The sequence below is a fragment of the Novosphingobium sp. TK71 genome (assembly GCF_055361505.1).
On the sequence record NZ_JBSZKA010000001.1, the window covers coordinates 1787780 to 1845450 of the forward strand.

Below are 57671 nucleotides of genomic sequence, written 5' to 3' on the forward strand. Positions count from 1 at the left end.
AACGCGCGCCGCGCTAAGGGAACTGCTTCCGGTGGTGACGGCAACCGGCGATGCCCTGGCGACCGACACCGTGCGGCTGCAGATCGCTTCGCCCGGCTACCGCCTGAGCGCCCCCGTGGACGCGCCCACCCTGCGCGAAGCGGTGATCGCCGATCCCGCCCTGCCTCGCGACCATCCGCTCAAGATCAACGCGCTCCTGCAAAGCGCATCATGGGCCGCGCAGAACAGGGACTTCTCGCAGGCCCAGCAGATCTTCCAGCAGACCGGCCTCAGCACCGAGCAATGCGCCTTCATCGGCGCCGCGCCCGCCATTCGCAGGACCGGCGTAAGCTCCACCGACTATCCGATGGAAGCCGCGCGCATGGGCTTCGAAGGCTGGACCCGCGTGGAGTTCGATGTCGATTCCGCCGGTCGCACCCGCCAGCAGCGGGCGCTGATCTCCTACCCTCCGTTCGTCTTTTCCGATGCGGCATCGGCCATGGCCAAGGACTTCGTCTACGAAAGCAGCTACCGCCCCGGCGGCGACACGGCCTGCGCGGGCGCCGCGCAGAACATCGCCTTCCGGATGAACTAGGCGTCGCGGATTCAAGCGTCTTCCAGAATCGAGCGGAAGAGCCCGGGATCGACGTTAGAGCCGGACAGGACGATGACCGTGGCGCCCGGCGCGGGCGGCGCGCGGCCTGAAAGGGCCGCCGCCAGTGCCACGGCGCCGCCCGGTTCGACGACGAGCTTCATCTTCTCGAACGCGAAGCGCATCGCCTCGCGCACTTCCCCGTCGCTCACCGCAAGGCCGCCGGAAAGCAGCGCGCGGTTGATCGGGAAGGTCATTTCGCCCGGGCTCGGCGCCAGCAATGCATCGCAGATCGAGCGGGCGCCCGAAGGAACGGATTCGCGGTGGCCACTGGCCAGCGATCGGGCCGTATCCTCGACCCCCTCGGGCTCCACGCTGTAGATTTCGACCTGCGGAGCCGAGGCCTTGATTGCCGTGGCGATCCCGGCGACCAGCCCGCCCCCGCCGCAACAGACGAGCACCCGGCCGATCTCGGCCCCCGCTTCCCCGGCCTGTTCAAGGATCTCCAGCCCGGCGGTTCCCTGCCCGGCGATCACGAAGGGATCGTCGAACGACGGCACGAGAACCGCGCCGCGCGCGTTCGCCAGAGCCGTGGCGATCTCTTCCCGCGACTGGGTGTAGCGGTCGTAGGGAACGATCTGCGCGCCCAGCACCCGCGTGTTGGCGACCTTGATGGCCGGGGCATCGGCGGGCATGACGATCGTTGCCGGGATGCCAAGCAGGCGCGCCGCCGCCGCCACGCCCTGGGCATGGTTGCCGGAAGACCACGCGACGACCCCTGCGGCCCTGCGCTCGGCAGCGATACGGGACAGCCGGTTGTAGGCTCCGCGAAACTTGAAGGAACCGGTGTGCTGCGCACCTTCGAACTTCACCAGCGCGCGGTGGCCGAGGCGTTCGTTCAGCGGCGCGAATTCCAGCAGCGGCGTGCGCACCGCCGCGCCGCGAATCCGGTCTGCCGCGTCGATGACGTCTGCGATGGAGATGGCGCGTTCAGGCATGCTGGTCCCCCGGGTTCCGGTTTTCGAAAGCAGCCACGAGGTGCCGCGCGATGACAAGGTCCTGCAGCGAGATGCCGGAACTGTCGAAGACGGTTATCTCTTCCTCCGACCGGCGCCCCGGAGCGCGGCCCGAAAGGACATCCCCGATTGCCGCGATGCGCGCCCGGTCGCCGCGGTAATGCTGGAACTCGCCGATGGTCACGGCCTGCGCGGGCAGGTCGCAGAACAGGCGCGCCTGCGCGAACAGGGACGGCGGCAGTTCCTGCTTGCCCGCCGCATCGGACCCCATGCTGACGACATGGGTGCCCGGCCCGATCCATTCGGCATCGAACAGCGGCGCACGCGCCGGCGTGGCGGTGACCACGATATCGGCCGCTTCGCAGGCCTCGCGCGCGCCGGAAAGCTCGGCCCGAAGCCCGTGTTCGCCAAGCCGGGCGGCAAATGCGGCCCCCTTGGCATCATCGCGCGCGATCACGAGGATCTTGCGGATCGGCCGCACGCCCGCAAGCGCAAGGCATTCATGCAGTGCCTGATGCCCGGCCCCGAACAGGGCGAGCACCCCGGCATCCTCTCGTGCCAGCGCTTCGGCGGCAACGGCGTTCACGGCGGCGGTCCGCCAGGCATTGACCTGCCCCGCCTCGATCACCCATTCGACACGGCCAAGGGTCTGGTCGATCAGCAGGATCGCCGAATTATGGCGCGGCAGCCCGCGCGCGGCGTTGCCCGGCCAGAACGAACCGACCTTGAGCCCTGCCAGATCCCCCGCAACCCCCGCCTTTATCGAAAACCTGTCGGCAGGCACGGTGCCATGCGCCAGCACGGCGGGGAAAACGATGCCTTGCGGGCTCGCCGCAAGGACCAGAGCCTCCCGCGCCGCCGCCCGCGCCATTTCGGGCGTGACCAGCGCGGCGGATTGTTCTTCGGAGATGAACTTCATGCAGACCTCGTTACCAGCCGCGAAAACGCGGCCAGGTCCGAAGACCGGCAGCGCCGCGCGGGATGACGGTATAGGCGTCGAACTGGGCCGCCGTGGAGCAGGCGTGATTGGGCAATATGCGCAGCCGCGTGCCCACGGGACATTCCGGCAGGACACCGCCGCTGCCCGGCCTCGGGGCGATGATCCCGTGTTCCTGATTGGCCTGAATGACGATCAGGTCCGCCAGCGGCGTGCCTTCGGCATCGCAGACCAGCCCGTAGCCCTGATCCACGGCCTGCCCCTGCGTGCCGCGATCGCGTGACAGCGCCATCCATCCGGCGTCCACGATGATCCAGCCCTTGTCCCGCTGATGTCCGATTACGGTGGTGAGCACCGAAAGCGCGATGTCCTGCACCGAGCAGACGCCGATCCCTGCCATCACCAGATCGAAGAAGACATAGACCCCGGCCCGTACTTCGGTAACGCCTGCAAGGTCGCGCGCGAAATGTGCCGTCGGTGTCGAGCCGACGCTGACCACGGGACACGGCAGGCCTGCATGCCTGAGGTTCTCCGCCGCTTCGACCGCGGCGGCACGTTCCCGTTCCGCGAAAGCCTCCAGCGCCGGTCCGCCGCTGGCACCGTAGCTTTCGCCTGCATGGGTCATCACGCCGCGCAGCACCGCGCCCCCGTCCACCAGGATGCGCCCGATCGCCGCGATGCGTTCGTCATCCGGGACCAGGCCGGAGCGGTGCCCGTCGCAGTCGATCTCGAGCAGGACGGGGATCGGCGCGTCGGCGCCAGCGGCGACCACTGCTCGCGCCTGTTCCACGGAATCGAGGACCACGGTCAGGTCGCAGCCCGCCGCGCGCAGGGCCTGCACCCTCTCCAGCCGCTGCGGCGCGATCCCCACCGCGTAGAGGATATCGCCAACGCCCGCCGCGAACAGTTCCGACGCTTCCTTCAGGGTGGAAACCGTGGCGGGGCCGCAGCCACCGTCAAGCTGGCGCCGGGCAACGTCGATGGACTTGGCGGTCTTCATGTGCGGACGCAGCGTCACGCCAAGCGGAGCCAGATGGCGCCGAAGGCGGTCGATGTTCTGCTGCATCCTCGTTTCGTCGAGGATCAGGCAAGGCGTCTCGCAATCGGCGAGAATATCGCGGGATCGAAGGGTGTCGGCAGGCATCAGCATCTCCATGGCCCAACCTGTATATACAGATAATGGCCTGCTGTCTAGGCAGCCGCGCCTGTGCTAAGGCGCGGGGCATGACGACCAGACCCGCCGCCCCCGGCCTGCGCGAGAGCATCGACCGCCACATCATCGCCCGCATCACTTCGGGCGAATGGAGCGCCGGGGATCGCATCCCTTCGGAAAGCGGGTTCATGGAAATGTTCGGCGCCAGCCGGATGACCGTGCATCACGCCCTGCGCGATCTCACCGCGCGCGGCTTTCTCGTACGGCACGCGGGCTCCGGCACTTTCGTTGCCCCGCCGCGACCCTATGTCGCGGAGTACGCCCATCTCGACATCATCGAGGAAATCGCGGAGCGCGGCGCCCGCCACCGCGCGCAAGTGCTGAAGCGGGAGCTTGCGCCGGCCGGCGCCGAGCAGGCCCGCGCGTTCGAACGCGGCGAGGGGGACATGCTGTTCCACGCCGTGATCCTCCATTTCGAGGATGACGTCCCGCTGGAACTGGAAGATCGCCTGATCGCCCCCGAAGCCCTGCCGGACTGCATGGCCGTGGACCTGGGAAGCCAGACGCTGTTCTCGCGCCTGATGCTGATGCGTCCTTACCGCGAAGGCAGCGAGGAAGTCCGCGCGGTCCTGCCCACGCCCGAGGAACAGCGGCTGATGGCGATCGCGCCGCATGTCCCCTGCCTTGAGATCACCCGGCGCACATGGTCGGCCGAAGGCGTGGTGACGGCGGCGAGAATGCTGCGCGGGGGCGACCGGGGCACCATGCACGGCCGCATCCGGTCGATGCCCGCCGCCTGACCCCGGCGCCGATCTTCAGAACTTCACGCCCAGCCGTGCATAATAGAAGCCGCCGCTGAGGCCGAACGGCGCGAAATTGCCGTAGAGCCCCGAACCATCGGCCGCGACCGCGCCGTTCCTGTCGGGGTAGAGGTCGAAGAGGTTGTTGGCGCCCACGGCGATGTCGAAGTTGTCCGTAAGCTGGTAGCCGATCTCGGCATCGGTCACCCATTTCGCGCCGAACGTGCGGTCGGAAGCGGCGACATTGCTGGATTCGGTATATTGGCCATAGCGCGTCACCCGCACCAGCGCGCGCAGCTTGTCGAGCGACCAGTTGCTGGACAGCACCACCTTGCTGCGCGGCAGCGCCGCCACGAGGTCGCGCTGGGCCTGACGGCCGAACAGGGTGACGTTGAGGGTGCTGAGTTCATCGGGATTGTCGATGACGTGAAGGATCTTCGTACGGTTGTAGCTATAGGCCGCATTGAGGCGGAAGGTGCCCACTGACGCGGTATCCAGCGTATATTCTCCCACCACGTCCACGCCGCGCGTGCGGGTGTCGATGGCGTTGGTGAAGAACTGGGCGCTGTCCACGTCGTCGATCCCGTTGGCGACGAGGATATCCTTGATCGCCGCCCCGCCGTTCGATGCGGTCCCCAGGAATTCGGTCTTCACGATGCGGTCGTCGATGCGGATCTGGTAGGCATCCACGGTCAGCCGGAACGGACCGGTTTCATAAGTGACGCCCGCCGTGAAGTTGAGAGACTTCTCCGGCTTCAGCGGCTTCGCGCCCAGCGCGATGGCCGCCGCGCTGTTGACCGGCAGGAACTTGGAGACCGTGGAGACGCGCTCGTCGCCTATCACGGTGACGGTGTTCTGCGTGGTCGAGAACGCGGTCTGCGCCAGCGAGGGTGCGCGGAAGCCGGTATTGACGCCGCCGCGCAGGGCCAGCCCCTTCGCCAGTTCCACGCGGGTCGAGGCCTTGGCGCTGAAGGTGTTGCCCGCGCTGTCGGAATAATGCTCGAACCGCCCCGCGAGGCCGAGGAACCAGCCCGGCGTGAGATCGGCGGAAACGTCGACATAGGCGGCCACGTTGTTGCGGCTGATGCTCGATGCGTCGGCGGGCGAGGTGCCGGTGAAGGACACCAGGCCCGGCGAAGGCGAACGGCCACCATAGAGCTGGCCGAACGGGGTATCGTCCAGCGGGATCACATAGCCGCCGTCACGGTAGGAATCCGGTTCGCCGGCAATGTTGCGGAACCGCTCCCAGCGATGCTCCACCCCCAGCGACAGGCTGACCGGCCTTGCCAGCCCAAGATCCAGATCGCGGCTGATATCGAGGTTGTTGACCCAGAGGTCCTGCTTCTGGCGCCCCATGAAGAAGCTGCTCTTGCTGTCCGGGCCGAGCGAGGGGTTGAGCGTGTTTTCCGCGCCGAGCTTGACGTTGTCCCGCCCGAAGCTGCTGGAAACATCGAGCGACCAGCCCGCGAATTCGCTGCGAAGGCCGAGCGCGGCCTGGAAATCCCATTCCCAGATGCGGCGATAGGCCTGGAAGCCCGCCGGATAGAGCTGCGGCAGTACCGAGGCGCCGGAGCTGTTGGCCAGCCCGCCGTAGCCTGTCGCGGAAGCGAAGTACGCACCGCGCGCGTCCTTGATGTTCCGGTAGCTGAGCGTGGAGAACGAATAGAGCGTGGTGTCGTCACCCAGCGGCAGTTCGGCGTTGTAGCTGGTGTTGACGATCTTGTCGCGGTTGGAGCGGCCGTAACCGCCGGCGATCAGGTGGTTTGCATCTGCCTCGCGCGGGTCGGGCTGGCCGTCCACCAGGGGATAGACATAGGGCACCGGCTCCGCCGAGGAATCGGCGCGGTCGTGATACTTCGCCTCCACCGCGAACCGTGCGAAGCCGCCGTCGCCGAGGCCCACGCCGTAAGACCCTGAAACTTGCGCCAGCGCGCCGCCCTTTTCGTAGAGCTGGCCGCCCGTCACCGACAGTTCGCCGCCGCGCGCCGTATTGTCGAGGATGATGTTGATGACGCCCGAGATCGCGTCCGATCCGTACTGCGCCGCCGCCCCATCGCGCAGGACCTCGATCCGGCCGACGCCGCTGGTCGGGATCAGGTCGATATCCACCGGGGTGGAGCCGCCGGAAATGCGCGAGAGGTTGTTGATGAGCGAGGTCGTGTGGCGGCGCTTGCCGTTGACGAGGACCAGCACGTAGTCACCCGAAAGGCCGCGGATCGAGATCGGCCGGACGCTGGCCGAGGTGCCGCCGCCGCCCAGCGCGGGCATGCTCAGCGAGGGGATGATATTGCCGAGGATTTCCTTGAGGCCGGTGCGGCCGGTGTTCTTCAGTTCCTGCGGACCGATGACGTCGATCGGCACCGGGCTGTCCGCCACCGAGCGCTGGATGCGCCCGCGCGCACCGGTGACGACGATGGCGGAACCGTCCGCCTCCGCAGCGGCGACTTCGGCGGCGGCATCCGCCGCCTCTTCGGCCCGCGCGGGAGAAATGGCGAGGAAAGAAACACCGGCAAGAAAACTCGATACAAAGAACTTGTTCACATCAGCCCCCGAAGTCAGAAACACGAGAGCTTCGTGCCATCTCAACTAAATTATTTGAAATTGAATTGCCTTATCTGAACCCAAGTTTTTCTTGATTCAGGCATTCAACAGGAATGCGCCGTCGAGCGGACGCGACGACCGTACTTCGCCAAACCTGCGAAATGTATCGAGGACGACCTGCTGATCGGATATGACCTTATTATCAATCGGCACGCGCAGGCGGATATTCTTCTCTGCCGTGGCGCGGGCAATCTCGGGCGGCAGTCCGGTTTCCTTTGCCAGCACGGCGCCATAGTCATCGACATGGCCGCTGGCCCACTCGAGCGCCCTGGCTTCCCGCCGGAGGAAATCGGACAATTGTTCGCGCTTTGCGGCGATGGCGCTTTCCGGCGCCACTTCGAAGCCATAACCCTGCACGAAATCCCGGCCATCCACGACGATCCTGTCCCCCTCGGCCTGCGCCGCGGCGATATAGGGCATCCAGGTGGACCAGGCGTCCACCGCGCCGCTCTGCAGCGCCGCGCGGGAATCGCTGGGCGAAAGGAACACGATCTTCACGTCCTCGGGCCGGAGCCCGGAAGCGATCATCGAACGGAGCACGAGATAGTGGCCCACGCTGCCGCGCGTGGTGGCAATACGCTTGCCCTGCAGGTCCTTGCCGTCGCGCACCGGCGATCCCGCGGGCACGAGGATGGAAAGCGCGCCGTCCAGCCGGGCCTGCGTGCGCTGGGCGCCAACGGCCTTGATCGGGCTGCCCGCCTGATAGGCGAACTGGAACGGCGCATCTCCCACCAGCCCGAGATCGACGGCGCTGCTGCCCAGCGCTTCGAGCAGGTTCTGCGCCGCCGGAAATTCCGACCACTCGACCTTGTAGGACGCGCCGTCGAGCGCACCGGAAGCCAGCATCAGCGACTTGGTGCCGCCCTTCTGGCTACCGACGCGCAGCACCCCGGCATTTGCGCCCGCGCCCCGGCCGCAAGCGGCCAGGGCGAAGGTCGTGGCAAGTCCTGCAAGCAGGTTGCGTCTGTCCAGCATCGATCAGAGGTCCGTCCAGAGCGGTTCGTCGGCGATGAGGATGCGGTGCAGTTCGCGTGGGAAATCGCCGTAGTTGCGCACCGCGAAGTGTACCGTGGCGCGGTTGTCCCAGAACGCCACCGTCCCCGGCCGCCACGAGAAACGCGCCTGGAGGTCGGGCCGCTTGTACTGGAGCAGCACCTCGTCCAGCAGTTCGCGGCTTTCGGACAGTTCCAGCCCGAGGATCTGCGGCTGCTGCGAGAAGTTGACCCAGAGGATCTTCTGCCCGGTCTCGCGGTGGGTCCGCACGATCCTGTGTGCGACGATGGGGTAATCGTGCCCCGAAAGCTCCAGCGCGGGCACGAAGTTGTGCGTGACATGCCTGCCTTCGAGGCGCGCCTTGATCTCCGCCGGCAGCGTTTCATAGGCGAGATGGGCATCGACCCAGATCGTGTCCCCGCCCACTTCGGGCAGGTTCACATCGCGCAGCACCGCACCCCAGGTGGGAACGAGCCGCCAGCTCGTGTCGGTGTGATAGGCCTCGCCCGGACGCAGCTTGTAGCCGAGCTTCCTTTCATATTCCCGGTCCTCCCGCGCAGCGATGGCGTGGACTTCCTTGTTGGCCGCATCGTGGCGCGTGGTGGGATGGGTATAGAGCGGCCCGAAGTTCGCGGCGAAGGCCGCCTGCTGGGCGTCGTCGATCGACTGGTCGCGAAAGAACAGCACCTTCCACTTGAGCAGCGCGGCGCGGATCGCGCCGCGCTGCTCGTTGGTGAGGGGCTTCGAGAGGTCCACGCCCTCGACTTCGGCCCCGATGGTCGGCTGGACCGGGCGGATCACAAGGCCGGCGTTCGAAACGTCGAAAGTGGAAGCGGTACTGGCCATGGGTTTTCTCCTTTCCGTGCTGTCTGTCAGGCCGCCGTACGGCGCAGCCGCGCGGCGGTGTTGCGATTGACGGGAACGTCCAGCCCCAGCGTTTCGCGAAGGGTGTTGCCGGGGTAGTCCTGCTTGTAGATCCCGCGCGCCTGAAGGATCGGCACGACATGGTCGACAAAGACCTCAAGCTGCCCGGGCAGGGATTCGAACAGGTTGAAACCATCCGATCCGCGCTGCTCCAGCCAGAGCTGGAAGCGGTCGGCGACCTGTTCGGGCGTACCTGTGAAGTGGCTGCGCGGCGTGGCCACGCGCAGGGCGATCTCGCCAAGGGTCAACCCGCGCTCTGCCTCTTTCAGTACCTTCTCGGACGCGCTCTGGTTGCTGCGGCGCCCCTCTTCGGCGACGTGCTGCGGGAACGGGCCATCGGGATCGTAGAGGCTGAAATTGTGATCGTTGAACGAACGGCCAAGCGCCCGCAATGCGTTCTCCAGACTGACGAGATCGGCCAGTTCGCGGTGAAGACGCTCGGCTTCCTCCTCGGTCGAACCCACGATCGGGCGCCCGCCGGGAAGCACCAGAAGCTGGTCGGGATCGCGCCCGAAACCGCGCGCCCGCGCCTTGACGTCGGCATAGAAGGCCTGCCCCTCGGCAAGGTCTTCCTGATGGGTGAAGATCGCCTCGGCATGGCGCGCGGCGAAGTTGCGGCCGTCTTCCGAGGACCCCGCCTGGAAGATCACCGGCTGCCCCTGCGGCGAACGCGAGATGTTGAGCGGGCCCTTGACCGACAGGAATTCACCCTTGTGGCCCAGTTCGTGCAGCTTGCCGGGATCGAGGAACTGCCCGCTGGCCTTGTCGCGGACAAGGGCGCCGTCCTCCCAGCTATCCCAGAGCCCTTTCACGACATCGAGGTATTCCTCGGCCAGCCGGTAGCGCACGTCATGGTCGAGGTGCTTGTCCCGGCCAAAGTTGGCGGCGCTGCCTTCCAGCCACGAGGTAACGACGTTCCACCCGGCCCGGCCGCCGCTGATATGATCGAGCGAGGCGAACTGGCGGGCAAGGTTGTAGGCTTCGGTATAGCTGACCGTCGCCGTGCCGACGAGGCCGATATGCTCGGTCACGGCGGCGACGGCGGAGAGGATCGTCAGCGGCTCGAAGCGGTTGAGATAGTGCGGCGAGGAGCGCGCATTGATCGAAACGCTGTCGGCCACGAACAGGTAATCGAACTTGCCGCGCTCGGCGACCTGCGCCTGCCGGGTGTAGAACGAAAGGCTGGTGCTGGCATCGACCTGGGCGTCCGGGTGGCGCCAGTCGTCCCAGCCGGGGCCGACGCCGTGCAGGATGAAACCGAGTTTTAGTTGGCGTTTGCTCATGTCATTCCTCCTTCTGCGTGGGTTCAGGCTATGGGGTGCGGGGGCCGTGAACCAACGCGGATGGCTGATAGGAACGTGAGTTTTTCCAATGCGCGGGCCGCCGCTTCAGCTTGCCAGCGCCACTTTGTCCGTGCCTTCGCGGGCGGCGACTTTGGCGCGGACCAGCGGGATCAGGTCGCGGCCATAATCGATGGCGTCGGCCAGCGGTTCGAATCCCCGGATCAGGAAGTGATCGATGCCGATGTCGTAATATTCGAGCAGCGCATCGGCGACCTGTTCGGGCGTGCCGACAAGGCCGGTGCTGTTGCCCGCCGCCCCGGTAAGCGCGGCCACGCCGGTCCACAGGCGGGTATCGCGGCGCTGGGTCTGCGCCGTTTCCAGCAGGCGCAGCGATCCGGCATTGGGCGGACGATGGCCGCTGGTGGGAAGACCTGCCGCCTCGCGGTTGGCGCGGACCTTTTCGGTGATCTCGTCAGCCTTCTTCCACGCCGCTTCCTCGGTATCGGCAATGACCGGCCGCAGCGAGAGCGAGAAACCGGGACTGCGGCCATGCCGGGCGGCCGCGTGGCGGACGGTGCGAACAGCCTCACCCACTTGCTCCAGCGTCTCGCCCCAGAGCGCGTAGACATCGGCATGGCGGCCCGCCACCTCGATCGCCTCGGGCGAGGAGCCGCCGAAGAACACCGGCAGGTTGTCCGGCTTCACGGCGCTGAAGCCGCCGCGCACTTCGTAGAAACGCCCGGAATGATCGAAGGGCGCGGTTTCCGCCCATTCGCGCTTGAGCACGCCGAGATACTCGTCGCTGCGCAAGTAGCGTTCGGCCTTGAGGGTGTGAACGTCGCCGTCGCGCGCCATCTCGTCATCGGCGCCGCCGGTGATGATGTGCACGGCGACGCGGCCGCCCGAAAGCTGGTCCAGCGTCGCAAGCTGGCGCGCCGCCAGCGTCGGCTGCGTGAAACCGGGGCGGTGCGCGACGAGGAAACCGAGGCGCCTGGTGATCGCGGCGGCATGGGCGGCAACGATCTGGCTTTCCGGCGAACTGGAGCCGAACGGGATCAGCACCCGGTCGAACCCGCCCGCTTCCTGCGCGCGGGCAGCGGCATCCACATAGTCGCGGTCAAGCACGCGAGAACGCGATCCGGCGTGGATTTCGGAGGTGTCGTTGAAGCCGATATAGCCGATGAACTTGACGGTCATGATGCAATTCTCCCTGAAGGGCGCTGGATCAGATGACGAAGAAGCCGTGCGTGCCGTCGCGCTCCAACTGGGCGACGAGGCCATATTCCCAGTCGAGGTAGGCCTGCATGGCGGCCTCGCGATTGTCGGTGCCCTCGTAAGGACGCTTGTACCGGCCATGCGGTCCGCGCGGCGCGGGAGCGCCGTCCTCGCCCGTCTCCAGCGGCCCGTCGAAGGCATCCGCCAGGACCGACACGTCCCACCCGAGCTGGGCGAGCCAGGAGGCGGTCATGTCCGCGCGGGAGCCGAGGTCGTCGGCCAATACGATGCGGGCACCGCGCACCGGTGCGAAATGATCGGTTTCCTGCACGAGCTGGCCGCCCGGCGCATTGCGGAAGCCCGCCGGGTGCCCGGCCGCGAAATCGGCGGGCTGACGCACGTCGAAGCGGTAGAGCGTGCGGTCGTTCTCGGCGAGCAAGGCCCTGAGATCCGCGCTGTCGATCCGGCGCACTCCGGCGCGATAGGCGACATCGCGGGCGCGCTCGCGGGCCACGTCGATTTCGCCATCGGCGCCCTTGTCGACGCTTTCCTGACGCCCTGTCTCCAGCTTCTGCCCGGCGAGCGTCCAGCCGATCGTGCCGTTGCGCAGCGCGAAAATCCTGTTCGGCAGCCCCGCGTTGATGAGCGACTGGGTGCCGATGATGCTGCGGGTGCGGCCGGCGCAGTTTACGATGATCGTCGTATCGGGATCGGGCGCGGCGACGGGCGCGCGCAGCACGAGTTCGGCTCCCGGAACGCTACGCCCGCCGGGGATGCTCATCGTGGCATATTCGTCGAAACGGCGGGCGTCGAGAATGGCGATATCCGCCTTTTCCTCGATCAGCGCCAGCACATCGGGCGCCGGCAGCGAGGGGGTGTGGCGGCGATGCTCGACCAGTTCGCCGAAAGCCTTGGAGTAGCTGTTCACGTCCTCGAACAGCTCGTACCCTGCGGCCCGCCACCCCGCGAGGCCGCCTTCCAGCACATCGACATGCGTAAAGCCAAGCGCGCGGAACTGGTGCAGCGCCGGTTCGGCCAGCCCCTCGCCGTCATCGTAGACCACGATCTGCGTATCCTTGCGCGGGATGCGCCAGGGCGCTTCCAGTGCGATGCGCTGAAGCGGGATCTGCGCCGCGAACAGCGGATGGCCGAGCGCGAAAAGCGCTTCCTGCCGCACGTCTATCAGCGCGATTTCACGGCGGGCCAGCAGGGCACTTCGAACTTCGGCGGGGTACACGCTCATGCCCGGATCACTCCATTCCAGAGGTTGGGCAGGACCTCGTTCGCATAGCCCGAGATGAAGGGGCGCTCCTCGCCGCTGTCGCGGTAGGTCGCGCGTTCGACTGCGCCAATGTTGGCGCCGTAAACATGGATCGAGATCGAAATGCGGTCCGCGAAGGCATTGGCGACGCGGTGGATATCGCCCACCTGCGGATCGATCGCCTCCACCTCGCCTTCGCGAAGCTGGCCGGTCTCACCCTGCTGGACGAGCGAGCCGTCCGGCCGGCGGCGGAAGTTCTGCACGTTCTCCGCGCCGCGCAGCACGCCCACGAGCCCCCAGACGCGGTGGTCGTGGATCGGCGTCGCCTGTCCCGGCCCCCATACGAAGGAGACCACGCTGAAGCGCTCCGCACTGTCGCAATGGAGCAGGTATTGCTGGTAGCGCTCGGGATTAGGCCGCGCGAATTCCTCGGGCAGCCAGCCGCCTTGCGAGACGAGACGGCCCAACAGGGCGCCGCCATGTTCCAGGATCGCCGCCTGCCCGGCCCCGCTGTCGATGATCGCGGCAAGCCCCGTCACGAAACGGCGTAGCGGCCTGATATCCTGCCCCGGAACGACGAGGGAAACCGGCGCGTTCATGCGAGGCCTCCGGCGTGGAGCGCGATGATCTCGGCGGGTAAAGGACCTTCCGATACCTGTCCGCCCAGCGCGCTCAGCAGGCGGCTGCGCAGCCCCCGCGCGACCTGCCCGCGTTCGCCGCGCGGCGCCTCGATGCGCTCCTGCGCGGCGATGCGCCCCCGATCCAGCAGGACGATGCGATCGGCCAGCGCGATCGCCTCGTCCACGTCATGGGTGACCATCATCACCGCCGGCCGGTGCCGGGTCCAGAGCGAGAGCACGAGTTCGTGCATCCGCAGGCGCGTCAGGGCGTCGAGCGCGGCGAAGGGTTCGTCCAGCAACAGCAGGCCCGGTTCGCGCACCAGCGCGCGGGCCAGCGCCACCCGCTGCGCCTCGCCGCCGGATAGCGTCAGCGGCCATGCGTCCAGCCGGTGCCCGAGACCGACTTCGCGCAGCGCGTCCTCTGCTTGCTGCCGCACGTCGCCCTGCCGGAGCCCCAGCGCGACATTGCGCCAGACCTTCTTCCACGGCAGCAGACGGGCATCCTGGAACACGACGGCGCGGGAATCCGGGACGATCACGTCCTGGCCCGGCGTCGGGTCGAGCCCGGCAAGCGTGCGCAGCAGCGTGGTCTTTCCCGAACCCGACCGGCCCAGCAGCGTCACGAACTCGCCCGGCGCGATGTCGAGGTCGAGGCCGGAGATGATCGTGTTGTCGCCGAAGCGGCGCGTGAAATCGCGCAGGCGGACAACCGGCGCAGGACCAACCGGCGGGGCGGGGAATTGCGGCGGCGCGACGCGGGAATAGCCGTTCGGTCGAGCATCCATGGCACGGTTCTCCGGTGCAAGTTGCGTGGGGGATCGGTAGGCGGGGGTCATTGCGAAACGATGCTCGGGCGCCAGACGAGTGCCCGGCTCTCCACCGCCCGCACCAGCGCATCGGCGGCGAGGCCCAGCACCGCATAGATCATCAGGCACACGACGATGATGTCGGTCCTCATGAAGTCGCGGGCATTGTTGATGAGATAGCCGAGCCCGGCCGAGGCGTTGATCTGCTCCGCCACGACCAGCACGAGGATCGCGACCGACAGCGAATAGCGCAGCCCCACCAGCAGCGAAGGCAAGGCTCCGGGCAGGATGACATGCCAGACCAGTTCGGGGCGGCTGAGCCCGAAGCTGCGCGCGCCTTCCAGCAGGCGCAGGTCTACCCCGCGAATGCCGCTGTAGAGGTTGAGGTAGACAGGAAAGATCGAGGCGAAGGCGATCAGCGCGATTTTCGGCGTTTCGCCGATGCCGAACCACACGATGAACAGCGGAGTCAGCGCCAGCGTCGGGATCGTGCGCTTGATCTGCATGAGCGGATCGACCGCCACTTCGCCCTGCCGCGAAAGCCCGGCGACCAGCGCCAGCACCACGCCGATGGTCACGCCGATGGCAAGGCCGATGGCGATGCGCAGGAACGAGACCCAGAGATTTGCCGCAAGTTCACCCGAAACCGCCATGCCAAGCAAGGTGGAGAGCACTTTCGAGGGCGCCGCCAGCGTGCGCCCGGGAATGAGGCCGGAACGCGATCCCGCCTCCCAGGCCAGCAGGAACAGCACCGGCGAAAGCCAGCGTGCGCCTGACAGCGAGCGTTTCAGCGAAAATGGAATCCTGCCGGAAATGGCCATTGTCTTTCTCTTCCATGGAGCAGGCCGGGAAGAGACACGGCATTCTCAACCAATTCAATTGAGTTTTGTGTGCCGGCCTATCAGCACCGCTCATAACGCCGGGAAAAGCTGGAGTTTGCATCGCCGGGCCGTGCCGGATTCGGGGCGAACGCCCCGCCGGCCGCACTGATGGAGCAGACAAGGTTTGCAATCAGCGTCACAAACTCTACTAATTTGGTTGAGAATATGAAGCAGGTTACCCCCGCCGCAGCAGCCCACCCATTCGAGAGTGATTCGAACATGCCCGTCAATCTTCCCACCAACCTCCTGCGCAGTTTCGTGGCGATCGTTGATACCGGCTCCATGCTTCATGCCTCCGAGCGGGTCTTCGTGAGCCAGTCCGCCCTGAGCCTCCAGATCAAGCGCCTGGAGGAACTGCTCCAGCAGCCCCTCTTCCACCGCGAGGGCCGCAGGCTGACGCTCACCCAGTCCGGCGACCTGATGCTGGATTACGCGCGCAAGGTGCTGAATCTCCATGACGAGGCCGTAGCCGCCGTCACTGCCGGGCACTTTACCGGGCCGGCACGCATCGGCATGGTGCAGGACTTCGCCGAAATGCTGCTGTCCGGCCTGCTGGCCCGTTTCGCGGAGCTCCACCCCGAAGCACAGCTTTATTCGCGCGTCGCGGGCACTGCCGAACTGCTCGGCCAGCTCGAACGCCGGCAACTGGACATCGTGCTCGGCTTCGCGGCCAACAACGATCCCAGCGCGATCGCCAGCGCGCCGATGGCCTGGTACGGAAAGCCCGAACTGGCGTTGCAGGAAACCGTGCAGCTCGCCGTGCTCGAACCGCCGTGCCGCTTTCGCGAAGCGGCGATCCGGGCGCTGGAAGATGCCGGGCGGCCTTACCGGATCTCGGTCGAGACACCCAATCTCACCGCGCTGCGCGCTGCCGTCGATGCCGGATTGGGCGTGACCTGCCGAACGCACCTGTTCCTGCGCGAGGCTCCGCTGGAGGATTCGGACCTGCCCGAACTGCCCAACGTCTCGTGCATCCTCCAGACCGCGCCCGGGCTTGACGGGCCGACCAGCCAGCTCGCCAAACTGGCGCGGGAGGTCGTGGCGGCACTCTGAAGCCACGGGCGCTTATTGGAAACTTTCAATAACGGCGGGGCGCTTCTCGTTATTCCTGCCCCGCCCCGCGCCCTAGCTTCCCGATGGACACCCATCAGGAGGAAACAGGATGAGCAAGAGCCTCAAGGAGCGATTCGCCGAGCTTCAGGCGGAACGGGACCGGACGTGGAGCGCCGAGCAACTGGCCCGCAACGCCTTGCAGCGCAGCCTGCTTTCGGAGCGCCACGATCCCGCGAAACTGCCCAGGACGGGCGACGAAATCACACCTTTCACCCTGATAGATCAGGACGGGCACGAACTGACCCGCGACTCGCTGCTGGCCAATGGTCCCGCCGTGCTGGTGTTCTTCCGCTTCGGCGGGTGCCCGGCCTGCAACATCGCCCTGCCCTATTACAACGAGACGCTCTGGCCCGAACTTCGCGCGCGGGGCATTCCGCTTGTCGCGGTCAGCGCCCAGATTCCCGTGGACCGGGCGGTGATCGAACGCCACGGCCTGGGCTTCACCGTCGCCAGCGACCCCGGCTACGCACTCGGCCGCAGGCTTGGCGTGACCTTCTTCCCCGAGGAGCAGCCCGAAGTCGCCCCGGGCGAGAGCTGGATCGGCGCCACTCTGGGAACGCTGAGCTACGAGATCGACCAGCCCGCCGTACTGGTCCTGGGACAGGACGCCAGAGTCCTGTTCTTCGAAGCCAGCCCCGACTGGCTGGACCGTACCGACAGCGCCCCGATCCTTGCCGCCCTTTCCAACGCGCCGGTAACAGCCGCCTAGGCTGCCCCTCACGCGCGCACGGTACCGCTTTCCCGTCCGGTTCCGTGCGCCGCCGGCCCGGCGCAGTTCCCCGGATCGCAGAGCCGCTTGAGTCGGCCGCCTGTTTGCGTGACAATAGGTTGCTGCTCCCTTTGAGGGAGTGGACCCTGTGCCGGCGATGAATCATATGTCATTGAAATTCCTGGCACGCCGCATCAAGCGCGGGGTCCGGCGCGAATGGGCCGCTTGGCCGGTATGTCCGGTGGAGCAGGCAGGCTTGGCCAAAAGGTATGCTTGCCACCCTGCAACTACATATTTAATGTCAACCAATTCGATTGAGTTTAGGCGTAGGCCACCTGACGGGAGACACCATAGATGAATGCCGGAACCCTCAATCGCCGCCTGTTTGTTACCGTCGCCGCGGTGACGGTGCTGGCCGCCTCCCTTGCCGGCTGCTCGGGCGGGAAATCGGGCAATTCGGTCGAGATCACCAATGTCTCCTACGATCCGACCCGCGAACTCTACCAGGCCGTGAACCCGGCCTTCGCGGCTTACTGGAAGAAGAAGACCGGACAGGACGTGACCTTCCGCATGAGCCATGGCGGATCGGGCAAGCAGAGCCGCGCGATCATCGACGGCCTCGAAGCCGATGTCGCCACGCTGGCGCTGGCCTACGATATCGACGTGATCGCCGAGAAGGCCAAGCTGCTCCCGGCCGACTGGCAAAAGGCCCTCCCGGACAACAGTTCGCCTTACACCTCGACCATCGTCTTCCTCGTGCGCAAGGGCAATCCCAAGGGCATTCATGACTGGAACGACCTGGTGAAGCCCGGCGTGCAGGTCATCACCCCCAACCCGAAGACCAGCGGCGGCGCCCGCTGGAACTTCCTCGCTGCCTGGGCCTATGGCCGCAAGGCCGGCGGATCGGACGCTGCCGCCGAAACTTACGTGAAGCGCCTCTTTTCGCAGGTTCCCGTGCTCGACAGCGGCGCGCGCGGCGCGACGACCACTTTCGTCGAACGCGGCATCGGCGACGTGCTGCTCGCCTGGGAGAACGAAGCCCTGCTGGCCGAGAAGAAGCTGGGCGCCGGAAAGTTCGAGATCGTGGTGCCTTCCATCTCGATCCTCGCGGAACCGCCGGTCGCCGTGATCGCGGCGAACGCGAAGAAGCATGGCACCGAGGAAGTTTCCAAGGCCTATCTCGAATATCTCTACACACCGGAGGCGCAAGTCGCGATCGCGCGCAATTTCTACCGGCCCAGCGATCCCAAGATCGCCGAACAGTTCGCCAACCAGTTCCCCAAGCTGAACCTCACCACCATCGACGAGGATTTCGGCGGTTGGGGCAAGGCGCAGAAGACCTTCTTCGCTGACGGCGGCGTGTTCGACCGCATCTACTCCAAGAAGTAAACCGCGCTTTCCGGCGCCAGAATCGAGCAGGCCACTGCAGATGCCATCCATGACGACGCGCAAGCCCCGATGGCGTGCGCCCTCCGTTCTGCCGGGCTTCGGGCTGACCTTCGGGTTCAGCCTGGCCTGGCTGTCCCTGATCGTGTTGATCCCGCTTTCCACCCTGTTCCTCAAGTCTGCCGGCATGGGCTGGCAGGCTTTCGTGGACGTGGGCTTTTCCGAACGCGCCCTCACCGCCTATCGCCTGAGCTTCGGCACCGCCATCGCCGCCGCGCTGGTCAACGCGGTGTTCGGCCTCCTCGTCGCCTGGGTTCTCGTGCGCTACGAATTTCCCGGAAAGCGCGTGATTTCCGCGCTGGTGGACCTGCCCTTCGCGCTTCCCACCGCCGTTGCCGGCATCGCCCTCACCGCGCTTTACGCGCCGAGCGGCTGGGTCGGGCAATATCTCGATCCGCTGGGAATCAAGGTTGCCTTCACGCCGATCGGCATCACCGTGGCGCTGGTCTTCATCGGCCTGCCCTTCGTGGTGCGCTCGGTCGAACCGGTTCTTGCCGATCTCGGCAAGGACGTGGAGGAAGCCGCCGCAACGCTGGGCGCCAACCGTGCGCAGACATTCGCACGGGTCATCTTCCCGGCGATCCTGCCCGCGCTGTTCACCGGCTTCGCGCTGTCCTTCGCACGCGGGGTGGGCGAATACGGCTCGGTGATCTTCATCTCGGGCAACATGCCCGGCCGCACGGAGATCGCGCCGCTGCTGATCGTCACCCAGCTCGAACAATACAATTACGACGGCGCCACCGCCATCGCGATGGTCATGATGCTGGTGTCCTTCGCGGTGCTCTTCACGCTCAACGCCCTCCAGTCCATCCGCCGCAGGAGGCTTGGCGCATGACCCGGAAAACGCGCCGGATCACCCCCGGAACCGAAAGCAGGACCGCACAGGTACTGCTGATCCTCATCGCGCTCGCCTTTCTGGCGTTCTTCCTGATGCTGCCGCTGGTCGCGGTTTTCAGCGAAGCCCTGAAGCAGGGGATCGCGCCCTTCCTGGACGCCGTGTCCAACCCCGACGCGCTGTCCGCGATCAAGCTCACGCTGATCATCGCCGCGATCAGCGTGCCGCTCAACATGGTCTTCGGCCTCGCCGCAAGCTGGGCCATCACCAAGTTCAGCTTCCCCGGCAAGAATCTGCTGCTCACCCTGATCGACCTGCCGTTTTCGGTCTCCCCGGTGGTTTCGGGCCTGATCTTCGTGCTTTTGTTCGGAGCGCAGGGCCTGCTGGGACCATGGCTTTCCGCCCACGGCCTGAAGATCATCTTCGCAGTGCCCGGCATCATCCTGGCCACCGTCTTCATCACTTTCCCCTTCGTCGCCCGCGAACTGATCCCGCTCATGATGGAACAGGGCAAGGATGATGAGGAAGCCGCGCTTTCGCTGGGCGCCAATGGCTGGCAGACCTTCTGGCACGTCACCCTGCCGAACATCCGCTGGGGCCTGCTCTACGGCGTACTGCTGTGCAACGCGCGCGCCATGGGCGAATTCGGCGCCGTCTCGGTCGTCTCGGGGCACATCCGGGGCGAAACCAACACCATGCCGCTGCATGTCGAGATACTCTACAACGAATACGACTTCGTCGGAGCCTTCGCCGTGGCCTCGCTGCTGGCTGCGCTCGCGCTCGTCACGCTGGTCCTCAAGACCGTGCTCGAATGGCGCTTCGACCTTCACTCGGGAGCAAGGCATTGATCCGCGTCCAGAACATCACCAAGCGCTTCGGCAATTATCCCGCGCTTCACGGCATCGACCTCGAAATCCAGCCCGGCGAATTCATCGCCCTGCTCGGCCCCTCCGGCTCGGGCAAGACGACGCTGCTGCGCATCATCGCCGGCCTCGAATTCCAGGACGAGGGCCACGTCTACTTCAACGGTGAGGACGTGTCCGAAATCCCGGTGGGCAAGCGCAACGTCGGCTTCGTCTTCCAGCAATACGCCCTGTTCCGCCACATGACCGTGGCCGACAACATCGCTTTCGGCCTCAGCGTGCGCAAGGCGAAGCGGCGCCCGTCCAAGGCCGAGATCAAGGCACGGGCGCAGGAACTGCTGCGCGTGGTCCAGCTCGAAGACCTCGGCGGCCGCTATCCCGGCCAGCTTTCGGGCGGACAGCGCCAGCGCGTGGCGCTCGCCCGCGCACTGGCCATCGAGCCCAGCCTGCTGCTGCTCGACGAGCCGTTCGGCGCGCTCGACGCCAAGGTCCGCAAGGACCTGCGCCGCTGGCTGCGCGACCTGCACAAGCAGATGGGCCTGACCTCGATCTTCGTGACGCACGACCAGGAAGAAGCGCTTGAACTTGCCGATCGCGTGGTGGTGATGGACCATGGCCGGATCGACCAGATCGGCACGCCCGAACAAGTCTACATGGAGCCCGCGACCGCCTTCGTCTCGCACTTCGTGGGCGAGACCAACCGTTTCCCGGATGGCCGGCATGTCCGCCCGCACGACCTCGCGATCGTGCCCACCGGCGGCGAGGCGGTTCATGTCGACAACGTCTTCCGCAAGGGCAGTGCATGGCGCGTGGAAGGCCGCCTCGGCGGCGGCGACACCATGATCGAAATCGATGTCGCGGCGAACACCACTCCGCCGGAAATCGGGAGCACCGTCCTGATCGAGGCGCGCCGTTCGCGAACCTATTCGGCTGAAGGAAACCTCGCATGACCAGCCCCGCGCCCGGCTCCCCCTCGGACAAGCAGCTTGAAGAGAGCATCGCCAGCGTGCGCGATGCCCTGAAGAACCTGCGCTACGGCAATGTCTCGCTGACCATCCATGACGGCCGCGTCGTCCAGATAGACGTCACTGAGAAGAAGCGCTTCTAGCGCGAAGGGCCGGCTGACTCGCACTCGTTGCAAGGCAGCCGCTTCTGCCAGTTCCAGCCGTGGCCGAGCACCAGCATCGCGCTGCCGGCCACGGTCAGGCCCGTCTCGCCCAGCGGCAGGCCGGCGGGCCATACCGCAAGAACGAGGCAGACGATGCCAGCCCCGCCGACAATGCCCGGCCCGATCGCGCCGTGCCGCCGATAGCCCATCAGGAACGCCGCCAGCGCCGCAGGTGCGACCAGGCCGAGCACGACCACATGAAACGCCTCCGACCGAAAGAATGAGCCGAGCAGGCCGGGCAGGAGGAAGAGCAGCAGCGGCAGCGCAAGGCAGTGGACCATGCAGAGCGCCGAGGCCGAGATCGCGGTGGATTCCACGAAATCGGCAAGCAGCCTCTGTCTCCGGACCTGCCGGACTCCACACTGCTCGCTCATCAACCCGGCTCCTGCTCAATTAAGGTATGTTACAACATTACATTGCTTGTGCTAGATGGGGCCTCCTTCGCAAATGAAAAGGCCTATCCCGTGGAAAATGATCTCTGCCCTCCTGAAATCCGTCCGCACGAGGCACTCGCGCGGATAGCCCGGCCGGGTACCGACATTACGCTGTGGGAACGGCATCTCGATGCGGCGCTGGAACAGGAACTGGCAGCCCTGAAACTTGCCGAGCTTGACGACCTGACCTTCGAATGCACCATCCCCGATCTTGCCACGGGCATTGCGCAGGCCCTGGATGACGCCGGCTATCCGCACTGTCCGGCGCTGCGCCGCGACATCGCCATGCTCGCACGCTGCCATGCCGAGGTACTGGCTGCGGAGCGGATCCGGTTGCGGCTGGAAGTGATCGAGACCGACGCCTGCCGGCGGTTCCACGCCGATTTCGTAACGGTCCGCACGATCACGACTTATCTCGGGCGCGGCACGCAGTGGACGCAGGCCCCCGGTTCGGACTGGCAGCCCGAGATGATCCGCGAACTATCGGCCGGGACGGTGGCAATGTTCAAAGGCCGTCTGCTTCAACCGGAACCATCCATCCTGCATCGCTCACCGCCCATCGCAGAATCGGGAGAATCCCGTCTGGTGCTGGTTATCGACTCGATGGAAGCGCGCTAGGCCGCCTTCACCGTCCGGTTCCCGCAGGCGCGACGAACGGTGTGTCCCGTGCGATCATCTCGCCGGGACGGGGCTACCTCGAAAGTTCTGAGACGATATAACGTCTCTCCATGAAAATGGTTCCCGTGGTCGCCGCCGCCATCCTTTCCCTCGCTGCCCAGATGTTCGCCGCGCCGGCGTTCGCGCAGCATCTGCAATGCGTGCCCTATGCCCGCGCGCAGTCGGGGATCGGCATTCACGGCAACGCGGCGACATGGTGGGGTCAGGCCGAAGGCACTTACAAGCGCGGTCATCTGCCCAAAGCGGGATCGGTCCTCGTCTTCAAGTCCACCTCGGCCATGCCTTACGGCCATGTCGCGACGATCCGCGAAGTGGTGGATGCCCGCCACGTCATGCTCGACCACGCCAACTGGTCCGGCCCCGGCCTGATCGAACGCAGCGCCCTTGCCGAAGACGTGTCCGAAGCGGGCGACTGGAGCAACGTGCGCGTCTGGTACGGGCCGAGCCATTCGCTGGGTTCGCGCGAAAATCCGACTTACGGCTTCATCTACGGGTCCAGCGCGGCAGACGGCACCGAACTGGCCACCGCGAAGGATGACGACGCCCCCGGCAAGGCCGGCTGAGCAGGCAGCAGATATTTCCCGATTGTAACATATTGATAACAGGACAATCGCCCTGTTGAGTAATGTTATCACATCACATTAGAGGAAGCCTCCTTTCCGATCCCAGGGGGTTGTTTCCTTGTCCGTCCGTATCCTGCACCGATCCGCCGTATCCCTCATCGCGCTGATCCCGGCCGCCGCTTTCGCCGAGGCTCCCGCGCCGGAATCGCGCGAAATTCTCGTCACCTCCGCGCCGCTGGAAGAGACCGCGGACGAAACCGCCACGCCGGTCATCACGCTGGTCGGTGACGAACTCGCTCATCGCCGGCAGGGCACCCTGGGAGAGACCCTCGCCGGCCAGCCCGGCATCCATTTCGACAACTTCGGCGGCGGTGCCAGCCGGCCGGTGATCCGTGGCCAGACCTCGCCGCGCGTGCAGGTCCTGTCAGACAGCGCCAATGTGCAGGATGCCTCGGGCATTTCGGCCGACCATGCCATCACCGGCGAGCCGCTGCTACTGCGCGGCATCGAAGTGCTGCGCGGCCCGGCCGCCCTGCTTTACGGCGGCGGCGCGATCGGCGGCGCGGTGAACCTGCTCGACACCAAGATCCCCACCGCCATCCCGGCCAGCGGCATTTCCGGCGCGGGCGAGGCCCGGCTCGGCACCGGGGATGACGAGCGCTCGCTTGTGGGCGGCGTCACCGTGGGTTCGGGCGCTCTGGCGCTGCGGCTTGAGGGCGCGCACCGCGAGGCGGACGACTACCGCGTGCCCGGCGCCTTCGGCGAGCGCCGCGTTGCCGGATCGTGGAACGAAAGCTCCACCTTCACCGCCGGTGGATCGTGGGTCGGCCCGGACGGCTATCTCGGCGTCGCCTATACCCGCGTGACCGGCAAGTACGGGCTCCCCGGCCACAGCCACGAATACGAGGACTGCCACACGCACGGCGCCAGCCTTCACTGCGGGTCTCACGACGATCACGACGACCACGATCATGGCGAGGATAACCACGACCATGAGCACGAGGAGGAAAGCATCTTCGTGAAGATGCGCAGCGAGCGGTTCGACATTCGCGGCGAATATCGCGACCCCCTGCCCGGCTTCGAACGCGTCCGCTTCCGCATGGCGCACACCAACTACCGCCATGACGAGATCGAGCACGACGAGATCGCCACCGCTTATCGCAACAAGGCCTTCGACGTCCGCTTCGAACTGACGCACAAGGCCGTGGCGGGCTTCCGCGGAGTCTTCGGCGTCCAGCACTCCGACAGCACTTTCAGCGGCATCCACGCCGTGGTCGAGGACGACGTGACCCGTTACACGCCGTTCGACATCAGCAATACCGCCCTGTTCCTGCACGAAAGCCGCGACTTCGGCCCGGTCCGCATCGAGGCCGCCGTGCGCCAGGAATGGCAGCGCATCCGCCCGCAAACCTCGCTGGCCGCGTTCATGCCCTCCAGCGCGCACGATCCCTTCTCGGTCTCGGCCTCGGCGCTGTGGAAGGTGGCGGATGGCTACTCGCTGGCGCTCTCGCTCGCCCGGTCGCAGCGCGCGCCCAACGTGCAGGAGCTCTACGCCTTCGGCCCGCACTTCGCCTCGAACACTTACGAGATCGGCATGGTGACGGGCCGTACCTTCAACGGCATGGCATCGACCGAAAACCGTCTGGAAACCGGCAAGTCGATCAACCTGACGTTCCGCAAGACCAGCGGCGCCACCACCTTCACACTCGGGGCCTATCACCAGCGCGTGGACAACTACATCTATGGCCAGACGCTGGACCAGTACGAGGAGTTTCGCCTGATCCACTACGTGGCGGCGGATGCGACCTTCACCGGCGTGGACGGCGAGTTGCGCCACCAGATCATGCCGGAACTGGGCGTCTCGCTCTTCGGCGATTACGTCCGCGCCAAGCTGAAGGACGATCTGGGGAACCTTCCCCGTATCCCGCCCGGCCGCCTCGGCACGCGCGTCGATGCGGCAACCGGCCCGTTCACGGCGGAGGCGGAATATTACCGCACCTTCAAGCAGGACCGCATCGCCGACTTCGAAACCGCGACACCGGGCTACGACATGCTCAACCTGACGCTGTCCTACAAGCTCGACCTCGGCACCGACCGCTGGGCCGAACTCTTCGCGCGCGGCACCAACCTGACGAATTCGTTCGCGCTCAACCACGCCTCCTTCGTGAAGGACGCCTCGCCGCTGCGCGGGCGGAACTTCGTGTTCGGCGTGAGAACGGCCTTCTGATCAGTCGGCAGTATCGTCCTGAACGGTCCACTCGCGCAGATCGGGTTCACTCCCGATCAGCGCGAGCCCGTGCGCGATCGAGGTGAGTTCCTCGCCGCTGTCGATGCGGCTTTCGCCGAAGCGGGCCTCGAACATGCGGCGCACCGCCGGGATCAGCGAGGAGCCGCCCGTCAGGAACACGTGGTCGATCTGGTCGGCCGCCATGCCCGCCCGCTGGAGCGCAAGATCGACGGTCTCGGCGATGCGCTGGAGGTCTGGGGCGATCCACTCCTCGAACTCCGCACGGGTCACGTCGGCCTCGATCGAGAGTTCCGGGCTTTCGAAATGGAAGTGCGCGCGATCGTCGCCCGACAGGCTGCGCTTCAGCTTGCCCACCGCATCGTAGAGCGGATAGCCCAGTTCGTTCTCCACCACCGCGATCATGCGCCCGATGGCCGCGCCATCGGTGGCGCTGCGCTTGAGCCGCGCCAGTTCCTCCAGCGTGCGCCGGTTGCGCATCAGCGCAAGGCGGGACCAGTCGCCGAAATCGACGAAGTGTCCGTCCGGAATCTGCAGCACCTTGTCGAACGAGCGATAGGTGCCGCCCTTGCCCAGCATCGGCAGCACGAGACGGTCCATGATGCGGTAGTCGAACCTGTCCCCGGCGATGCCGACACCCGCCGACCCGAGCGGCGTGCAGCGCTTGGCCGTTCCCGGCGCCTCCACCCGCACGATCGAGAAGTCGCTGGTGCCGCCGCCGAAGTCCGCCACCAGCAGCGTGGCCGGATCGGACAGGCGCGAGGCAAAGCTGTAGGCCGCGCCCAGCGGTTCGTAGACATAGTGGATCTCGCTGCCGAGCATCGAGAACATCGCGTCATAGCGTGTCCGCGCCAGCGCCGCGTCGGGCCGTGCGCCGACATAGCGCACCGGACGGCCGACGATGACCCGGCCGGGCAGGTTCCTTGCCGCCTCGCCGCCATGCGCGATGAGATGTTCCAGGAACACGCGGCCCAGTTCCTCGAAGCGCAGGCGCTTCTCGAACAGGTTGGCGCTGTCGAAGCCGGGATTGGCGGCAACCGACTTGAACGATTGCAGGAACCTGCTGCCTTGCGGAAAATCCAGGAATTCGGCGATGGCCCATGGCCCCGCCTCATGCGCCAGGTCGCCCCGCACATCGTCGTCCTGCCAGAAGCACAGCGCCGAGCGGAACACCGAGCCGGTGCCGTCGGGCGCGGCGAAATCGACCAGTCCGGCACCGCCTTCTCCATCGGAAAGGGCCATGACCGAATTGGTCGTGCCGAAGTCGATGCCGACAGTACGCGCGGCGGTCATGCCATCGGACATGGTGCTGATTCCTTGATCGGGGGACGGCCGAGGCCTTTGGCAGGCAAGGCCGCTTCACGCAACCTTGCTGTCCGGCCGCCTCCCCGATCGGCGAAGCTGTTCGGTCAGCTCCGCCCGTCAGCTTGCGCGCGGGAGCGCGAACTCAACTGGTCTTTTCGAAAGCGGCGGTGATGCGGACCTGCACGTCGTCGCTGACAGCGGGCACATACTTCGAGACGCCGAATTCCGAGCGCTTGAGCGTGCCGGTCGCGCTGAAGCCGATCGTGTAGGCCTTGTTCATCGGGTTCACGCCGGCGCCGCCGAACGTCGCGTCGAGGACCATGGGCTTCGTGACGCCATGCAGGGTGACAGTGCCGGAAATGCGCGCGGTGCGCGGGCCGGTCTGCTCGACCTTGCGGGACACGAACCGGATCGTCGGATACGTCGCCGCGTCGAACCAGTCGGCGCTGCGCAGTTCCTCGTCGAGCGTGTCATTGGTGGTCGCGATGCGGGCGACCGGCAGAGACACGTCGAGCGTGGTGGCCGCGAGCGCCTTGGGATCGAGCGAGAGCGAACCGGTGGCGCCGGGGATCGTGCCGAAGAAATCGTTGAAACCGAAGTGGTTCACCGCGAACTGGGCAAGGGTGTGGTTGCTTTCGACCTTGTAGGTTCCGGCCTGGACGGCTTCGGGCGCAGCCGATGCCTGCGCCGTGACGAGAGAGGGCGCCACGGCGAGCGCGGGCGCGGCAGCGGCCAGCAGAAGGGCGGTGAACGAGACGGTCTTCATGGGAGCTCCAATGGATGGGCGCGGCGGGAATGGCCCCGGCCGATCTTGGCCGTGGCTATGCCGCCGCTCCCCCATCGGGATAATCCCTTGATTTGGGTAATATCTTTCAACCCGGAGTTGAAAATGCCCCGGATCGAAGCGAAACGCCGGGCGCCGATGGCAGGCGCCCGGCGTGCCGTGTCAGAACAGCACGAGCAGGCCGCGCGAGGGGTCTACGAGGCCCTCCCAGATCATCTTGCCCGCGACATAGAGGATCACGAGCAGGCCGACGTAAGCGATCCAGCGATAGCGTTCGATCACGCGGGCCAGCAGGTTCGCGGCAAGACCCATCAGCGCGACCGAGAGGATCAGGCCGATCGCCAGAATGCCGGGATGGTCGCGCGCGGCGCCGGCCACGGCCAGCACGTTGTCGAGGCTCATGCTGATGTCGGCTACGGCCACCGCCCAGGCGGCGGCGGCAAAGCTGCGCGGCGCGGCCTTGGCGACGGGATCATCCTCGCCGCCGACATCCTCGCGCAGTTCGCGCCACATCTTCCATGCCACCCACACCAGCAGCAACCCGCCAGCGAAGACGAGGCCGACAAGCTGCATGAGCTGCGTCACCACGAGCGCGAAGCCGATGCGCAGGACCAGCGCGGCCAGCACGCCGATCAGGATGACCTTGCGGCGCATCGCGGCGGGAAGTCCGGCCGCCAGCGCGCCGACGACGATCGCGTTGTCTGCCGCCAGCATCACGTCGATCAGCACGACCTGCCCGAAGGCGGCCAGCGCGGCGGGCGAGCCGAGGTTGGAGAAATCGGCAACGATGTGCTGCCACAAGTCGGTCATGTGGTGTTATCCCTGTTGGTCTTGGGTATTCCTCCAGGCGCCGCGCGCGGCGGCGAGGAGGAAGTCCGGATAGCTCCAGCCGCAAGCGGCGGCAGCCATTGTGGAGAGGCTGTCTTCGTCCTCGCGGCCCGGCCGGCCGGAGCCGGTGAGGTTGGGCTTGGCGTTGACGTCGAAAAGGAAATAAGTGCCATCGCCGTCGGCGCGGCAGTCGATCCGCATGGTCGCGCGGATTTCGAGAAGCGCGGCGGCCTGTTCGCAGGCGGCGATAGCCGCGGCGATGGCAGGATCCGCGCATTCCCCCAGGGTCAACGCCGCACTGTTGCGGCTGACCGGAACATCGCCGTTATAGGGGGCGACATCGTCGAACTGGTCGAAGCGCCGCACCGGCGGCAGGGCGAAAGGCGCGGTCTCGCCCGAACGGCAGGCGGCAGGCATCACGGTGATGGTGATCTCCTGCCCCGGCAGGAACTGCTCCAGCATGATCGACGCGCCGAACCGGCGGCTTTGCGCCAGATCGCGGACCTGCGCGGCCAATTGCGCGCGGGTGCGGGCCACGCCCACGCCCTGGCTGCCGCGCCCCCGCAGAGGCTTCACCACGATCGGCACCCGGTCAGCGAAAGGGGCAAGCTGGGCGTCCAGATCGCCGTCGCCATCGATCAGCCACGAACGGGCGACCGGCAGTCCTGCCGCCAGCAGCCGCGCATTGGTGGCCGCCTTGTCGTCTATCGCCTGCATCGCCTTGGGATCGGGGCCGACGATCCAGGCCTTGCGGCTTGCATCCTCGACGGGATGTCCTGCGAAGACCACGGTATTGGCCCAGAGCAATGTCGCGCCCGCATCCAGAGCGGCGGCGATGCCCTCCTCGGTATCGGGCCAGACCCAATCGAAGACCCGCGCGGGATCGGGATCGGCCACCGGCGTCGCCAGCGTGCAGCCGGCCGCCAGCAGGGCCACGCCGATATCCGCGCCGCTGTCGGAATAGCCGCCGGGCTTGGCCTCCTTGCGCGCGCCGCCGATCACCGGCGGTTCGAGCGCCTGATAGAGGATGGCGATGGTCTGTTCGCCCGGTGTCTGTTCGCCAACGTCAGGCGCGGTCATTGGTGGCTCCCATGATGCGGAAGGACAGCGGCGCGCCGACAATGACCAGCACCACCCGCACAAGGTGGTGCACGATCACGAAGCCCGCCTCCAGCGAGAGGCTCAACGCGACCATGCTCATTTCCGCCACCCCGCCGGGCGAATAGGCCAGCGCGACGAGCGCCGGATTGAGCCCCGTAGCCCAGCCGATCGCAAAGGCCCAGACGAAGGTTATCACCAGCAGGATCGCCGTCGATCCCGCCGCCAGCAGCAGCGTCCGCGCGAGCGTTCGCAAGTCGAGCCCGACAAAGCGGCAGCCGATCGTGGCGCCAAGCCCCACCTGGGCGGCGGCGATGGCCCATGCCGGAATATGGAAATCGGAAAGGCCGGTCAGGTGAACCAGCGCGCTGACGAACAGCGGCCCCATCAGGTGCCACGCGGGCAGCCGCAAGGCGCGGCCGATCACGCTGCCGGCGATCACGCAGCCAAGCCCCCAGAGCAGCAACGGCCAGCCGGTCGCCTCGGTAACCAGCGGCGCGGCAAGCGGCGGGGCGTGGACGTCCGCCTCGAACGCACGGATCAGGAAAGGCAGGATGAACACGACGAGGAAGATGCGCGCGCCGTGGATCAGGCCGATCATCCGCTCGTCCGCGCCGCGCTCGGAGCCCATCAGCACCATTTCGGCAATGCCGCCGGGCATTCCGGCGAAGTAGGCGGTCGGCGGGTCGAAGCGGGCGACACGGCGAAAGTAGATCACGCAGAGAAACGCCGCGCTGGCAAGGAACAGCGGCAGCAGCGCGATGGGCACGATCCATTCGGACGCCTGTTTCATGAGGCCGGGATGGAAGGCGCTGCCGAGCACGACGCCGATCACCGCCGACATCGGGCGGCGGGTGGCGGAGGAGGCGGCGATGGGCAGACCGGCGATGCTCCCCGCCGCGCAGGCGGTCATCGCGCCCAGCACCCAGGGCAGCGGCGCGCCGATCGACCAGAACACAGCGCCCCCCGCCGCGCCAAGGGCAAGCGCGGCAAGGAAGCGCAGGATCATCGCTGCCTTCGTCATTGCGAGCCCCGCAGGGGCGCGGCAATCCGGAGCGGGAGCTGGCGCAACACCGAATTACCCCACGAACGGGAAGGCCAGCACCATCATCCCCACCAAGGTCATCACCAGGCAGCACAGCGCCGCCGGGACCAGCGTGAAGCGCTGGTGATCGGCAAGGTCCACGCCCGCAAGGCTCACCAGCAGGTAGGTCGAGGGTACCAAGGGGCTGAGCAGGTGAACCGGCTGGCCCATCAACGAGGCACGGGCGATGGCCATCGGCTCCACGCCGTAATGCGCGCCTGCCTCGGCAAGGATCGGCAGCATCCCGAAGTAGAAGGCATCGTTGGAGATGAAGAACGTGCCCGGCAGGCTGATGAGCGCGGTGATCGGCGCCATGTAGGGGCCGAGGAACGGCGGGATGAAGTTCACCACCTCGCGGCTCATCGCCTCGACCATGCCGGTGCCCGACAGGATACCGGTGAAGATGCCCGCCGCGAAGATCAGCGAGACCACGGCCAGCACATTGCCCGCATGGGCGGCGATGCGCTCCTTCTGCTCCTTAACATGCGGGTAGTTGGCGATCATCGAGATCGCGAATGCCAGCATCATCAGGATCGGCAAGGGCAGCACGCCCCAGACCAGCAGCACCAGCAGCGCGGCGACCAGCGCGGCGTTGAACCAGATCATCTTGGGACGGCGCGCTTCGGGCCACTGCGAGACGGCGAAGTCGGCCAGCTCCTTGGGCGTCGCGGCTTCGACGCGGCCGATGCGGCGGCGTTCCTTGCGGCCGAAGTGGATCGCCAGCACCACCAGGAAAGCAAGGCCCGCGATCATGCCCGGAATCAGCGGCACGAACAGCGTCGAAGGATCGAGCTTGAGCGCGCTGGCGGCGCGGGCGGTCGGCCCGCCCCAGGGGGTGAGGTTCATCACCCCGCTCGTCACCATCAGCAGGCAGACGAGATAGAGCCGGTTCATGTCGTAGCGCTTGTAGAGCGGCAGCATGGCGGCCATCGTGATGATGTAAGTCGTCGATCCGTCGCCATCGAGGCTGACGAGCGCGCAGAGCACCACCGAACCGATCAGGATCAGCATCGGATCGCCGTGGACCAGCCGGATCAGGCGGCCCACCAGCGGATCGAACAGCCCGGTGTCGGTCATCGTGCTGAAGAACAGGATCGCGAAGAGCAGCATGACGCCGGTGGGCGCCAGCTTGGTCAGGCCCTCGATCATCATGTCGCCAAGCCCGGCATGGAAACCGGCGAGCAGAGCGAACAGCGTGGGCACGACGACCAGCGCGACCAGCGGGGTCATCCGCTTGGTCATGATGAGCGTCATGAAAGTGGCCACCATCAGGAAGCCGATAAGGGCGAGACTCATGATTGTCCCCGAATGTCTGTCATGGATGGATGGGACGGATCAGAACGTGACGCCGACGCGGGCGGTCAAAGTCTGTCCATCGTCTTTCCCGGTATAGGCACCGGCGGTATTCTGCGTGTTCCAGTGGATGGCGTTGACCTGGAAACGGGTGAAGCTGTTGAGATACCAGTTCACGCCCAGCGTCGCCGCCCAGCCCTGTGCAGGGGTGACGATATCGTCGAACTCGAGGTTCTCGTAGCGGGCCGTCAGCTCGATCGCGCCGGGGCCGCCTTCGAAGACCGGGCGCAGCACCTTGGGCTGGCCGAAGCTGCCAAGGCGCGGATTATAGGGAGGCAGGTCTCCGGTCAGGAACCAGCCGCCCGAGACGCTCCACGCGCGGGTCACGAAATCGGGGCGGCCGTTGTCGAGCCGGGCATGGCGCTCGCCCGCCTCGCCCATGACCCACAGCGGGCCGGAATAGCCGCCCAGTTCCACGCCGTAGCCGGTGGTGCCGGTGCCGCCGGTCAGCGTGCCGGTGGAAAGCCGCAGGCCGCCGTTGAAACGCCCGCCGATCACGGTGTTGCGCGTCAGGGTGTTCTTGCCGGGGTGGAGCATCTCGTCGAAGCCCCAGATCCCGAGGTGCAGCACCTGGCGGTCGGACTTCACCGGGTTCCAGTGCGCGCGGGCGAGCACGGTGCGGTTGTCGGAAGTGCTCTGGTCGCCGTCGATACGGTCTCCGGTGACGGTCAGCGAGGCGTGGCCGGTCTTCCAGAACAGGCGCGGCATGATGCCGAGGCCGTAGAAGGCGCGCTGCGGGATGATCGCGGTGGCAACCACCGAGCGTTCGGTGAACGGCGTCGAATCCGAGCCGGTCGAGCCTTCGAAGCTGCGGTCGTTGAACAAGTGGCCGACGCGCACGTCATAGTCCATGCCCGGCGCGATGCGGTTGCGCCAGCCCATGAAGGCGGTGACGACGTCCACTTCGTTTTCCGAAAAATCGGTCTCGAACTGATAGAAGAAGTGCGTGCCCACGGTACCTTCAAGACCCATGCGCAGCGCGCGCATGCCCGTGGTAGTGAGGTTGCGCCCCGCATATTTCGAGCCGGTGGATGTGCTGACATCGGTGATGATGCGCCCGCGCGGCTTGAAGCTGAACATGCCGTCTGCCGAGTGGAATACCGGCAGGCCCGCGCCCCATTCGGTGCTCACGCCCGAGGCCGAGACGGCGGCGGCGCGCACGCGCTCGATATCGCGTTCGGCCGGGCCGGGAGGAAGGAGCTGCGGCGCATAAGGCTGCGTCACCGCCACTTGGGGCGCGGCTTCTGGAGCGGCGACAGGCGATTGCGGTGCTGCGGCCACGACCGGGGCGGCCGCTACCGGGGCACCCGAACCCTGAACCGGCGAACCGGCTTCCAGCTTCTCCACGCGTTGGCGCAGGGAGGCGATTTCGGCGGCCTGCGCCCGCACGAGTTCGGCAAGATCTTCCCTGCTGGGTTCCTCGGCCAGCGCCGGGGTCGCCGCGATCAGGGCGGCGAGGGCTGTGCCCGCTGCAATGACTTTCATCTGGTCTTTTGTCCGGAGGCGAGGATCGCGTTCCAGTCGCGCAGGAAGCGCTCACGGGTCAGGCGATCGAGGTTGACGAGAAGCTGCGGGCCAACGCGCACGGGGCGGGCCTGACCGGCAGGAAGGCGGTGCGAAGCGGGAACGTCCGTACGCACGGGCCAGAGGCTGTGCCGGGCAAGCTGGGCCTGACCGGCGCGGGAAAGAAGGAAATCGAGAAACAGCCGCGCGGCGGCCGGATGGCGCGCCTCGCGCGAGATGAAGGCGATGCGCGAGGTGACGATGGTATAGTCGCGCGGGAAGACCACGCCGATGTTCGGATCGCGCCGCGCCCGTTCGAGCGCGTAAGAGCCGATCACGTTGTAGGCCATCGCCAGTTTGCCCGAGGCAACGCCCTGGAGCATTTCCTCGGTATGCGTCATGAGCACCGGGCGCGTCGCCGCCATCGCTTCCACGAGGCTGCGGGTATCGCGGGTGATCTGGAAATCCTGCGAAAGGTAGAGATACCCGACGTTCGAACGCGCCGGGTCGAAAGTGGCGATCTTGCCCATGAAGGCCGTGCGGCGCTTGCGAAGAAGCTGCTCCAGCTGCTGGTGGCTTTGCGGCACGAGCGCGGCCGGCACGAGCTTCTTGTTGTAGACCACGCCGATCGGCTCGGCGGTGACGCCGAATCCCATGTTCTTCCACACCGCGGCAGCGGGCAGCGCCGGCTTCTCCGGGCTGGCATATTGCTGCGCGTAGCCGTCGTTGATGAGCTTGACCTGCTGGTCCATCGCCGAGGACCAGACGATGTCCGCCGAATATTGCTTCGCCCGCGTTTCGGCGGTGTAGCGGCGATAGAGTTCGGCCGAACCGAGATCGGCATAAAGCACCTGGATGCCCGGATAGAGCCGCCGGAACGCGGCAACGACCGGGACCATCTCCGCCTTGTCGGCATTGGCGTAGATTCGCACGGTGCCTTCGGCCTGGGCATCGGCGATGACGCTGTCGTAGGAACGCGGATAGCCGGCCGGGCGCTCGGCCGGGCGCCGGGCCTCGGCAGGCGCGGTCATCGCGGGAAACGCGACCATCGCTGCAAGTGCCAGAACCGTGATGAAGCTGCGCATTCCTGTATCCTCTCGCTTTCCGGGTCTCATGTCGGATAAGCTGATGGACATGCCCTACGATCCGAAGCTGTCATCCACCTTTCACCAAAAATTGTCCGCCGGGCCGCTCCCATGCGCATCCTGATCGTCGAGGATGACGCCCAGCTCGCACGCGGGGTGGTCTCGCTGCTGCGGGCGGCGGGCCATGCGATCGACCATGTCGCCAGCGGCGAGGACGCGCTCTCGGTGGCGGCGACCGAGCCCTACTCGCTGGTCATCCTTGACGTGGGCCTGCCCGATATCGATGGATTCGAAGTGCTCGCCCGGCTGCGCGCGCGGGGCGAGCAGGTGCAGGTGCTGATGCTCACCGCCCGCGACGGGCTGGACGACCGGGTGCGCGGGCTGGATCTCGGCGCGGACGATTACTTGCGCAAGCCTTTCGAAGTGGAGGAACTCGAAGCCCGCGTTCGCGCGCTTGGCCGCAGGCGCGGCGGCGATGCGGCGCCGGAAGTGCGGATCGGGGCGATGACGATCAACCGTTCTACCGGGCGCGTGGAAGTGGGAGAGCGGCTGGTCGAATTGCGCCGCCGCGAATGGGCGGTGCTGGATGCACTGGCAGCACGCGCCGGGCAGATCGTCTCCCGCGAGACCTTGCAGGCCGAAGTGTTCGGCTTCGACGATCCGGTCGGTTCCAATGCGCTCGAAGTGAACGTCACGCGGCTGCGCAGCAAGCTTGCGCCGGACGGCCCGGCCATCCGCACGGTGCGCGGCGTGGGCTACATGCTCGACCGTTCGTGACAGCGCCTGCCGCCCAGCCGCGCGCGGTATCGCTTCGCCTTCGCCTTGGCATCGCCATGCTGGGGCCGCTGATGATCGTGGCGCTGGTGCTCGGCCTTGTCGGTTCGGCGATGATTTCCGATGTCGTGCGCCGCACCAACGACCGGGTGCTGGGCGGCGCGCTCGGCGCCATTGCCGAAACGGTGCAGGTGGAGCGCGGCGAAGTCACGCTGGACCTGCCGCCCGCCGCCTTCGGGATGCTTGAGAATTCCGAGCGCGACAATGTCTACTATCGCATTGCCGTGGGGAACCGCCTGCTCACCGGCTATGCCGACCTGCCCGCGCCCGACCTTGCATCCCTGCCGGTGGACGAGGCCCGTTTCCGCAATGCCGACTATCGCGGCCAGCCCATCCGCATCGGCGAGATCAAGCGCGCGCTGCCCCGGATCGATGCGCCGGTGGTCGTTCAGGTGGCCGAGACGCTGGACAATCGCAACGCCCTGCGCAAGCGGCTGATGACCGCGCTGCTGTTCGGCGAATGCGCGCTGGTCGGGATCGCGCTGGCCCTGATTCGCCCGGCGCTGGGCTGGAGCCTGCGCCCGCTGGCCGAATTGCGCACCGTGATCGAGGCGCGCGACACCCGCGCCGCGCCGGACCTTTCCCCCCTTCAGACCGGGCCGCTGCCCGCCGAACTTCGGCCGCTGGCGCGTTCTTTCGACCGCCTGCTCGCCCGGCTTGACGATGCCACCAGCGCCATGCGCCGCTTCACCGCCGATGCATCGCACCAGATGCGCACGCCGCTTTCCGTGCTCAAGGTCCAGGTTGCGCTGGCCCGGCGCGGCTCACGCGAAGCGCTTCAGGAAATCGACGAGGCGAGCGACCGGCTGGAGCGCCTGCTCACCCAGCTCCTCGCCCTTGCCCGCGCGGACGAGGCGGGCACCCTGCCGCCGCTGGAACGAGTGGATCTGGTGGAAGTGAGCCAGCGGGTGATCTCCCGCCGCATCCGGCAGGCCATCGAGGCCGAAGTGGAACTTCGTCTGGACGGCGGCGAGGACACGCCTTTCACGGCGCTGGGCCACCGCGCCTTGGTCTACGAGATGCTCTCCAACCTCGTGGACAACGCCATCCGCTACAACCGGCGGGGCGGCACGGTCACGCTCGGGCTCGAACAGGGTCTCGGCAAAGTCCGGCTGATCGTCAGCGATACCGGCCCCGGCATTCCCGCCGAACTGCGCGAACAGGCCATGTCGCGCTTCGCCCGCCTCCACGGCGAGCAGGGACCGACCGGCAGCGGGCTGGGGCTGGCGATCGTCAAGGCGGCGGCGGAAAGACTGGGCGCGGGCCTGGAACTGGCCGACGCCGCGCCGGGCCTGCGCGTCACCATGACTTTCCCGGCAGCCTGACCCGGCCGTTCAGCCGGCACCCTCCTGCGGCGACAGGGCCGCCTCGCTCAGGAAAGCGTCCTCATCCGTGTCGGGCTCCCGCCCCAGTGCCGCGTTGCGCCCCGGAAACCGGCCAAACCGCGCGATCTCGGCGGCATGGCTGCGCGCAAAGGCAAGATTGCGGTCGGCAAAGTCGCGCAGCGCCGTGAAGCGCTCGATGCTCCGGGCCTGTATCGCCGGATCCTCGGAATGCATCAGCGGCATGTAGAAGAACTGGCGCTGCCCGGGCGAGAGACGCTCGTCCATGCCCGCCGCGATTCCGTCCAATGCAAGGGACAGGGCCTTGTCGTCGCTTGCAAAAGCCTGCGCGGTACCGCGATGGATATGGCGGGAGAACTGGTCGAGCACGAGAATGAGCGCAAGGCGGCCGCGCGCATCGTCGGCCCATCTGTCAAGCGCGCCGCCGGACGCATCCCGGTGCAAGGCTCCAAACCGCGCGCGCACCACCGAATCGAGTCTCTCGCCGCCGACGAACCAGTCCTGCGGTGTCAGTTGGCGAAACCAGAAATCCAGCACTTCGTCCTGCAACCTGCCCATCGTGATACTTCCTTTCACGCTGGAAACGCACGATCAGCGGCCGGGCTGCCATGGAAGAAGCCCGCGAGACGGGAAGTGGCCGGGGAAAACCGATGCCGGAAAGGCCAACAGCAAGCATATGCAGAAACAGGATAAAGATCCCGCCTGCATAAAACCTCAATCGATTGCAGCTTTCAACCGAACAGAAGCAGGGCCATCACGAACAGGGCAAGAGCCGTAAGACTCATGCCGCAGAGCAATCCGAACGGACAACTCTGTATCGCAGGGTCGTACCTTTCCATACAACCTTCTCCGTCTTTTATGTTTTCTCCAGATTACGCCGATCCCTGTGCCCCGGCAAGTCGCCATGACGATATCGCGCCGGTCATCTTCGCGCATTTCCGGCCATGTTCCGCCGCTGAAACCGGCGGCAGGGAAAAAAGGAGGCTGCATCAATAGTCTCGACCGACCGCGAACTCGGCGCTATTTCCCGCCGCGATGGCTGAAGACACCTCCCCACAGGGCCCGCAGGACACCGAAAACCGCAACGCGGCCGATGCCGGGGGCGATGCCCCCCGACGCGGGATCAATCCGCGCACCCGGGCCATCCTGATCGGGGTGGCGATCGCCGCACTGCTGGCGGCGGGGCTCTGGTACTGGCGCCACAAGACGTACGGCCAGTACTTCGAGGAAACCGACGACGCGCAGATCCGCGCCGACGCTGTGGCGATCGCGCCCAAGGTCGGCGGCTATGTCGCCGCGGTGCTCGTGGGCGATAACCAGGACGTGACGCAGGGCCAGCAGCTCGTCCGTATCGATCCGCGGGACTACGACGCCAAAGTGGCGCAGGCCCGCGCGCAGATCGCCGAGGCCGCAGCCGGAGCGGAGAACGCCCGCGCCTCCATCGCCGAGCAGCAGGCCGCGATCGCGCAGGCCGAGGCCCAGCTTGTCGCCGCGAAGACCAAGGCCGCGCACGATGCCGCCGAAGTCGCCCGCTATGCACCGCTTGCCGCCAGCGGCGCGGAAACCCGCGAACAGCTTGCCCAGCTCCGCCTCACCGCCGCCCAGTCCGCGCAGCAGGTGCGCGAGCAGGCCGCCGGGCTGGAAATGCAAAAGCGCCGCGTCGCCGGAATGGAGGCACAGATCCGTCAGGCCGAGGCGCAGGGCCAGGGCGCCCGCGCCCAGTTCGAAGCGGCCGGGGTGGACCTCTCCTCCACGCACCTCTCCTCGCCGATCGCGGGCCGCGTGGGCGACCGCACCGTGCGGGTGGGCCAGTACGTGCAGGCAGGCACCCGGCTGATGTCGGTGGTCCCGCTCGACAAGCTCTACGTCGTCGCCAACTTCAAGGAGACGCAGCTTGCGCTGATGCGTCCGGGCCAGCCCGCCCGGATTTCGGTCGATGCCCTCAGCGGGGTCGAGGTCGTCGGCCGCGTCTCCAGCGTATCGCCGGGCACCGGCGCGCAGTTCTCGATCCTCCCCCCGGAAAACGCCACCGGCAACTTCACCAAGATCGTCCAGCGCGTTCCCGTGCGGCTGGAGATCGAAGCCCCCGCCTCGGCACGCAAGGTGCTGCTGCCCGGCCTGTCCGTTTCGGTGACGGTCGATACCCGCAGCGCAAAGGACGAACTCGGCCGCATCGAGAAGGACCAGGAGCGGCTCGAAGCGAAGGGCCGCTGAAGTGGCGAGCACCGCCCTGCCCTCCGGTAAAGGCACCGCTCCCGCCAGACCGGCCAACGCCGACCTGGGCGCCTGGCTGGCAGTGGCGGCAGGCACGCTGGGCGCGCTCATGGCGACGCTCGACATCTCGATCGTCAATTCCGCCCTCCCCACGATCCAGGGCGAGATCGGCGCCACCGGCACCGAAGGCGCCTGGGCGGCGACGGCCTATCTGGTGGCAGAGATCATCATCATCCCGCTTTCGGCCTGGCTCGAACGCGTGCTCGGCCTGCGCACGTTCCTGCTGATCGCGGTTACGCTGTTCACCGGATTCTCCATCGTCTGCGGGTTCGCCAACTCGCTGGTGATGATGATCGTCGGCCGGGTGGGACAGGGCTTCACCGGCGGCGCGATGATCCCCACCGCCCAGACCATCATCGCCCAGCGCCTGCCGCGCCACCAGCAGTCCATCGGCACGGCCGCCTTCGGCGTCGTCGCGATCCTGGGGCCGCTGATCGGCCCGCTGGTCGGCGGCTGGCTCGCGGAGAACCTGAGCTGGCACTACGCCTTCTTCCTCAACGTGCCGATTTCCTTCATCCTCATCACCCTGCTGCTGGTGGGCCTGAAGCACCAGCCTTCACGGCTGAACCTGCTGCGAGAGGCGGACTGGATCGGCATCGCCGGGCTGGCGCTGGGCATGGGCGGGCTGACGGTGTTCCTGGAGGAAGGATCGCGGGAAGAATGGTTCGCCTCGCCGCTGATCCAGAAGATGGCCTTCATCAGCGCGATCGGCTTCATCCTCCTGCTCTACGGCCAGTTCACCGCGCGCCGCCCGGTCATCAAGCTGGCACTCCTGCTTGACCGGCAGTTCGGATCGGTGGCGATCATGGGCATGGCGCTGGGCGTGGTGCTTTACGGCACTTCCTACGCCATCCCGCAGTTCCTCGCCTCCATCGCGGACTATAACGCGCTGCAATCGGGCAAGGTCGTGCTGCTCTCCGGCATTCCCTCCATCCTGCTGATGCCCTTCGTGCCCTTCCTGCTGAAGCGCGTGGACATCCGCATCGCGGTGGCTTTCGGCATGGGCATCATGGGCCTTTCCGCATTCATGGAGACCAGCCTGACGCTCGGCTCCACCGGCGGAGACTTTACCGAATCCCAGCTCATGCGGGGGGTCGGCCAGATCATGGGCATGCTCTTCCTCAGCCAGGCCGTGGTGCAGTCGGTCCCGCCGGAGGACGCGGGCGATGCCTCCGGCCTGTTCAACTCCATGCGCAACCTCGGCGGCAGCTTCGCGCTCGCCGGGATCTCGATCCTCCAGCAGAATCGCCTCTGGCTGCACTCCCGCCGGATCGAGGAAACGCTCAACGCCAATTCCCCCGCCGTGCAGGACTATGTGAACGGCCTCGGCCAGATGATCGGCAGCCCGCAAGCCGGCATCCGCATGCTGGGACAGCAGATTCAGGGACAAGCCCTCGTCATGACCTACAACGACATCTTCTTCGCCATGAGCATCGTGACGCTCGCGGTATTGCCGCTGGTGCTGTTCCTGCGCCCGCTGCCGCGCAACGCCGCGCTGGGGGCCATGCACTGATGCGCGCAGCACCCCTGCTCCTCGCGGTCTCGCTCTCGGTCCTGGCCGGTGCCTGCACCATGGGCCCCGATTATGACGGCCCCCCGGCAGTCGCCAGCGCCGCCGCCGCGCGCGGCGGTTTCGTGCGCGCCGACGATCCTTCGCTGGCCGCGGGCCCCGGCCTCGCCCGCTGGTGGGAAAGCCTTGGCGACCCGGCGCTGACCGGCCTCGTCGACGATGCCCTGAGCAACAGCCCCAGCATCGAGGCCGCGCAGGCCCGCATCCGGGAAGCCCGCGCCAAGCTGGAGCAGGGCCGCGCCGGGCTCTATCCCTCGGTCGCCGCCAATGCGATGTACGTCCACGCCACCCTGCCCGGTTCCGGGATCGGCGGCAGTTCGTCTTCCGACGGAGCGGACGGCGAGAGTTCGGGCTCATCCGCGCTCAACTTCTACAATGTCGGCGCCAATGTCTCGTGGGAGCCCGACCTGTTCGGCGGCAAGCGCCGCGGCGTCGAGGCAGCCCGCGCGACGCTCGACCAGCGCTACGCCGACCTTGCCGATGCGCAAGTCTCGCTGAGCGCGCAAGTCGCCCAGTCCTACGTCAACTTGCGCGATGTGCAGGAACGCGCCCGGCTCAACGCCCGGTCGAGCGAACTCCAGCGCCGCGCCGTGGAACTCACCCGTCAGCGCTACGCGGCCGGCACCGCATCCAGGCTTCAGGTCGAGCGGCTGCAGAACCAGCTTTCCGCCACCGATGCGCAGAACGTGCCGCTCACCGCGCAGATCGCGATCTACAAGGACGCGCTTGCCGTGCTGACCGGCCGGGCGCCGGGCGAACTGGACGGCGCACTGGCGGCCGGGGCCCCGGTGCCGTTGCCGCCCGCCTCGGTTCCGATCGGCGATCCCGCCGCCCTGATCGCCCACCGCCCCGACGTGCGTTCCGCCGAACGGGCGCTGGCGGCCGGCACCGCCCAGATCGGCGTCAAGAAGGCGCAGACGCTGCCGGGCCTCAAGTTCTCCGGCATCCTCGGCCTTGGCGGCACCGAACCGGGCGACGTGTTCGACCCCGGCAATTTCGCCGCCCTGCTGATGCCGCAGCTGAGCTGGCCCGTGCTGGACTTCGGCAAGAGCGGCAGCGCCGTGCGGGAAGCGGAAGCCCAGCGCGACGGCGCGCAGGCGCAATATCGCCAGGCCGTGCTAGAAGCCTTGCAGGATGCCGAGGACAGCCTTGCCCGTTTCGGCGCGACACGGCGCCAGCTTGCCCAGCTCACGATGGCCCAGCGCAGCGCGGCAACCGCCGCCGATCTCAATCGCCAGCGCTTCCGCGCCGGAACCAGCAGCCTGATCGACCAGCTCGACATCGAACGGCAGGAACTGAGCGCGGCAACCTCCACCGCGCAGGCACGCGCGCAACTGACCATCGACTATATCGCGGTGCAGAAGGCGCTCGGCCTCGGCTGGAGCGACGAAAGGCGCTGATCCTGCGGTCTGCACCGACCCGCAGAATGGCAGTTGTGCCCACCGATTGTTAGCGCTATCTTTCCCGGATAAGGTTCATACCGACCGGGAGATTGATGTGTCGAGGCGAATTTACGCAGCCCTTGCGGCAACCGCTTTCTGCGGCCTGATGGCAGCCTGCAACGGCACCGGCGGCGCCCCCGAAGCCACGGCTTCCGCCGACGCCACCGAAGCGGACGCCGCTTCGGGCAAGAAGTACCTTTCGCAGCCGCTCGTCAGCGAAATCTACACAGCCGACCCCTCGGCCCACGTGTGGAACGACAAGTTCTACATCTATCCCAGCCATGACATCGACGGCCCCACGCCCGAGGACGACCTTGGCAGCCATTTCGAAATGCGCGACTATCACGTGCTGTCGATGGACAACGTGGGCGGCAAGGTCACCATCGGCCCCGTCGCGCTGGACGTGAAGCAGGTACCCTGGGCCGACAAGCAGATGTGGGCGCCCGATGCCGCCTTCAAGAATGGCACTTACTACCTCTACTTCCCGGCCAAGGACAAGCAGGGCGCCTTCCGCATCGGCGTGGCCACTTCCACGGACCCGATGGGCCCGTTCAAGCCGCAGCCCCTGCCGATCAAGGGCAGCTATTCGATCGACCCCGCGGTCTTCACGGACACGGACGGCCAGAGCTACATGTACTTCGGCGGCATCTGGGGCGGGCAGCTTCAGCGCAACCAGGGCGGCAAGTACGATCCCGATGGCTCGAAGACCGATCTCCAGGCGGACGACAAGCCCGCCCTGCTCCCGCGCGTGGCGCGCATGAGCGGCGATATGCTGGAGTTCGCCGAAGCCCCGCGCGAAGTGAAGATCGTGGACGAGAAGGGCAAGCTCCTGCTCGGCGGCGACCATGACCGGCGCTTCTTCGAAGCCGCGTGGATGCACAAGTACAAGGGCAAGTACTACTTCAGCTACTCGACCGGCGACACCCATTACCTTGCCTATGGCATCGGCGATTCCCCTTACGGTCCCTTCACTTACAAGGGCCGCATCCTGGAGCCGGTGGAAGGCTGGACCACGCACCACTCGATCGTCGAGAAGGACGGCAAGTGGTGGCTGTTCTACGCCGACAGCCAGCTTTCCGGCCAGACGCGCCTGCGCAACGTGAAGGTGACCGAACTGCACTACAACGAAGACGGCACGATCAGGACGATCGATCCGTTCGTTCGCTAAGGCCGGGTTCGGTGGGGACGGCCGTGAAGCCTGCGCGCCTGCTGGTGGCGGCGTTGCTGGCCGCCGTCCCCCTTGTCGCACAGGCGGCACCGGCACCGCCGCCGCCGCAGATCGCGCTGACGTTCGACGACCTGCCGCTGCATACGCCCTACCCATCGGGCGAAACGCCGGTCTCGGTCGTCGATGCGATCGTGGCGGCGCTGAAGCAGGCCCGCGCGCCCGCATTCGGCTTCGTGAATGCGGGCAAGGGCGCGCCGGGCGAGCTTGATGCCGTACTGGCCCGCTGGCGCGCGGCGGGCCTGCCTTTCGGCAATCACGGCTACGCTCACAGCAATCTCGACAAGGTCGGCGCGGCGCAGTTCGTGGCCGAGATCGACCGCAACGAAGCCGTTCTGGCGCCGCTCGGCATGAAGCGCTGGCTGCGCTATCCATATCTCGCCGAAGGCCAGGACCCGGCCGAGCGAGACGCCGTGCGCCAGGCACTGGCGCAGCGGCACTATCGCATCGCCGGGGTCAGCCTTTCCTTTGATGACTGGGCGTGGAACGCGCCTTACGCCCGCTGCATCGCGCAGAAGAACGCAGCAGCGGTCGCCGATCTCGAAACCCGCTATCTCGCCGCCGCCCGCCGCGATGCGCAAGCGGCGCGGGCTGCCTCACAAAGCCGGTTCGGGCGCGACGTGCCTTATGTCCTGCTGCTTCACGTCGGCGCCTTCGATGCGCGGATGCTGCCGCGGCTGCTGTCGCTCTACCGGGACATGGGCTTCCGGTTCGTCACGCTCGAGCACGCGCAGCGCGACGGTTTCTATGCCGCCACCGATCCGGCCATACCCGGCCCGACGCCCGCCTTGCTGAGGGCTGCCCCGCTCGAACGTCCGGGCGACGAGGTCTGCCCCGCCTCCCTTAACGCAGCAGTTCCAGCGCAATAGCCTCGCCCATGGCCTTGTAGCCCGCAGGGTTCGGGTGAAGCGCATCGCCCACATCGTAAGCGGGATTGAGCCGGTCCGGCCGCGCAGGGTCACGCATGACCTTGTCGAAATCGATCACGCCATCGAAGTTTCCGGGCGCGCGTATCCACGCATTGAGCGCCTGCCGGTCCGCTTCGTTGGCGGCATCGGGATGGTAGAACTCGGTCCCCATGTCGGGAAGCAGGGTCGCCCCGTAGACCTTGATGCCGTGCGCGCGGGCGCGGGCGACGATCTGGGCATAGGCGCCGGTAACCTGCTCGACCATGGCGGCATGTTCTTCGGCGCTCACCGGCTTGAGCCGGGTGAGGTTGCCAAGGTCGTTGATGCCTTCCAGCAGGATCAGATGCGTGACCCCGGGCAGCGCCAGCACGTCGCGGTCGAGCCGGGCCATGGCATTGGGCCCCAGCCCGTCCAGCAGCACACGGTTGCCGCCGATACCCTGGTTTATCACCGCCTTCCCGCCGCCAAGACGGCGCGCCAGCACGTCGGTCCAGCGGTCGTTGCCGTTGGTCGTTGTACCGCGCCCGTCCGTGATGGAATCGCCCAGCGCCACCACCGCCCCGGCCTTGCAGGCGCGCGCCTCGATGCCGGACAGCATGAACCAGTGATCCACGGGATGGGCCGAGGGCAGGTCCGTTTCGGCAACGTGATCGCCCGCCAGCCAATAGGATGTCGTGCGCGAACCCGGATGCGAGGTCTGCCGTCCGGGCACCTCTGCCAGGTGGATCGAGACGGCAAGATCCTCGAACGCGCTGACCGGCATGTCCACCGGATCGGATAGCCAGTCCGCCCCCGGCGGGATCACCACGCGGGGCTTGCCGGAAAATCGCAGCGCGGTGACCGTGCGCGCATCGACGGCTGCCTTGCCGGATTGCACCGCGCGGGCCAGCGTTGCCGCCTCGATCGTCAGCGGCCGGTCGCCGAAGGCGTTGGAGAAGCGCACCCGTACCGCGCTGCCGCCGATAGAGGGGCGCACGGTCTGGCGCAGCGTCACGTTGCGCAGGGCTTCTGCCGGCAGCGCATTGTCGGCGCCCGGCTCCATCTGCGAGGAACCCCACGCGGCGACCCATGGGCACGGCGCCGCCACGGCGGGCGAGGCGATCCCCGCTCCGAGCAGCGCGGCAGTCAGGACAAGGCGGCGGTACGTCGTCAACATCGCGTGACCCTCAAAAGAAATGAGCCGGCGCCCAGGGATTGGGGACGCCGGCTCGCAGTTTTCAGGGAGGAGGAGTTCCCTGCAAGAACAATCAGAAGTTGGCGCGGATACCCACCAGGACCTGACGGCCCGGATAGTAGACCGAATAGGCCGCGTTCGTGTATTCGAAGGTCGTGCGGATCGGCTCGTTGGTGATGTTCAGCACGTCGAGCGTCAGGCGCATGGCATCGTTCAGGAAGGGCAGCTGATAGCCGGCCGAAAGGTCGAGCTGGCCGCGCGCATCCGAACGCAGCGCTGCGCCCTGGATGTTGTTCTGCGGGCCGTTCACGGCGATCGACTTGTCGTTCCAGACGTAGTTCAGGCTGACCGACAGGCCATGGTTCTCGTAGAAGCCCTGGAGGTTGTACGAATACTTCGAAACGCCGGTGGCGACGAGGCCCGAGGAGGAGGACTGGTCGAGGTAGGTGCCGTTGGCCGAGAAGCCCAGGCCCTGGAACAGGAAGTCCAGCGGCTGCACCCAGGTCGCCTCGATGCCCTTGATCCGCAGGTCCGACAGGTTGACCGGACGGTTCACGGTGATCGGCAGGTTGTTGATCGCCACGCCCGAGGCAGCGGCGCGGTTGCGCAGCGCATCCTGCTGGGTGGACAGCAGGCTGTCGAACGGAATGTTGAGCGAACCGAAGGTGGCGCTCGTCACCTGCGTCTCGGTGAAGCCCTTGATGTTCTTCATGAAGGCCGAAAGACCGACATAACCGATGCCGCCGGTGTAGATTTCACCGCCGAGATCGTAGTTGTCCGAGGTGTAGGGCGTCAGGTCCGGGTTGCCCGCGGTCGCCACCAGCGCCGAAGGGTCGGAGAAGGTGATGCCCGGCAGGATCTGGCCCGCGTCCGGACGGGTCATGGTGCGCGAGGCGGACGCGCGCAGCTTGACGTTGTCCATCAGGTCGTAGGTCAGGTTGATCGAGGGCAGGAAGTTGTCGTAGTTAGACTTCGCCGTGATATCGACGATGGTGGTGCCGACCTGGCTCGGCCCGACGACGACCTGGCGGGTGTGGGCATAGCGCATGCCCGCATTGGCGTGCAGGTCGCGGCCGAACAGCTGGGTCACGCCGTTCAGTTCGAAGTAGGCGCCGAACACTTCCTCGTCCATGTCGCCGGTCGCGCCGCCGGTCACCGCGCCGCGTGCCTCGGGCGCGCTGTCGCGGTAGCTGGCATAGTTGGTGGCGGCCTTCAGGGCGTCGAAGTCCGGCACGACGAAGGCGTTGTAGCCTACGCTGCCGCTGGCGAGGTGGCCGAAGTTGCTGACCGGGAACTGCTTCAGGTACTGCGCGATGGACGAGGTGGGAACCGAGCCGGTGGCGCCGGTGCAGCCCGTGCCGCAGACCGAAAGCTGGTAGGCGCTGCTGTTGTCGTAAGCGCGGATCGAACGCTCTGCGCGGTCATAGGCGCCGCCGAACTTCACGCTGAACTGATCGTCGCCGATCGTGGTGTCGAGGTGCGCGCCCTTGGTGTCGGTGCTGCGACGCACGAGCTGGATGTTCTGGCGATACCACTGCCAGCCGAGGTTCGGGTCGTTGAGATCGACATTGGTGGTGATGAGCGGGCGGTTCGAGGCGCCGGTGTTGTCATAGTAGACGTCCACGCCCGAATTCGGCGCGGTCTGGAAGGCGAAGGTCGGCTGTTCGCGGAAGAACGAGCTCTTCGACCAGTTGGCGCTCGCCTCCACCTTCACGGTGTCGGAAGGCTGCCAGGTCACGCTCGGGTTGATGTTCCAGAACTTGGTGGTCTGCTTGAACAGGCTGGCTTCGAGGAAGAACGACGAGTTCGCGAAAGTGCCGCTGGTGACGACGTTGTTTTCGTCCACCGTAAGGTCGATCGGGATCATGCCGCCGGTCGCCTGCGCGCCGGTGCCCGGGCCCGAGTTGCGGACCTGCCAGTTCATGTTGACCTTGGTGTAGTCACGCTTGGACCTGGCCCAGATGCCGTCGAGCGCGAAGTGCAGCTCGTCGCTGGGGCGCCATTCGAGCGAGGCCAGCGCCGAGATGCGCGAGCGGTTGCCGGTGGTCAGGCTGTTGCGGCCGAGGCGCGGTAGCAGCGCGGTGCTGAGCTGGCTGGCGGTGAGGCCCGAAGTCTCGACGACATCGACCGGCTGGCCGGCGACGAGGCCGTGACCGGCATTGGCCGGGACGACCGAGGCCCAGTTCCAGTTGTTGTTGCCGGCATCGGTGCAGTCCGTACCGCAGGGCAGGTTGCCGTCGCCCCAGCCCACGGTCTCGAAACCGTCGACCCGGGTCTTGGTCTTCACGCCGGCCACGCCGACGAGGATGCCGAAGGTATCCGTGGTGTGGCTGGCGACGAGCGCGCCGCGCGGGCTGATCTTGCCGTTGCTGTCGGTGTACTGGCCCTGCGCCACGGCGGTGATGTGGGTGCCTTCCTTGTCGAAGGGACGGGCGTTGCGCAGGTTGACGGTGCCGGCGATGCCGCCTTCGAGGGTCGAGGGCGTCGGGCTCTTGGCAAGGTCGAGGCGGGTGAAGAGTTCCGAGGGGAAGAAGTCGAGGTCGACTTCACGGTTGGCGCTGCCGCCGTTGGTGCCGCCGTCCGACGCCACCTGGAGCTGCGAACCGTTCAGCAGGACGCGGGTGAAGCTCGGGCCGAGACCGCGAATGGCAACCTGCGTGCCTTCGCCGTTTATATCGCGGTTGAGGCGCACGCCGGGCATGCGGTTCAGCGTTTCGGCAAGGTTGGTGGCGGGCAGCTTGCCGATGTCCTCGGCGAAGATGGAATCGCCGAAGGTCACGGCTTCCCGCTTGGCATTGGTGGCGCTGGCCAGCGAGGCGCGGATGCCGGTGACGATGATGTCCTCGGTCGTCGGCTCGTCCTGCGGTGCGGGCGCGGGGGCGGCCGGATCGGTTGCGGTGGTCGTCGCCGGGGCGGCGGCCGTGTCCTGCGCATAGGCGGACGGAACGACGAAGCCCTGGAGCGCGGCGGCACTCAGAAGAACGGCACGAACGGAAATCAGGTTGGATCGCATTGGATATCCCCTCCCATGTAACAAGCGTCCGCCTCGTGGCGGATCGCGGGTTGCGCCACTGCTGGTAGCGCTATCATTAATACTTACATATGCCCGGCGCCGGAGCGCGTCAACAGTTATGTTAGCGGTATCTTTTATCTGTAGGTGTAGAGCTTTACGCGCTGAATCTGCCATTTTCCGGCTTCCAGGCGGATATGGCGGCCCTGATGCGTCTGGTCTCCGTTCAGCAGACGAAGCGGCACCCACTTGCCCGAGGCGTCGAATCTGCCCTCGAACGCCGAATCGATTCCGGCAAGCGCGGCGGCATCGGCCCTGGGCTTGAACGTCACGGTAATGCCCTGACCGGCGATCAGGTACTCCTCCGGGCCGATCTGGACGATCATCCCGCCGGCGGCGGCGATCGCCGCGGTCGTGCCGGGCTGCGTGGCATCGGCGCCGGGGTTCGCCACCGGCTTCTGGATATCGGCATAGGCGATGGTGAAGCGATAGGAGCCGATATCGCGGGTTTCCGGCTCGTAGACCAGCGTCTCGTCATAGAGCTGGCGCGGCTTGAAACCGGCCATGCGGTCGGTGCCCTGCGCTTCGAGGATATAGGGCTGAAGCTGCTGGAGCACGCCGTAGGCGTCCTTGAGCGGCCCCGGATTCTCGTCCACCGAATCTATCGAAAACGGGCCGAAGCCGATCGCGTCGAGCTGGCCGATGGCATAGAACGCGTTCGCCGGGGCCACCGGATTGCTTGAATTGTGCGCCTCGGGAATGAACAGCACGTTGTCCGGCCGCTTGTAGCGGTTCACGATGTCCACGAAGTTCGGGAAATAGATGTCGGGCGCCAGGAAATCGAGGTGCGGGCCGCCGGCCTTCCAGACGTCGAGCAGGTGCGGCAGCGGGCCGCCGCTGGGATATTCGCCGGGGATGCGGCCCGGACGGTTGAGCGCGACATTGACGTACATCGGGATCGGATAGGCCGCCTTGCCCGCTGCCGCGAGGCGGTCGGCGAAGCGGGCGTAGTGCCAGGCCGCGAAGACTTCCGCCGCACCGTCGCCGCCGCCGAACAGGTCGTCCCACGAACCGCTGGTGCGCGCGCCGCGATCGAGCCACATCTGGCGCATGCCCGGGACGAGCGTGTCCTTGTGCGCGACGAGATAGTTCACCAGCTCGGCCGGAACGGGCTCGCGGTAGGCGGCATTGGCGGCGGCGCTGTAGTCCCGCGCGACCGGCAGCATGCCGATCTCGTTCTCCACCTGCACCATGACGACGGTGTTGTCCTTCGCATCCACCGCCTTGAGATGCGCCATGAGCGCGGCATAGGCGCGTTCGTCCGCCTTGAGGGTCTCGGCGCCGAAGGTCGAGAGGATCTCCACCCCCTGTCCGTTGGGAAGCTCTGCGCGCGGGAAGCGCCGCTGGTCGCGCTTGACCCAGGCCGGGACATAGGTGGACATGGAGTTCTTCCACGCGCCGAACCACAGGATCACCAGCTTGAGGTTGTTCGCCCGCGCCGCCTTGATCTGGAAATCGACCGAGGACCAGTCGAACGTGCCTTCCACAGGTTCGATCAGTTCCCACGACACCGGCGTCAGCACGGTGTTGAGGTTCATGTCCTTCAGCCGCTTCCAGTGCGGTTCCATGTAGGCGGCGCTGGAAGAGGCGGAATTGCTGAGTTCGCCCGCGATCATCAGCAGCGGCTTGCCATTGACGATAAGCTGCTGCGTATCGCCCTTCGCCTCCAGGCGCGGGGCATCGGCGAAAGCGGGCGCGGTGAGGCAAAGGCTCGCGGTGAGGGCCGAGACCGCCATGAAGGCAGTGCGCAAGGTCATGCGTTCTCTCCGAGGAATGCGGTAAGCACGGCGCGGGCGCCGGATGTTTCGAGATGGCCCAGATGCGCGGCCACGGCGTCGAGCGCGGCCTCATCGGGGATGGGGCCGAGCACGGCAAGCGCGGCCGCCGCGCGCGCGCGCGGAGTGGCTGCATCGCGCAGGGCATCGGCAAGGGCCTGCGCGGCGGGATCGTCGATGGCGAAGCTTTCGCCCGCGTCGGTTGTGCCTGCCTGCCAGCGCACCCAGGCCGCGATGGCCAGCGCGATGGCGGCGAAGGAACCGCCCTGCTCCCGCACCGCGCCCAGCGGCGCGAGCAGGCGTTGCGGCAGCTTCTGCGAACCGTCCATGGCGATCTGCCGGGTGCGGTGCTGGAGCGCGCTGTTGGCAAAGCGCGCCATCAGTTCCTTGCGGTAGGCGATCACATCGAGCCCGGCCGGCGGATAGAGCGTGGGCGTGACTTCGTCCCAGAGCCGCTCCACGAAGAGCAGGCCCGCCGCGCTGCCGACGAATTCATGCACGAACCGGTCACCGGCAAGCCCGCCGAGATAGGCGATGGCCGAATGCGCGCCGTTGAGCAGGCGCAGCTTGGCTTCCTCCCACGGGGCGACGGCATCGGCAAGCTGCACGCCGAGCGCGGCAAAGTCCGGCCGCTCGCCCGCGAAGCTGTCCTCGATCACCCATTGCAGGAAGGGTTCGGCCTTGACCATGGCGCGGTCTTCCACCCCGATCAGCGCGGCGAGACCGGCAATGTCCTCGTCCGTGGTGGCGGGCACGATGCGGTCCACCATGGTGGCGGGGAAGCTGCAGCTTTCCGAAATCCACGCGGCGAGCGCCGGATCGTGCGCCTCTGCCATGGCAAGCACGGCGCCTTTCAGCAACGCGCCGTTGTGGGGCAGGTTGTCGCAAGAGAGGATCGAGAGCGGGGCCAGCCCCTGCGCGCGCCGCCGCGCCAGCGCCGCGACAAGGAAGCCCGCCGCCGTGCGCGGACGCTCCAGCCCGGCGAGATCGGCGGCAATATCCGCGTCTTCGGCCATGAGCTTGCCGGTCTTGCGGTTGAGGCAATAGCCCTTCTCGGTCACCGTCAGGGTGACGAGATGCGTATCGGGCGAAGCCAGCGCGGCCACCACCGCCTCCGGGTCTTCCGGCGCGACCAGCACGCGCTGCACCGCGCCCATGATCTGCGGGGTCTGCACCTCTCCCTCGCGCACGAGCAGGGTGTAGAGCCCGTCCTGCGGCGCCATCTGCTCCCGCACCGAGGCCGAGCGCAGCGAAACGCCGATCACGCCCCAGCGCAGATCGCCCGAGGCGAGCGCCGCCTCGAACACGGCGGCCTGATGCGCGCGGTGGAAGGCACCGATGCCGAGGTGGACAACCCCCGCCGAAACCGCCGCGCGGTCATAGGCAGGGCGCGCGACGGAGGCCGGAACCTGGCCGAGCGTTTCAGCGCACAGCCTCACAGCTTGTACGCCGCCTTGACGAGATCGTAGGCGAGCGCGCGCGCCACTTCGTGGGCCTCGTCCTCGGGCAGGCGATGTTCGGCGACCAGCTGCGCCAGCCAGGCACAGTCCATCCGCCGGGCCACGTCGTGCCGGGCCGGGATCGAGAGGAAGGCGCGGGTATCGTCATTGAAGCCGACGGTGTTGTAGAAGCCGCCGGTTTCGGTCGCACGTTCGCGGAAACGGCGCATGCCTTCGGGGGAATCGTGGAACCACCACGGCGGGCCGAGCCGCAGCGAGGGATAGTGCCCGGCCAGCGGCGCCAGTTCGCGCGAGTAGACGTCCTCATCGAGCGTGAAGAGGATCAGGGTCAGGCGCGGATCGTTGCCGTAACGGTCGAGCAGGGGCTTGAGCGCCTCCACGAATTCGCCCGGCATCGGAATGTCGCCGCCCTTGTCCCGCCCGAAACGGTCGAGCACGGCCTTGTTGTGGCTGCGATGGACGGCGGGGTGAAGCTGCATGACCATGCCGTCCTCCACGCTCATCCCTGCCATTTCGGTGAGGATCTGGGCGCGGAACAGTTCGGCATCCTGCTTGCTCGCCCCTGCCAGCACGCGCTGGTAGAGCGCCTCGCAGTCTTCGGGCGAAAGGTCGGCGGTCAGGGCGCTGGGGTGGCCGTGATCGGTCGAGGTGGCCCCCGCCTCGCGGAAGCGGGCGCGGTGGAAGCGGTGCGCGGCAAGATAGCCCGCGTAAGTCGAGACGTCCTCACCCGCCATCTCGCCGAACTTCGCGACCTTTTCGGCGAAGCCCGGCGTTTCGGGATCGACCACCGGATCGGGGCGATAGGCGGTGACGACGCGGCCGTTCCAGCCGCTTTCCCGGATCGCGCGGTGATGGGCCAGCGGGTCCAGCGGGCCTTCGGTGGTGGCGATCAGTTCGATGTTGAACTTTTCGAACAGCGCGCGGGGGCGGAACGCCTCGGTCTTCAGCGCGGCGTCGATCACTTCGTAATAGTGGTCCGCCGTCGTCTCATCCAGCAGCACGTCCAGCCCGAAGACTTCGGCAAAGACCCAGTCCAGCCACATGCGCGAAGGCGTGCCCCGGAACAGGTGGTAGTGCTTCGCGAAGATGCTCCAGATCTTGCGCGGGTCCTGCTCCACCGGGCTGCCGTCTACGCTGGGCACGCCCAGCGATTCCAGCGCGACGCCCTGCGAATAGAGCATGCGGAACACATAGTGGTCCGGCACGATCAGCAGCGAGGCCGGGTCCGTGAACGGCTCGTCATAAGCGAACCATGCCGGATCGGTATGGCCGTGCGGGCTGACGATCGGCAGGGCCTTCACGCCCTCGTAAAGCGCGCGCGCGATGGCGCGGGTGCCGGGGTCGGCCGGGAACAGGCGATCGGGATGGAGAACGAGAGGACGCGTCATGCTGTAGCTTTCTCGCCGTCGGGATCGGCGACCTGGTAGCGGGGAAGGATCAGGTGAATGACGGCAAGCGCCACGAGATAGGCGCAGGAGGCGACCACGAAGATCGGCTCGTAGCTGCCCACGCTTTCGAGGATGGCTCCGGCGAACTTGGCCATGAGCATGCCGCCCACGGCGCCCGAAAGGCCGCCGAGGCCGACGACCGATCCGGTCATCCAGCGCGGCATCGTGTCACCCGGCAGAGCGTAGAGATTGGCCGAGAAGCCCTGATGGCCGGCGCAAGCAAGGCCCACCAGCGCCACCGCCGTCCACAGGCCCGGCGCGTTCGGGGCCATGGCGATCGGCACGGCGCAAAGCGCGGCGAAGAACATGGCGGTCTTGCGCGAGCGGTTGACGCTCCAGCCCCGGCCGATGAAGCGCGAGGAAGCCCAGCCGCCCAGCACCGAGCCGACGTCGGCCAGGATATAGACCGCGATCAGCGGCGGGCCGAAATCCAGCATCTTCACGCCGAACTGCTTGTTGAAGAAGTCCGGCAGCCAGAACAGGAAGGTCCACCATACCGGGTCGATCAGGAAGCGGCCCAGCATATAGGCCCAGGTCTGGCGATAGCCGAACAGCGCGCGCCACTTGACCGGGCGGGGCTTTTCCACCGGATCGGCCTCGATCCAGGCCAGTTCCTCGGCGCTGAGGTTCTTCTTGTCGCGCGGGCGGCGGTAGAAGCCCAGCCATGCCGCCAGCCACAGCACCGTGAGCAGGCCGGTGAGGATGAAGGCCCAGCGCCAGCCCAGCGTCAGCGCGATCACCGGCACCACCAGCGGCGTCAGGATCGCGCCGACGTTGGAGCCGGCGTTGAAGATGCCGATGGCGAAGGCGCGCTCGCGCTTGGGGAACCATTCGTTGGTGGCGGCGATGGCGGCGGGGAACGTCCCCGCCTCGCCGATGGCCAGCGGAATGCGGGCGATCAGCATGCCGCTGGTGGAAGTGAACAGCGCATGCGCCATGTGGCCCACGGTCCAGAGCGTCACCGCCAGCGCATAGCCCGCGCGGGCGCCGAGCCGGTCGATCAGGCGGCCGAACACGACATAGGCAATGCCGTAGCCCGCCTGGAACCAGATCGCGAGATCGGCATAGCCGCTCTCGCTCCAGCCGTAGCGCGCCTGCAGTTCCGGCTTGAGCGTGGGCAGGACCAGCCGGTCCACATAGCTCAGGACCACCGCCGCAAAGAGCAGCGCGCAGACGATCCAGCGGATCCGGCCCGAGGGTTTCCCCGGCCCGGTCGCGGTTTCCATGGATGGCGTCACGCCGTTCACCACGCTCACCAGTTGTACATCGTGCCGTCTTCGAGGCGGTTCACCGGCAGGAAGGCGCGGCTGTATTCGTAGCCGGCGGCCAGTTCCTCATCGATGTCCACGCCCAGCCCCGGCGCTTCGCCCGGGTGCATCATGCCGTTCTCGAAGGTATAGGCATGGGGGAAGACCGCGTCCGTTTCCGGCGTGTGGCGCATGTATTCCTGCACGCCGAAGTTCGGCACCGAAAGGTCGAAGTGCAGGGCAGCGGCCATGCAGACCGGCGACAGGTCGGTGGCGCCGTGGCAGCCGGTGCGGATCTGGTAGAGATCGGCCAGCGCGGCGATGCGGCGCAGATGGGTGATGCCGCCTGCGTGAACCACGGTGGCGCGGATATAGTCGATCAGCTGGTTCTGGATCAGGTCCTTGCAGTCCCAGATCGAGTTGAAGATCTCGCCCACGGCCAGCGGCGCGGTGGTGTGCTGGCGGATCAGCTTGAACGCTTCCTGGTTTTCGGCAGGGGTCGCGTCTTCCAGCCAGAACGGGCGATAGGGCTCCAGGTCCTTGCCCAGACGGCCCGCCTCGATCGGGGTGAGGCGGTGGTGGATGTCGTGCAGCAGGTGCACGTCCCAGCCCAGCGCCTCGCGCGCGGCCTTGAACAGTTCGGGCACGACGCGCAGGTACTTCGCGGTGTTCCAGACGTTCTCGGTCGGCAGGTCGGCGTCGGCGGGCTCGTAGAAGTACTTGTCCTTGGAGACGCCGTAGGTCGAGGCCATGCCGGGCACGCCGCACTGGAGGCGGATCGCCTTGTAGCCCTGCTTCTGGTAATCGAGCGCGACCTCGATGGTGTCCTCGATCGTCGTGCCGTTGGCGTGACCGTAGACCATCACGCCTTCGCGGCTCGCGCCGCCGAGCAGCTGGTAGACCGGAAGGCCCGCGATCTTGCCCTTGATATCCCACAGCGCCATGTCGACGGCGGCGATGGCGGTCATCGTCACCGGGCCGCGGCGCCAGTAGGCACCCTTGTAAAGGTACTGCCAGACGTCCTCGATGCGGTGCGCGTCGCGGCCGATCAGGCAGGGGATCACATGGTCGGTCAGGTAGCTGGCGACCGACAGCTCCCGGCCGTTGAGCGTGGCGTCACCGACGCCGGTGGTGCCGTCGTCACAGGTGATCTTGAGCGTGACGAAGTTGCGTCCCGGACAGGTGATGATGACTTTGGCATCGACGATCTTGGGCATTGCGGGAATCCTCAGGCGATTTCGAGGGTTGTGGTCTTGAGATCGGCGCTGCTGGCGCCGACCATGATATCGAACAGGCCCGGTTCGACGACTTCGCGCATGGCCTCGTTCCAGAGGCTGAAATCGTCGGGGCCGAGGGTGAATTCGATCCGGCGCGTTTCGCCGGGCTTCAGCGTGACACGGCGGAAACCGCGCAGTTCCATGACCGGGCGGGTGACGCTGGCGGCCTGGTCGTGGACATAGAGCTGCACCACTTCGTCGCCCGCGCGCTGGCCGGTGTTGGTCACGTCGACAGAAACGGTGACATTGCCCGCCGTGCCGATGCGCGGTGCCGAAAGGCTGGGCGCGCCCACGCTGAACGTGGTGTAGCTGAGCCCGAAACCGAAGGGATAGAGCGGCGCGGTCTCGGTGAAGAGATAGCCGCGCTTGGCGGACGGCTTGTGGTTGTAGAAGAAGGGCACCTGCCCCACGTCCCTGACCACGGTGACCGGCAGCTTGGCGCCGGGATTGACGTCTCCGAACAATGCCTCGGCCATGGCGGTGCCGCCTTCCTGCCCGAGATACCAGCATTCGAGGATCGCATCGGCCTGCTCGGCCACGGTGGGCCAGGAAGGCGGGCGGCCGTTGAGCGCGACGACGATCACCGGCTTGCCGGTGGCCTTGAGCGCGCGGAACAGGTCGTTCTGCTCGCCCACGAGGTCAAGCTCGGTGCGGTCGCCGAGGTGGTTCCTGGCATAGCCTTCGCGGCTGGTCTGTTCGGTATCGCCAATGGCCAGCACCACCACGTCGCAGCTCTTGGCCACTTCCGCGGCCTCGGCGATCAGCGCGCGGTTCTTTGCCGGGTCCGCCAGCAGCACTTCGTTGGCCGAACGATCCTCGCTCTGCGTAATGAACACGCCCTGCGCGAAGACGACTTCGGCCTTGCCCGCGACGCGTGCCTTGATGCCTTCGACAAGGTTCACGCTCGAACGCGGTTCTGACGAATAGCCGCCAAGGCGGGTGACATTGGCGTTCGGCCCGATCACCGCGATGCGCTTCTGCGCGCCCGCCGTCAGCGGCAGGACGCCGGTATTCCTGAGCAGGCAGATCGACTTGCGCGCCGCTTCCAGTGCCAGCGCGCGGGCTTCGGCATTGGCGGTGAGTTTCGCGGAAGCCTTGGGATCGACCGGCCCCGCCTCGAACATGCCGCCGCGGAACTTCAGCGTCAGCATGTGGCGGCAGGCGGCATCGACGGCGGCAAGCGGCACCAGACCCTTGCGCACCTGATCGGCCAGCGTGCGATAGGCCTCGCCGTCCGGCAGGTCGCAATCGACGCCCGCATGGAGGGCAAGGCGCGCCGCGCCCTCGATATCGCTGGCGAGGTGGTGGAACGAGGCGAGTTCGCCGATCGCCGCATAGTCGCTGACCACGGCGCCGTCGAAGCCCCATTCGCCGCGCAGCACGTCTTCCAGCAGCCAGCGATTGGCGTGGCTGGGGATGCCGTCGATCTCGTTGTACGACGGCATGACGGCGGCGATGCCGGTGCGGCGCACCACTTCGCGGAACGGCGGGAAGAACGAATCGTAAAGCTCGCGCTTGCCGAGCGGGGCCGGGGCGACATTGTTGCCCGCCTCGGGCTGGCCGTGCCCGGTCATGTGCTTGAGCGTGGCGAAGACCTTGCCCTCGCCCAGTTCCTTGCCCGGCCCCTGCAGGCCGCGCACGGCGGCAACGCCCATTTCTCCGCAAAGATAGGGGTCTTCGCCGAAGGTTTCCTCGATCCGGCCCCAGCGCGGGTCGCGGGCGATGTCCACCACCGGCGAAAGCGCCAGGGTGGAACCGTGGGCGCGCACTTCGCGGCCGATCACCGACTGCACGCGCTCCACCAGATCGGTGTCGAAGCTGCCCGCCATGGCGATGGCCTGCGGGAAGCTGGTCGCTTCGGGCGCCATGTAGCCGTGGAGCGATTCCTCATGGAACAGCACCGGAATGCCGAGCCGGGTCTGCTCGCGCGCCCATTTCTGGGCGGCGTTGACGAAGGCGATGGTATCGGCAGGCTTGCGCCAGCGCCCGGTCACTTCGGTGCCGGTGTTGTTGGCCGTGGCCGCGCCGCCCCGGTCGGACGGGCGGGCGATCTGGCCGATGCCGTCGGGATGGGCCTTGCTGGCGCGAACCGGATCGAAAGCGCGCGATTCGTCCATGATCTCGCGCTTGCGGGTGGAAAGCGTGACGAGCTGGGCCACCTTCTCGTCCAGCGTCATGCGGGCCATCAGGTCCTTCACGCGCAGGTCTACGGGAACCTTGGGGTCCTTGTAGAGCGGCGCGGCGGCGCGCGCGGAAACCGGAAGGAAGGCCAGCATCGAGGCGCCCGCGCCCCAGCGCAGCAGTTCGCGGCGTTTCACGGGGGCGGCGATCATGCGCGCACCGCTACGGACGAAAGGCGCGATCCCGCAAGCGTCAGACAAACCGGAAAAATCATCTTCCTCCCCTGCATCCCCGGACCCTTTCGGCCCATTTCCCAATCGGGCGGCAAAGTGTGTTGCCTGCCCGGAA

At 66.9% G+C, this 57671-nt stretch carries 49 protein-coding genes (1 of these 49 cut by a window edge); 19 read left to right on the forward strand and 30 right to left on the reverse strand.

Going from position 1 to position 57671, the window contains the following annotated elements:
* Positions 1-574, forward strand: partial view of an energy transducer TonB gene (locus ACXJ16_RS23850; RefSeq protein WP_463922356.1) — the 3' portion only. The gene continues 1367 nt to the left of window position 1, outside the view; the window shows 574 of its 1941 coding nt (coding positions 1368-1941); its start codon lies beyond the left edge, outside the window; it ends in the stop codon at positions 572-574.
* Positions 575-585: 11 nt separating this feature from the next.
* On the opposite strand, the gene ACXJ16_RS23855 is transcribed toward ACXJ16_RS23850, so the two are convergent.
* From ACXJ16_RS23855 to ACXJ16_RS23865, 3 genes are read right to left on the reverse strand one after another with little or no spacing between them, the layout of a single operon-like run.
* Entirely contained in the window at positions 586-1569 is a 984-nt protein-coding gene (locus ACXJ16_RS23855) for a threonine ammonia-lyase (protein ID WP_463922357.1), read from the reverse strand.
* A complete protein-coding gene (locus ACXJ16_RS23860; protein WP_463922358.1) occupies positions 1562-2506 on the reverse strand; it encodes an ornithine cyclodeaminase family protein in 945 nt (314 codons plus the stop codon). Before ACXJ16_RS23860 ends, ACXJ16_RS23855 begins: the two co-directional genes overlap by 8 nt.
* Positions 2507-2516: 10 nt before the next feature.
* Positions 2517-3668 carry an alanine racemase gene (locus ACXJ16_RS23865; RefSeq protein WP_443478582.1) on the reverse strand — a complete coding sequence of 384 codons (1152 nt, stop codon included), beginning with the start codon at positions 3666-3668 and terminating at the stop codon, positions 2517-2519.
* 80 nt (positions 3669-3748) lie between these two features.
* Here ACXJ16_RS23865 and ACXJ16_RS23870 point away from each other — a divergent pair, with 80 nt between their 5' ends.
* Positions 3749-4477 carry a UTRA domain-containing protein gene (locus tag ACXJ16_RS23870; RefSeq protein WP_463922359.1) on the forward strand — a complete coding sequence of 243 codons (729 nt, stop codon included), beginning with the start codon at positions 3749-3751 and terminating at the stop codon, positions 4475-4477.
* A 15-nt stretch (positions 4478-4492) separates the two neighbouring features.
* On the opposite strand, the gene ACXJ16_RS23875 is transcribed toward ACXJ16_RS23870, so the two are convergent.
* From ACXJ16_RS23875 to ACXJ16_RS23915, 9 genes are all read right to left on the reverse strand, one after another.
* The gene (locus ACXJ16_RS23875) at positions 4493-7042 is read right to left on the reverse strand and encodes a TonB-dependent receptor plug domain-containing protein (protein WP_420719892.1); all 2550 of its coding nucleotides are present in this window, start codon (positions 7040-7042) and stop codon (positions 4493-4495) included.
* 72 nt (positions 7043-7114) lie between these two features.
* Positions 7115-8053, reverse strand: a complete 939-nt coding sequence (locus tag ACXJ16_RS23880) for an ABC transporter substrate-binding protein (protein ID WP_463922360.1) — start codon at positions 8051-8053, stop codon at positions 7115-7117.
* 3 nt (positions 8054-8056) lie between these two features.
* The gene (locus ACXJ16_RS23885; protein ID WP_185999150.1) at positions 8057-8917 is read right to left on the reverse strand and encodes a TauD/TfdA dioxygenase family protein; all 861 of its coding nucleotides are present in this window, start codon (positions 8915-8917) and stop codon (positions 8057-8059) included.
* Between the two features lie 26 nt (positions 8918-8943).
* Positions 8944-10278: an LLM class flavin-dependent oxidoreductase gene (locus ACXJ16_RS23890; RefSeq protein WP_463922361.1), complete on the reverse strand. Its 1335-nt coding sequence runs from the start codon at positions 10276-10278 to the stop codon at positions 8944-8946.
* Positions 10279-10383: 105 nt separating this feature from the next.
* On the reverse strand, positions 10384-11475 hold the full coding sequence (locus ACXJ16_RS23895; RefSeq protein ID WP_463922362.1) for an LLM class flavin-dependent oxidoreductase: 1092 nt from the start codon (positions 11473-11475) through the stop codon (positions 10384-10386).
* Between the two features lie 28 nt (positions 11476-11503).
* On the reverse strand, positions 11504-12736 hold the full coding sequence (locus ACXJ16_RS23900; protein ID WP_324699109.1) for a rhodanese-like domain-containing protein: 1233 nt from the start codon (positions 12734-12736) through the stop codon (positions 11504-11506).
* On the reverse strand, positions 12733-13353 hold the full coding sequence (locus ACXJ16_RS23905) for a cysteine dioxygenase family protein (protein ID WP_463922363.1): 621 nt from the start codon (positions 13351-13353) through the stop codon (positions 12733-12735). The genes ACXJ16_RS23900 and ACXJ16_RS23905 overlap by 4 nt, the downstream gene beginning before the upstream one ends.
* Positions 13350-14159 (reverse strand): ABC transporter ATP-binding protein, encoded by an 810-nt coding sequence (locus ACXJ16_RS23910; RefSeq protein WP_463922364.1) that lies wholly within the window; start codon positions 14157-14159, stop codon positions 13350-13352. Before ACXJ16_RS23910 ends, ACXJ16_RS23905 begins: the two co-directional genes overlap by 4 nt.
* Before the next feature lie 47 nt (positions 14160-14206).
* Positions 14207-15001, reverse strand: coding sequence for an ABC transporter permease (locus ACXJ16_RS23915; RefSeq protein WP_463922365.1), 795 nt, complete (start codon positions 14999-15001; stop codon positions 14207-14209).
* 279 nt (positions 15002-15280) lie between these two features.
* Between ACXJ16_RS23915 and ACXJ16_RS23920 the strand changes: the two genes are divergently transcribed.
* The 7 genes from ACXJ16_RS23920 (at position 15281) to ACXJ16_RS23950 (ending at position 21135) form a co-directional block, all read left to right on the forward strand.
* Positions 15281-16114 (forward strand): LysR substrate-binding domain-containing protein, encoded by an 834-nt coding sequence (locus ACXJ16_RS23920; RefSeq protein WP_054436770.1) that lies wholly within the window; start codon positions 15281-15283, stop codon positions 16112-16114.
* A 109-nt stretch (positions 16115-16223) separates the two neighbouring features.
* Complete coding sequence (locus ACXJ16_RS23925) at positions 16224-16883, forward strand: peroxiredoxin-like family protein (protein WP_324699112.1); 660 nt, start codon at positions 16224-16226, stop codon at positions 16881-16883.
* Positions 16884-17237: 354 nt separating this feature from the next.
* Positions 17238-18272, forward strand: coding sequence for a sulfate ABC transporter substrate-binding protein (locus ACXJ16_RS23930; protein WP_082370282.1), 1035 nt, complete (start codon positions 17238-17240; stop codon positions 18270-18272).
* A 40-nt stretch (positions 18273-18312) separates the two neighbouring features.
* The gene (cysT, locus tag ACXJ16_RS23935; RefSeq protein ID WP_197282986.1) at positions 18313-19164 is read left to right on the forward strand and encodes a sulfate ABC transporter permease subunit CysT; all 852 of its coding nucleotides are present in this window, start codon (positions 18313-18315) and stop codon (positions 19162-19164) included.
* Positions 19161-20012: a sulfate ABC transporter permease subunit CysW gene (gene cysW / locus ACXJ16_RS23940; protein ID WP_185999158.1), complete on the forward strand. Its 852-nt coding sequence runs from the start codon at positions 19161-19163 to the stop codon at positions 20010-20012. The genes cysT and cysW overlap by 4 nt, the downstream gene beginning before the upstream one ends.
* Positions 20009-20977, forward strand: coding sequence for a sulfate/molybdate ABC transporter ATP-binding protein (locus ACXJ16_RS23945; protein WP_054436723.1), 969 nt, complete (start codon positions 20009-20011; stop codon positions 20975-20977). The genes cysW and ACXJ16_RS23945 overlap by 4 nt, the downstream gene beginning before the upstream one ends.
* Positions 20974-21135, forward strand: a complete 162-nt coding sequence (locus ACXJ16_RS23950) for a YezD family protein (protein WP_082370284.1) — start codon at positions 20974-20976, stop codon at positions 21133-21135. The genes ACXJ16_RS23945 and ACXJ16_RS23950 overlap by 4 nt, the downstream gene beginning before the upstream one ends.
* Here ACXJ16_RS23950 and ACXJ16_RS23955 read toward each other — a convergent pair.
* Positions 21132-21569 (reverse strand): MerC domain-containing protein, encoded by a 438-nt coding sequence (locus ACXJ16_RS23955; protein ID WP_463922366.1) that lies wholly within the window; start codon positions 21567-21569, stop codon positions 21132-21134. The genes ACXJ16_RS23950 and ACXJ16_RS23955 overlap by 4 nt on opposite strands.
* Before the next feature lie 90 nt (positions 21570-21659).
* Here ACXJ16_RS23955 and ACXJ16_RS23960 point away from each other — a divergent pair, with 90 nt between their 5' ends.
* From ACXJ16_RS23960 to ACXJ16_RS23970, 3 genes are all read left to right on the forward strand, one after another.
* Positions 21660-22247, forward strand: a complete 588-nt coding sequence (locus tag ACXJ16_RS23960) for a DUF1826 domain-containing protein (RefSeq protein ID WP_463922368.1) — start codon at positions 21660-21662, stop codon at positions 22245-22247.
* 110 nt (positions 22248-22357) lie between these two features.
* On the forward strand, positions 22358-22870 hold the full coding sequence (locus ACXJ16_RS23965; RefSeq protein ID WP_054436727.1) for a CHAP domain-containing protein: 513 nt from the start codon (positions 22358-22360) through the stop codon (positions 22868-22870).
* A gap of 118 nt (positions 22871-22988) precedes the next feature.
* Positions 22989-25097 carry a TonB-dependent receptor domain-containing protein gene (locus ACXJ16_RS23970; RefSeq protein ID WP_443478572.1) on the forward strand — a complete coding sequence of 703 codons (2109 nt, stop codon included), beginning with the start codon at positions 22989-22991 and terminating at the stop codon, positions 25095-25097.
* Here the strand turns inward: ACXJ16_RS23970 and ACXJ16_RS23975 are convergent, their stop codons facing one another.
* The 8 genes from ACXJ16_RS23975 to ACXJ16_RS24010 all read right to left on the reverse strand — a co-directional run bounded on the left by ACXJ16_RS23975 (position 25098) and on the right by ACXJ16_RS24010 (position 34155).
* Entirely contained in the window at positions 25098-26420 is a 1323-nt protein-coding gene (locus ACXJ16_RS23975; RefSeq protein ID WP_463922369.1) for an Hsp70 family protein, read from the reverse strand.
* A gap of 142 nt (positions 26421-26562) precedes the next feature.
* The gene (locus ACXJ16_RS23980) at positions 26563-27186 is read right to left on the reverse strand and encodes a YceI family protein (RefSeq protein ID WP_054436731.1); all 624 of its coding nucleotides are present in this window, start codon (positions 27184-27186) and stop codon (positions 26563-26565) included.
* Positions 27187-27366: 180 nt separating this feature from the next.
* Entirely contained in the window at positions 27367-28014 is a 648-nt protein-coding gene (locus ACXJ16_RS23985; RefSeq protein WP_054436732.1) for a YjbE family putative metal transport protein, read from the reverse strand.
* A gap of 6 nt (positions 28015-28020) precedes the next feature.
* On the reverse strand, positions 28021-29112 hold the full coding sequence (locus tag ACXJ16_RS23990) for a D-alanine--D-alanine ligase family protein (RefSeq protein ID WP_463922370.1): 1092 nt from the start codon (positions 29110-29112) through the stop codon (positions 28021-28023).
* On the reverse strand, positions 29099-30154 hold the full coding sequence (locus ACXJ16_RS23995) for an AbrB family transcriptional regulator (RefSeq protein WP_197282987.1): 1056 nt from the start codon (positions 30152-30154) through the stop codon (positions 29099-29101). Before ACXJ16_RS23995 ends, ACXJ16_RS23990 begins: the two co-directional genes overlap by 14 nt.
* Positions 30155-30208: 54 nt before the next feature.
* Positions 30209-31510, reverse strand: a complete 1302-nt coding sequence (locus ACXJ16_RS24000; RefSeq protein WP_054436736.1) for a CitMHS family transporter — start codon at positions 31508-31510, stop codon at positions 30209-30211.
* A gap of 39 nt (positions 31511-31549) precedes the next feature.
* The gene (locus ACXJ16_RS24005; protein ID WP_463922372.1) at positions 31550-33052 is read right to left on the reverse strand and encodes an OprO/OprP family phosphate-selective porin; all 1503 of its coding nucleotides are present in this window, start codon (positions 33050-33052) and stop codon (positions 31550-31552) included.
* Positions 33049-34155, reverse strand: a complete 1107-nt coding sequence (locus ACXJ16_RS24010) for an ABC transporter substrate-binding protein (RefSeq protein ID WP_132469871.1) — start codon at positions 34153-34155, stop codon at positions 33049-33051. The genes ACXJ16_RS24005 and ACXJ16_RS24010 overlap by 4 nt, the downstream gene beginning before the upstream one ends.
* A 111-nt stretch (positions 34156-34266) precedes the next feature.
* Here ACXJ16_RS24010 and ACXJ16_RS24015 point away from each other — a divergent pair, with 111 nt between their 5' ends.
* Entirely contained in the window at positions 34267-34932 is a 666-nt protein-coding gene (locus tag ACXJ16_RS24015) for a response regulator (RefSeq protein WP_324699121.1), read from the forward strand.
* Between the two features lie 56 nt (positions 34933-34988).
* Entirely contained in the window at positions 34989-36314 is a 1326-nt protein-coding gene (locus tag ACXJ16_RS24020) for a sensor histidine kinase (protein WP_186000053.1), read from the forward strand.
* Between the two features lie 9 nt (positions 36315-36323).
* On the opposite strand, the gene ACXJ16_RS24025 is transcribed toward ACXJ16_RS24020, so the two are convergent.
* Positions 36324-36890, reverse strand: coding sequence for a DUF924 family protein (locus ACXJ16_RS24025; RefSeq protein WP_054436742.1), 567 nt, complete (start codon positions 36888-36890; stop codon positions 36324-36326).
* 477 nt (positions 36891-37367) lie between these two features.
* On the opposite strand from ACXJ16_RS24025, the gene ACXJ16_RS24030 reads away from it, so the two are divergent.
* The 5 genes from ACXJ16_RS24030 to ACXJ16_RS24050 all read left to right on the forward strand — a co-directional run bounded on the left by ACXJ16_RS24030 (position 37368) and on the right by ACXJ16_RS24050 (position 43712).
* On the forward strand, positions 37368-38546 hold the full coding sequence (locus ACXJ16_RS24030; RefSeq protein WP_082370286.1) for an HlyD family secretion protein: 1179 nt from the start codon (positions 37368-37370) through the stop codon (positions 38544-38546).
* Between the two features lies 1 nt (position 38547).
* A complete protein-coding gene (locus tag ACXJ16_RS24035; RefSeq protein WP_463922373.1) occupies positions 38548-40119 on the forward strand; it encodes an MDR family MFS transporter in 1572 nt (523 codons plus the stop codon).
* The gene (locus tag ACXJ16_RS24040) at positions 40119-41576 is read left to right on the forward strand and encodes an efflux transporter outer membrane subunit (protein ID WP_443478567.1); all 1458 of its coding nucleotides are present in this window, start codon (positions 40119-40121) and stop codon (positions 41574-41576) included. Before ACXJ16_RS24035 ends, ACXJ16_RS24040 begins: the two co-directional genes overlap by 1 nt.
* Positions 41577-41724: 148 nt before the next feature.
* Positions 41725-42786: a glycoside hydrolase family 43 protein gene (locus ACXJ16_RS24045; RefSeq protein WP_054436749.1), complete on the forward strand. Its 1062-nt coding sequence runs from the start codon at positions 41725-41727 to the stop codon at positions 42784-42786.
* Positions 42787-42809: 23 nt separating this feature from the next.
* Positions 42810-43712 (forward strand): polysaccharide deacetylase family protein, encoded by a 903-nt coding sequence (locus ACXJ16_RS24050; RefSeq protein ID WP_463922374.1) that lies wholly within the window; start codon positions 42810-42812, stop codon positions 43710-43712.
* On the opposite strand, the gene ACXJ16_RS24055 is transcribed toward ACXJ16_RS24050, so the two are convergent.
* The 8 genes from ACXJ16_RS24055 to ACXJ16_RS24090 all read right to left on the reverse strand — a co-directional run bounded on the left by ACXJ16_RS24055 (position 43687) and on the right by ACXJ16_RS24090 (position 57535).
* Positions 43687-44907: an SGNH/GDSL hydrolase family protein gene (locus ACXJ16_RS24055; RefSeq protein WP_463922376.1), complete on the reverse strand. Its 1221-nt coding sequence runs from the start codon at positions 44905-44907 to the stop codon at positions 43687-43689. The two genes, ACXJ16_RS24050 and ACXJ16_RS24055, sit on opposite strands and share 26 nt — an antisense overlap.
* Before the next feature lie 91 nt (positions 44908-44998).
* The gene (locus ACXJ16_RS24060) at positions 44999-47938 is read right to left on the reverse strand and encodes a TonB-dependent receptor (protein ID WP_324699128.1); all 2940 of its coding nucleotides are present in this window, start codon (positions 47936-47938) and stop codon (positions 44999-45001) included.
* 134 nt (positions 47939-48072) lie between these two features.
* Positions 48073-49752, reverse strand: coding sequence for a GH35 family beta-galactosidase (locus ACXJ16_RS24065; protein ID WP_463922377.1), 1680 nt, complete (start codon positions 49750-49752; stop codon positions 48073-48075).
* Positions 49749-51209 (reverse strand): mannitol dehydrogenase family protein, encoded by a 1461-nt coding sequence (locus tag ACXJ16_RS24070; protein WP_463922378.1) that lies wholly within the window; start codon positions 51207-51209, stop codon positions 49749-49751. The genes ACXJ16_RS24065 and ACXJ16_RS24070 overlap by 4 nt, the downstream gene beginning before the upstream one ends.
* The gene (gene uxaC, locus ACXJ16_RS24075) at positions 51206-52618 is read right to left on the reverse strand and encodes a glucuronate isomerase (protein WP_324699131.1); all 1413 of its coding nucleotides are present in this window, start codon (positions 52616-52618) and stop codon (positions 51206-51208) included. Before uxaC ends, ACXJ16_RS24070 begins: the two co-directional genes overlap by 4 nt.
* Positions 52615-53904: an MFS transporter gene (locus ACXJ16_RS24080; RefSeq protein ID WP_054436759.1), complete on the reverse strand. Its 1290-nt coding sequence runs from the start codon at positions 53902-53904 to the stop codon at positions 52615-52617. The genes uxaC and ACXJ16_RS24080 overlap by 4 nt, the downstream gene beginning before the upstream one ends.
* 26 nt (positions 53905-53930) lie before the next feature.
* The gene (manD, locus tag ACXJ16_RS24085; RefSeq protein WP_054436761.1) at positions 53931-55142 is read right to left on the reverse strand and encodes a D-mannonate dehydratase ManD; all 1212 of its coding nucleotides are present in this window, start codon (positions 55140-55142) and stop codon (positions 53931-53933) included.
* Between the two features lie 11 nt (positions 55143-55153).
* Positions 55154-57535 carry a glycoside hydrolase family 3 N-terminal domain-containing protein gene (locus tag ACXJ16_RS24090; RefSeq protein ID WP_463922379.1) on the reverse strand — a complete coding sequence of 794 codons (2382 nt, stop codon included), beginning with the start codon at positions 57533-57535 and terminating at the stop codon, positions 55154-55156.
* Positions 57536-57671 lie beyond the last annotated feature (136 nt).

Bases quoted from the DNA above. Each gene is read 5' to 3' on its own strand.
- ACXJ16_RS23855 (WP_463922357.1), bottom strand. From the start codon at position 1,569: ATGCCTGAACGCGCCATCTCCATCGCAGACGTCATCGACGCGGCAGAC.
- ACXJ16_RS23860 (WP_463922358.1), bottom strand. From the start codon at position 2,506: ATGAAGTTCATCTCCGAAGAACAATCCGCCGCGCTGGTCACGCCCGAA.
- ACXJ16_RS23865 (WP_443478582.1), bottom strand. From the start codon at position 3,668: ATGCCTGCCGACACCCTTCGATCCCGCGATATTCTCGCCGATTGCGAG.
- ACXJ16_RS23870 (WP_463922359.1), top strand. From the start codon at position 3,749: ATGACGACCAGACCCGCCGCCCCCGGCCTGCGCGAGAGCATCGACCGC.
- ACXJ16_RS23880 (WP_463922360.1), bottom strand. From the start codon at position 8,053: ATGCTGGACAGACGCAACCTGCTTGCAGGACTTGCCACGACCTTCGCC.
- ACXJ16_RS23885 (WP_185999150.1), bottom strand. From the start codon at position 8,917: ATGGCCAGTACCGCTTCCACTTTCGACGTTTCGAACGCCGGCCTTGTG.
- ACXJ16_RS23890 (WP_463922361.1), bottom strand. From the start codon at position 10,278: ATGAGCAAACGCCAACTAAAACTCGGTTTCATCCTGCACGGCGTCGGC.
- ACXJ16_RS23895 (WP_463922362.1), bottom strand. From the start codon at position 11,475: ATGACCGTCAAGTTCATCGGCTATATCGGCTTCAACGACACCTCCGAA.
- ACXJ16_RS23900 (WP_324699109.1), bottom strand. From the start codon at position 12,736: ATGAGCGTGTACCCCGCCGAAGTTCGAAGTGCCCTGCTGGCCCGCCGT.
- ACXJ16_RS23905 (WP_463922363.1), bottom strand. From the start codon at position 13,353: ATGAACGCGCCGGTTTCCCTCGTCGTTCCGGGGCAGGATATCAGGCCG.
- ACXJ16_RS23910 (WP_463922364.1), bottom strand. From the start codon at position 14,159: ATGGATGCTCGACCGAACGGCTATTCCCGCGTCGCGCCGCCGCAATTC.
- ACXJ16_RS23915 (WP_463922365.1), bottom strand. From the start codon at position 15,001: ATGGCCATTTCCGGCAGGATTCCATTTTCGCTGAAACGCTCGCTGTCA.
- ACXJ16_RS23920 (WP_054436770.1), top strand. From the start codon at position 15,281: ATGCCCGTCAATCTTCCCACCAACCTCCTGCGCAGTTTCGTGGCGATC.
- ACXJ16_RS23925 (WP_324699112.1), top strand. From the start codon at position 16,224: ATGAGCAAGAGCCTCAAGGAGCGATTCGCCGAGCTTCAGGCGGAACGG.
- ACXJ16_RS23930 (WP_082370282.1), top strand. From the start codon at position 17,238: ATGAATGCCGGAACCCTCAATCGCCGCCTGTTTGTTACCGTCGCCGCG.
- cysT (WP_197282986.1), top strand. From the start codon at position 18,313: ATGCCATCCATGACGACGCGCAAGCCCCGATGGCGTGCGCCCTCCGTT.
- cysW (WP_185999158.1), top strand. From the start codon at position 19,161: ATGACCCGGAAAACGCGCCGGATCACCCCCGGAACCGAAAGCAGGACC.
- ACXJ16_RS23950 (WP_082370284.1), top strand. From the start codon at position 20,974: ATGACCAGCCCCGCGCCCGGCTCCCCCTCGGACAAGCAGCTTGAAGAG.
- ACXJ16_RS23955 (WP_463922366.1), bottom strand. From the start codon at position 21,569: ATGAGCGAGCAGTGTGGAGTCCGGCAGGTCCGGAGACAGAGGCTGCTT.
- ACXJ16_RS23965 (WP_054436727.1), top strand. From the start codon at position 22,358: ATGAAAATGGTTCCCGTGGTCGCCGCCGCCATCCTTTCCCTCGCTGCC.
- ACXJ16_RS23975 (WP_463922369.1), bottom strand. From the start codon at position 26,420: ATGTCCGATGGCATGACCGCCGCGCGTACTGTCGGCATCGACTTCGGC.
- ACXJ16_RS23980 (WP_054436731.1), bottom strand. From the start codon at position 27,186: ATGAAGACCGTCTCGTTCACCGCCCTTCTGCTGGCCGCTGCCGCGCCC.
- ACXJ16_RS23985 (WP_054436732.1), bottom strand. From the start codon at position 28,014: ATGACCGACTTGTGGCAGCACATCGTTGCCGATTTCTCCAACCTCGGC.
- ACXJ16_RS23990 (WP_463922370.1), bottom strand. From the start codon at position 29,112: ATGACCGCGCCTGACGTTGGCGAACAGACACCGGGCGAACAGACCATC.
- ACXJ16_RS23995 (WP_197282987.1), bottom strand. From the start codon at position 30,154: ATGACGAAGGCAGCGATGATCCTGCGCTTCCTTGCCGCGCTTGCCCTT.
- ACXJ16_RS24000 (WP_054436736.1), bottom strand. From the start codon at position 31,510: ATGAGTCTCGCCCTTATCGGCTTCCTGATGGTGGCCACTTTCATGACG.
- ACXJ16_RS24005 (WP_463922372.1), bottom strand. From the start codon at position 33,052: ATGAAAGTCATTGCAGCGGGCACAGCCCTCGCCGCCCTGATCGCGGCG.
- ACXJ16_RS24010 (WP_132469871.1), bottom strand. From the start codon at position 34,155: ATGCGCAGCTTCATCACGGTTCTGGCACTTGCAGCGATGGTCGCGTTT.
- ACXJ16_RS24015 (WP_324699121.1), top strand. From the start codon at position 34,267: ATGCGCATCCTGATCGTCGAGGATGACGCCCAGCTCGCACGCGGGGTG.
- ACXJ16_RS24020 (WP_186000053.1), top strand. From the start codon at position 34,989: ATGCTGGGGCCGCTGATGATCGTGGCGCTGGTGCTCGGCCTTGTCGGT.
- ACXJ16_RS24025 (WP_054436742.1), bottom strand. From the start codon at position 36,890: ATGGGCAGGTTGCAGGACGAAGTGCTGGATTTCTGGTTTCGCCAACTG.
- ACXJ16_RS24030 (WP_082370286.1), top strand. From the start codon at position 37,368: ATGGCTGAAGACACCTCCCCACAGGGCCCGCAGGACACCGAAAACCGC.
- ACXJ16_RS24040 (WP_443478567.1), top strand. From the start codon at position 40,119: ATGCGCGCAGCACCCCTGCTCCTCGCGGTCTCGCTCTCGGTCCTGGCC.
- ACXJ16_RS24045 (WP_054436749.1), top strand. From the start codon at position 41,725: ATGGCAGCCTGCAACGGCACCGGCGGCGCCCCCGAAGCCACGGCTTCC.
- ACXJ16_RS24055 (WP_463922376.1), bottom strand. From the start codon at position 44,907: ATGTTGACGACGTACCGCCGCCTTGTCCTGACTGCCGCGCTGCTCGGA.
- ACXJ16_RS24060 (WP_324699128.1), bottom strand. From the start codon at position 47,938: ATGCGATCCAACCTGATTTCCGTTCGTGCCGTTCTTCTGAGTGCCGCC.
- ACXJ16_RS24065 (WP_463922377.1), bottom strand. From the start codon at position 49,752: ATGACCTTGCGCACTGCCTTCATGGCGGTCTCGGCCCTCACCGCGAGC.
- uxaC (WP_324699131.1), bottom strand. From the start codon at position 52,618: ATGACGCGTCCTCTCGTTCTCCATCCCGATCGCCTGTTCCCGGCCGAC.
- ACXJ16_RS24080 (WP_054436759.1), bottom strand. From the start codon at position 53,904: ATGGAAACCGCGACCGGGCCGGGGAAACCCTCGGGCCGGATCCGCTGG.
- manD (WP_054436761.1), bottom strand. From the start codon at position 55,142: ATGCCCAAGATCGTCGATGCCAAAGTCATCATCACCTGTCCGGGACGC.
- ACXJ16_RS24090 (WP_463922379.1), bottom strand. From the start codon at position 57,535: ATGATCGCCGCCCCCGTGAAACGCCGCGAACTGCTGCGCTGGGGCGCG.